Source organism: Conexibacter sp. CPCC 205762 (genome assembly GCF_030646155.1).
In the GTDB taxonomy this organism is placed as follows: Bacteria; Actinomycetota; Thermoleophilia; order Solirubrobacterales; family Solirubrobacteraceae; genus Conexibacter.
This window is the reverse complement of sequence record NZ_JAUTDN010000027.1, coordinates 1-56752: the sequence shown is the minus strand read 5'-3', so window position 1 is coordinate 56752 and position 56752 is coordinate 1. Positions and strand designations below refer to the sequence as shown.

Here is a 56752-nt window from a genome sequence, read left to right as displayed (position 1 = left end):
CTTCGGCGACACGCTCGACGCCGCCGAGGAGGCGGCGCTCGGGCCGGCGCGGGCGCGGCCGGGCGGCTTCGCCGGGATCGCCGGCGAGACGCTGCTGGAGCCGGGCGACGAGCCGCTGCTGCGGCTGCTCGCGCGTGACGGCCGCAGCAGCTACGCGGCGCTGGCGGCGGCGACCGGCCGCAGCGAGGCGGCCGTCGGCCGGCGCGTCGAGCTGCTGCTGGAGCGCGGCGCGCTGTTCGTCTCGACTGAGGTCGCGAAGGCCCCGCTGGGCCTGCGCACGCTGGCGACGCTGTGGCTGACGGTCGCGCCGGCCGATCTCGTCGCGGTCGGCGAGGAGCTGGCGCGCCACGTCGAGGTCGAGTTCGTCGGCGCGATCTCGGGTGCGGCGAACCTCGTCGTGTCGCTCGCCTGCCGCGACAACGCCGGCCTCTACCGCTACCTGACAGGGCCGCTGGCGGCGGTGACGGGGGTCGATCGCTGCGAGGTCGTCGTCGCGGGCGCGCGGCTGAAGCAGGCGGGCACCGTGATGGACGGCGACCGCCTGCCGAACCCGCTCGCGGAGGAGCCCGCTAGCGGCGCTTGAAGGGGGCCAGCAGGCGGCCCCAGGAGCGGTTGACCTGCTTCCACTCGTCGACGCAGCGGCCGGCGCGCTCCTTCGGCAGGCCGTCCTCGCCGATCAGGACCTTGAAGTTCTTCGGGTCCGAGCCGTAGGTCCAGCAGAGGAACTGGTAGACGCGCTGCTCGGGCAGCGAGTGCTCGTCGGCGAAGTCGCCCTCCTGCAGGTCGCGCGAGTTGGCGATCGCGTCGAACAGCAGCGCGGCGGTGAAGGCGCTGCGGGGGCCGAAGTTCGGCGACTTGTTCAGCAGGAAGGCGGCGAAGCCGTCGACCGCGTCCTCCTCGCGCCCGGTGACGGGGATGTCGAGCTGGTCGACGAGCGCGTGGCCGATCTCGTGCGCGACGACGAACTCGTTCGCGTAGATCATCGCCTGCGTCGGCGTGATGCCGGCGTTGGTGCCCTCCAGCTCCTTGCCGAGCGCGGCGATCTCCAGCGTCAGGAAGCTGCCGGGGAAGTTGATGAAGCTGAGGCGCGTGCCGTCGTTCAGCTTGACGTTCGGGAAGTAGGCCGGGCCCTGGTCCAGCTCGTCGCCGAACAGGACCGGTATCTCGCGCGGCAGCACGTAGCGCTTGTTGACGAGCTTGACGAGCCGCTGCATCGCGCCGGAGCGCTTGAGCGCCTGCGCGGCCTGCTTGTGGTCGGCTCTGAACGTGCCCCACTCCAGCGAGAAGCCCTTCTTCGCGGCGGCCGCGGCGGCGACGGCGGAGGGGCTGGTGACGGGGGCGGCCGGGGCGGCGGCGGCGCCGGCCGGGACGCCGGCGGCGAGCGCAAGCGAGGCCGACGCTGCGAGCGCGGCCAGCTTGGGGGAACGAACGAGACGCATGGACGGAAGATTCGGCCGCATGCAGGCGCTCCTTGAGCGGCGCGAGCGTTGTCGGTCGCTCTGAATTCAGGAATGTAAGCGTCCCTTCATGTTCGCTCAAGTTCAAACACCAGATCCCGATCAGAGGAGTACGGGCCCGCTGTCCTGCGGGCCGCGAGGGGGTCACCGCAGGGGCCGCCGCCGTCCTCCTTGCCGTTGCCGTTGGCCGTTCGACCGAAGGACCAGAGATGTCACCCGCCGCCCGCCGCCGTCCCCGGCCGGCCTCGCCGCATGCGCGCTCGCCGCGTCCTCGTCGCGCGCTCGGTCGCGCCGGCCGGATCGTCGCCGGCCTGCTGGTGGGCGTCGCTGCCGTCGCCGTCCCGGCCTCCTCGGCGCAGGCGTTCGGCACCGTCTGGGGGATCCTCGGCCAGCACAGCGAGCACGAGCGCGTGACACGGCTCGGCCTGCAGTGCGGCGGCACCGTGCAGGCACCCGAGTGCTTCCAGCCGGTCTCGCTCGACAACCTCGCCGGCAAGCGCGGCAGCTTCGGCGCCGTCGGCGCGGCCGACAACATCCCGCTCCACCTGCACAGAGACCGCGACTACTGGCATTGCGACAACAGCGACTGGGTCGCCGAGACGCTGCACGGGATCAGAGGCAGATACGGCCAGTCCGACACCGACGCGCACAGACGTCTCTACCAGTGCATCCAGTGGGGCAGAGACAAGCTCTACGGGACGAGCGAGATCGGCGGCGGCAGCTTCCCGCCGGCGACGCCGACCTGGGGCGCGGTGCCGCAGGCGAGAACGCTGTGGAAGAACAGAAAGCCGGACACGTCCAACCCCGGCGTCGGGATCTTCAGCACCACCTGCACGTACAACGGCACCCGCGGCCTGCGGCCGAAGTGCAACGTGCTCGAGCCGTTCGGCTACGTGCTGCACATGGCCGAGGACTTCTACTCGCACACCAACTGGGCCGACTACGCCGATCCGGCCAGACGGCTGTCGGTGCAGAACCCGATCGGCCTCGGCCGCAGCGACCTGGCGCCGTTCCTCGACCTGCGCGTCGGCTACCGCGGCACGCAGCCCGGCAACTTCACCGGCTCCTGCTACCCGAAGAAGAAGTGCGGCGACAAGCGCGTGATCCACGGCGAGTCGTCGAAGGACCTCGGCCTCAACAAGGACAAGGGCCTGATCGACATCAGAAGCGGCAGAGTGACCGACCCCGGCACGCCGCGCGGCGCGGTCGTCGTCGAGGGCGTCTCGAACGTGCAGCGCGCCGTCGACATGGCCGCCAGAGAGGCGAGACGGCAGTGGGTCGTCTTCCGCCAGGCGCTGACCGACGAGTACGGTCCCGCCGACGCCGCCCGCTTCGCCTGCGTGCTGACGACCGACCGCGCCGAGGTCTGCGACAGACAGAACGTCGTCGTCGCGGTCGCGACCGGGGCGGACAGAAGAGCCGCCGCGAGAGGTGCGCGTGCAGCGGCTGTCTCCGACGACGCCGAGGTCAGCGCCGGGCTGCGGCTGCTGAAGAGCCTGCCGCGCGCCGCGCGCGTCGCGGTCGTCACCTACGACCGCGCGTCGGGCGTGCAGGACGTCGACCGGTTCGTGCGGCCGGGCGCCGCGCGCATAGACGACGCGCTGACCGGCGATCCTGAGCCCGACCCGGACGTCAGCCGCGAGATCGCGCGCGACCGCGACCCCGAGGACGACCCGACGATCACCCCGGTCGCCGACGCCGCGACGCCCGGCTACACGCCCGGCGCGGACGAGGACTTCACGCACGGCAGCGAGGAGGGCGCCGCCCTCAACGAGGAGGACGAGGCCGACCCCGACTCCCCCCAGTCGCAGCTCGACGCCCAGCCGGCGCCGGATGCCGACGCGCATCGCGAGGACGCCGCCGCTGCCGCCTCGACGCTGGGCGCGGCGCCCGCGCCGGCGTTCGGCGCGCGGACGGCCGCCGCGTCGGCGCCGCTGGCGCGCGCCGCGGCCGGCGGCCACGACCCGGACGCGACGGCCGAGGCGCTGCGCAGCGCGCGGCGGCTGCTCGACATGCGCGACGCGCCGCGCGGGCAGCAGGGCGTCGCGCTGATCGCCGACGAGCTGGGCGACGTGCCGGCGGTGCTGGAGCAGCTGCAGGCGCTGCGCCGCGACGGCGTGCGCGTCTCGCTCGCGATCCACGCGCCGCGGTCGGTTCCGGCGCGCGTGCTGCACGCGGTCGAGGCGACCGGCGGCAGCGTGCTGGCGACCGCCAGCGAGGCTGAGCTGACCCGCTTCGCCGCGCTCGTGCGGACGGCCGGCATGACCCGCCTCGGCGACGCCTTCGCCCACCGCAAGGCGCCGCTGACGCCGGCGACGCCGCCGCTGCTGAGCGTCACCGCAAGAGGGCGCGACCTCCACGCCGTGACGGCGCCGGCCAAGCGTGCCGCGCGGCTGCAGCTGCACGCGCTCGACGGCGCGCTGACCGCGCGCGTGCGCGACACCGGCGCGGGCACGACCCGCCGCCTGCGCGTCGGCGCCGGCCGCAGCGCCTCGCTGCCGCTGCGCGCCGGCCGCCACTACGAGCTGTTGGTCGCCGGCCCGGACGGCCGTCGCTACGAGACCGCCCTGGTCCGCTGAGCAGGGTGTCAGACCAGATGTCGACGAAGGGAATCGATCGCATGTCCGCCGCCGTCCGCCGCAGCCCTGCCCGGTCGGGCGGCCGCCTCCGCCGCGCCGCCGCGCTCGCCGCGCTGCTGCCGCTGACGGCCGCCGCAGCCGCGCCCGCCGCCTCGGCTGCCGCCGCGCCCGGCGCGTCCGCTGCCGCCGCCGCGCCCGCCGCCATCGCGCTGACCCCGACCGGGATCGCGCCGGTCGCGGTGCCGTCGGCGCTGGCGCCGGTCGCGCTCGCGCTGCCGGCGAGCACGACCGCCTCCGGCTACGCGCCGCTCGGCGACGTCTCGCGCGACTACGCCTTCAGCGAGCAGGAGACCGACGCGACCGCGGTCGACCAGCCGCGCCGCCGCGCCGACCTGCTCGGCGCGCTCGGCCTCGGCGTCGTCGGCGACACCGCGCTGAGAGCGGGCGGCAGCGGCGCGCTGACGATCTCGCTCAGCAGACAGACCGACGTCGCCACGCGCGTGCGCGCGGCGCGGGTGGTCGTGCGGATCCCGTCCGCCTACCGCTTTGGCGGCGTGCGCGCGCCCGGCTGGAGCTGCACGCCCAGCGGCCGCCTCGTCCGCTGCGCCGCGCCGGCCGCGACGAGCGCCGGCCGCCACGCCGCGATCCGCGTCGGCCTCGTCGCCAGGCGCGCCGGCAGCGCCGCCGTCCGCGTCAGCGCGAGCTGGCGCGAGGGCGCCGCCAAGCCGGCCGCGAGAGCGACGACGCCCGCCGCGTCCGCCGCCGCCCGCAGAGCCGCCGCCCGCCCCCGCACCGCGACCGCGACGGAGCGCTTCCGTGTCCGCCAGCCGCTCGCGATCAGCTTCGCGGCGACCCAGCGGAAGCTGCTCGGCGCCGGCACGGGCGTCGACGCGCCGCCGCTCGTGCTGAGCGCGAAGCTGCGCCGCTACGACAGCGCGCTGCCGGTCGACTACCGCTGGCGCCAGATCTGCGAGCCCGCCCGCACCCGCGCTGACGCCAGAGGCCGCACGCGCAGAGGCGGCAGAGCCCGCAGCGCCGCGAACGCCTGCCCCCGCGTCCAGTGGCAGACGCCGACCGGCGGCCGCGCCTCCGGGCCGGTCGTCACCGCGCAGGTGCAGGTGCCGGCCGTCGCCGACGCGACGAGACTGCGCTTCGAGCTGGTCGCGCGCGACTGGCGCGGTGAGACGCGCGCGGTCACGACCGTCACCGTCCTGCCGCGTCGCGCCGCGAAGCTCGCCGCGCCCGCGCGCAAGCTGAGAGTGGTCGAGCGCGGCGAGGCGAAGGTCCGCCTCTACAACGCCAGAAAGCGGCTCACCCGCGGCCTCCACGTCAGCGGCTCGGCGCTCGCCGGGCCGCGCGTCGGCCAGCGCGTGAAGCTGCACGTCGACCCGCAGGGCGGCGAGCTGACGCGCGTCCGCTGGCGCGTCGCCAAGGGCCCGCGCACGCTGCTGCGCGGCAGCAGCGTCAGCAAGCGCGAGATCACCTTCACGATCCCGCGCGGCCGGCGCACGTTCGTCGTCGAGGCGGGCGCCGTCGTCGCCGGCAAGCGCGTCCGTCAGCGCGCGACGATCCACGTCGCCGGCCCGCTGCGGCCGGCCCGCAACCTCGCCCGCCGCGGCCTGCTCGGCGGCAGCGGTGCGGTCGACACGCCGACCGACGGCGGCACCTTCTGCACGCTCTGGGGCGCCGCCCAGCGCGGCGACACGAGCGCCGGCACCGACGCCGCGCCGATCGTCACCGCCGACGGCGCGCGCGTCACGCTCGGCCACGCGTCGACCACCGCCGACGACTGCACGTCCGACGCCGCCCGCGTCGAGTTCCAGACCGCGACCGTCCGCCTCGGCGGGCTCGTCTTCGAGGACGTCGCCGGCAGCGTCGGCGACGACGGGATCGTCTTCAGCTCCGGCTGGCTCGACCTGCCCGACGGCTGGTGGAGCGACCTGCCGCCGCGGCTGAGGATCACGCCCCCGAGCGCCGGCTCGTTCGCCGCGCCGCTCGACGCGAGAGGCGCCTGGGGCGCGCTGCGGGCGCAGATCGCGCTCGACGACGGCGTCGAGCTGCTGCCGCTGCCGGAGGGCTGGACCTTCCCGAGAGGCCAGAGCACGCTCGCCTACGTTCCGGCCGAGCAGCGCTTCACGCTCAGATCCGTCGCGCAGGCGGCGGCCGGCGAGAACGGCCGCGTCACGCTCGACGGCAGCATCGCGCTCGACGGCACGACCAGCGTCAGCGTCGCCGCCGACCGCCTCGTCGTGCTGCACGGCGTCGACGACCGCACGGTCGCGCTCTCCGGCGTCGGCACGCTCACGACCGACCCGAGCGCCGCCAGCGACGACGCCAGATCCGACGGCGACGACGAGACGCCCGCCGACGACGCCAGAGCGTTCAGCGCCCGCGTCGGCAGCGGCCCGCGCGCCAGAGCCGCCCACTTCCCGAGTGGTGGCGACGGCACGCTGACCGGCTCGCTGACGCTGAGAGCTGAGGGCGAGCTGGCGCTGACCTCGAACGTCTCCGTCAGCGACGTGACGGCGCGCTGGGACGCCGACGGCATCGCCGTCTCCTCCGGCGTGCGCGTGAGCACCTCGCGCGACGACTTCGAGGCGATCGCCAGAGGCGAGTACGTCTCGACCTCGCAGTGGAAGCTGACGATCGCGCAGACGAGACCGTTCGGCCTCGGCGACGGCGTCACGCTCGACGAGGTCGAGGGCAGCCTCGAGCGCGCCCCCGGCGAGGACGACCACGACACCTTCCAGGTCAGCGTCGTCGGCGCGGTCCACGGCTGGAGCCCGTCGGACCAGCTCAAGAACGTGACCGTGCGCGGCGCGATCACGAACGCCTGCACGAGCGAGGAGACCGGCTGCAGCACCAGACAGGTGCGGCTCGCAATGGAGGTGACGGGCGACGCGCACGTCGCCGGCCAGGTCGTGCCGTGGTACGGCATCGCCGCCGTCAACCTGTCGACCTTCGCGGTCAGATTCGAGGGCGGCGCGCAGCTCGCCGGCTTCGGCCCCGACGACCTGCGCCTGACCGACGTCCGCCTCACGCTGACGACCGACGGCCCGCAGTGGTGCAAGCCGGCCGGCGCCGCCGAGAGCGCCGCCGACGACGCGCCCGCGCCTGCAGAGGACGCGCCCGCCACGCTGGAGTCCGACCAGGAGCTGTCGTTCGGCGTCAGCGCCCGCGGCAGGCTGCTCGGCGAGCCGTTCACGGCCGACGGCGAGTTCGCCCGCTCCGGCTACTGCATCACCGGCTCGTTCGGCAGCTTCACGCCCGACGGCCTGCCGGCCGGCGAGGGCAGAGCGCCGCTCGTCGACCAGGTCCGCTTCGCCTACGCCTCGAAGGCGGCCGACGTCGTCGTCGCCGGCAAGACGATCAGACTGGGCGCCGGCGACGTGCGCCTCTCCGGCGTGCTGAACCTGCCGGAGGATCGCCTGCCGGAGGGCGTCGGCAGAGTCCTCGGCGGCAAGGCCGACCTGTCGCTCGCGCTGACCCGCGGCGACGGCGGCTACGGCCTCTCCGGCGCGGCGCTGTTCAGCTTCGCGAGACCGGTCAACCTGATCGGCGAGCGGCCCGAGGACACGCGCCTGGGGCTCACCGCCGTCGAACTGTCGTTCGACTACAGCGCCGGCACGAGCCTGCGGCTGGAGATGGCCGCCAAGGGCGCGCTGGAGACGCCGGCGAACGCCGACAGAGGCGTCGCCGCCTCGCGCACGCCGCTGTTCGTCGCGGCCGGCGTCGAGCTGGGCGCGCCGAGCGTCAGCCTCAGCGCCGGCGTCGACGTCAGCGACCCGGCGCTGAAGAACGGCACGGTCGAGAACGCCTTCGGCCAGCAGGGGCTCGACGTCCACAGACTGCTGGTGTCGGCCTCGGTCGGCGTCGACACGAGCTTCGGCATCGCCGCCGACGCGACGCTGCCCGACGGCTGGAGCGACTCGCTCGGGATGCCCAAGCGGACGCCCGCGAAGGTCGCCTTCAGCGTCTCGCAGACGAACGCCTGCCTGGAGCTGGAGGTCGGCCAGCTGCCGGCCGTGCTCGGCGGCCCCGGCAACCCGCAGCCGATCCTGAAGCTGGGGCCGCTGGCGGCCAACTGGGCGCAGATCGTCGTCGCCCCGACCGGCTGCACGATCGGCAACCCGGCGCCGGGCAAGCCCGGCTACAAGATCGACCCGGGCTTCGCGCTCGGCTTCGACGGCCAGGTCGGCCCGACGCCGGTCACCTTCGCGGCCGCGATGCGCAAGCACGGCACGGCCGACTTCGCGGTCAGAGGAACGGTCCGCGTCGGCGCCTTCGACGCCGGCCCGGTCTCCTTCCGCCGCACCGCGCTCGACCTCGACATCGACACCGGCGGCGCCAACCGCCACATCGACGTCGCCTTCTCCGGCGGCCTCGACGCGGGCGAGTCGACGATCGACGTCGAGGGCCGCTTCAACGCCAACGACAACGCGATCAGCGCGGCCCTGAGAGGCAGCGGCAGACTGCGCTTCGCCGGCACGACCTTCGCCGAGGGCGCCGTCCTCGCGAAGCTCGAGTTCGCGAAGGAGAAGGGCTCGTGGACGGCGCGCAGCGCCCAGGTCGACGCGCGCACGCGCATCATGGGCGCCGAGGCCGGCCTGCTGCTGTCCTACGGCGACGGCTCGGTCAAGACCGCCGCGGGCGCGTTCCAGTACAGCGCGACGGTCGGCCCGCTGGGGATGCGCGCCGGCGCGCTGTTCGCCTACGCGCCCGACGGCGTGCGGCTCGACGGCAACCCGAACGACTGCTCGATCTCGCGCCTGGCGGAGGAGAGAGGCGGCAAGGAGCTGATGCTGCGGCTGTGCAGCGCGATGCGCCTCGGCCCGCTCTCCTACGACAAGACGCTGAATCTGTCGCTGCCGCAGCAGTGGGACTTCGACTTCGTCGTCCCGCGCAGCGAGGTCGGCGTCTACGTCGCCTCCGTCTACATGCAGGGCGAGCTGCGCTCGTCGCTGCGGGTCGGGCTGAACGGGCTCAACTTCTGGGTCCGCAACGGCTCGGCGCGCGCCGGCGGCTGCGTCTCGATGCTGTGGTGGAAGAAGTGCGCTGACGGCGTCAACGTCAACTTCAACCCCGGCAACGGCAAGTTCGAGGGCTCGTTCATCGGCATCCCGGTCAGCTGGGGCTCCGACGCCTGGCGTTCCAGCCCGGCGCCGGCGACCGAGACGGCGCCGCAGGCCGGTGCCGACGATCGCGTCCACGTCGCGCGCGCCGAGCGGATCGCGTTCGAGACGCGCGCGAGCGCCGGCGCCGCCGTCAGACGGACCGTGTTCGCGCCCGCGAAGGGCGGCGCGATCCCGGCCGGGGCGATCCTCGACCCGGCTCGCAACGAGGTGACGGTGACGCTGCCGCTGGTCGCGACCGCCCGCGCGGGGCTGCCGAGAGCGGCGAAGGCGTTCATGCTGACGTTCAACGGCGTCGCCTTCGACGGCGAGCTGCCGCGCACGCGAGCGACCCCGCTGCCGGGCGGCAACCTGCCGGCGGCGGCGTACGTCAGCGCCGACCTGGCGCGGATCCCGGACGCGGGCGAGACGGTCGCCCGCGCGCTGGAGCAGCCCGGCCTGCTGGTCGTCGAGAACGGCGGCCGCAAGCTGCGCTGGAACGCCGCGCCCGAGCAGGAGGCGGCGCTGATCGCGGCCGGCCTGCCGATCGCGATCGAGCTGGACCTGAACCCCAACCGCACCGCCGAGTCGCGCAGAGCGCTGACCGCCGCGCGCGCCTGAGAGGACGAAGCAGTGAGAACACGGACGATGACGGCGCTGATCGGCGCCGCGACGATCGCGGCGTTCGGCGTCGCGGCGGGTGCGGGCGCGGCCGGGGCGAGCGCCGCCTCCAGCTCGCCGTTCGCCTGCGACCAGCCCGGCTGGGCCGGCGGCGCCGCGATGCGGCTGACGATCGAGCGCAACAAGGCGGCGTCGATCCCGGTCCCGCGCCCCTGCTTCCCGCAGGGCGCGTCGATCCGCGCGCGGCTCGCGTGGGCCGACGGCGACGTCGACTCATGGTCGTCGACGACGGCGCGCTTCGTCCGCTTCAAGCCGCGTGACGACAGAGAGCGGACGGTCGCGATCGAGTTCGAGTCCGACAGCGTCAAGGGCAGCCAGCGGGTGCTGGTCGACATCAGAGGCTGGCTCCCCGGCCCGAACGCGATCGCGATCGGCGACTCGGTCACCGCCGCCTTCGGCTACTGCGGCATCAGCGACGTCTGCACCAGCCTCAACACGCCGGTGCAGAACTCGTGGCTGTCGCTGAAGGACTGCAACCAGGAGGCCGAGTACCCGAAGCTGCCGGACAACGCCTGCTCCAACAACCGCGGCAAGGGCCTGCCGTGGACGAAGGAGGGCGCGGTGGGCGCGACGAACGCCGGCGTCTCCTACCCAGGGCAGTTCGACTCGTGGCTGCGCAGAGCCTCGCGCGCGGCCGGCTTCCAGAACCCGCCGACGGTCCGCAACTGGGGCGTCTCGGGCGCGCGCCCGGCGCACTGGGACCCGACCCCGATCGCCAACGACCCGACCAACAAGAACAGCACGCCCGGCGGCTTCAGCGGGGAGACGAAGAAGATCGACGACTCGCTCGTCGTGATGACGCTCGGCGCCAACAAGCTGCTGGCCGACTTCCTCTCGTTCGACTTCGCCTGGCCGATGAGCTGGTTCGCCGACACGACCGGCGACTACGCCAAGTGCACCGGCGCCAGAGGCTGGTTCTGGGGCTACGAGGAGGCCGGGAAGGCGAGACTGAAGCGCTGCTTCGAGGAGGACTGGGCCGTCAACAAGCAGGCCGAGCACCTCACCTCGGTCTATCGCACGCTGCTGTCGCAGGGCGATCGCGTGCTCGTGCTCGGCTACCACCTGGCGTGCCCGTCGACCTTCGGCACCTGGCAGCAGATGAGCTTCAGCGACGGCCCGGCCGGCGACAACACGAGCGCCTGCATCTCGCACAAGGGCGACAACGGCATGTCGCAGTTCGACCAGGCGCTGTACGTCTCCGGTCTGCTCAACGACGCGATCCGCGACGCGGTCGACTCGACCCGCTCGTGGGCGCGCGCGCAGTGGCCGGGCGAGGGGCGCGACAGCCGCATCGCCTTCGTCGACACCGCCGCGCTCGACGACTGGACCGCGCACCAGACGTGGAACAGCGAGAAGTGGGTCTTCCCGAACGACACCGGCATCCACCCGTCGATCGCGGGCCACGCGGTGATGGCGAAGAACGTCGCCGAGCAGGCCTGCGGGCTGCTCGGCCTGTACTGCGTGCAGCATGCGGCGCTGAACCCGGCGGAGTACAGATTCCCGGGCAGAGGCGCGCGGGTGGCGACGGCTTCCGCCGCTCCCACGGCCGCCGCCTCCGCGGTCGGCTCGGCGGCCCGCAAGCGTGCCGGCGCGGTCCGCGGCGCGACGGTCGTCGCGCGCGTGGGGGAGACGAAGATCACCGCCGCGCAGGTGCGGCGGATGGGCCGCCTGCTCGGCGACGACGCCCGTCGCCCGTCGAGCACGACCGCTGCCGAGGCGCTGAAGTCGCTGATCACCGGCGCGCAGGTGCGCGCCGAGGCGCGACGGCTGCGGATCGCGGTGCCGTCCGGCGCGGCGGTGACGCGCAGGGCGCGCGGCTTCGCCGACGGCGGCAGAGGCCTCGCGGCCGAGCGCCGCTACGTGACCGTGTCGGCGCTGCTGAGCGAGCGCGTCGGCGAGCGGCTCGTCGGCCGGCCGGCGTTCCCGACGGCCGCGCAGGCGCGGGCGTACGTGAAGCGCGACTGGCGCGGCGCGACGATCTCGCCGGAGGAGCGCACGCTCTGCCTCGTCTACGCGGCTGACCCCGCCGGCGCCGTCGCCGCGCGCGACGCCTTGGCCGCCGGCGAGTCGTGCGCGGCGGTCGAGGAGCGGCTCGGCAGCGTCGAGCCCGGCGTCGCCGCCGGCGTCCGCACGGTCGGCGCCGACGACCTCTCGGCCCCGCTCTGGCGGCTCGCGGCCGCGACCGCGCCGGGCACGGCGGTCGTCGGCAGCGGCGCCGACGCCGCGGTCGCGCTGCGCGTCGAGTCGAAGCTCCCGGCGCGCCGCGTCGGCCTCGACCGGATGACGATCGCCGCCGCCCGCGAGTCGCTCTACGACGACCGCGTCGACGCCGCCCGCGAGCGCGCCCAGACGCTCGTCGACCGCCGCTACCGCAAGGCCACCCGCTGCACCGCCGCAGCCGCCGGCAACCCGGCCTGCACGACCCAGCACGGCGCCTGGACCTGGTGAGGTACGCGGATCCGGCCGGCCCGCGCGCTCGCGGCCGGCCGGATCCGCACCATCCAGCTCACGTCAGCGCTCACCGATCAACTTGACGGAGGAGCATCGATATGCGCGTTCGCGGCCTCGCCGGGCGAGACCTGTCAGGTCCACGGCGGGCAATCCTGGAGAGTCCTCGTGCCCGGTGGCGTCGACTACTGGCTGAGCTGGCCGCAGAACTTCTACATCGCCGCGTATGGCACGACGACGACCTACTACGGTCACGGCAACGGCCAGGCGAGCGGCTACATCGATCGGGTCGCGATCAACCAGTCCACCTGCGCATAGGCTGACCTGCAGACCTCCTGGGGCCGCCGCGTGCGGCCCCAGGAGGCCAGCCGTCACGTTTCGAGCAGGCCGGCTATCATTCCCCGTCCCGCAAGCGCCCGTAGCTCAGCTGGATAGAGCGTCGGTCTACGGAACCGAAGGTCAGAGGTTCGAATCCTCTCGGGCGCGTATCGGACGGAAAGCCTCGCGAAAGCGGGGCTTTTCTCGTTCTCGGGGTGGCGCACGCCGGTGAAGCCAAGGCTTTGGTGAACGTCGTGCGACGACTGCATCGGCCATCATCTTCCGCATGCCCGCCGACGACCCGCAGACGACCGTGTTCGTCCACACGCTGAGAGTCCGCTACGCGGAGTGCGACATGCAGGGGCATGCGTTCAACGCGCAGTACTTCACCTGGCTCGACATCGCGCACACGGAGCTGTGGCGGGCGACGGTGGGGCCGTACCAGGAGTTCGTCGCCGCGGGGTTCGAGTTCGTCGTCGCGGAGGCGTCGGCGCGGTTTCGCAGCCCGGCGCACTTCGACGACGAGATCGCGATCACGGTCGAGGTCGTGGCGCTCAGCAGCTCGTCGATGACGACGCGGCACACGATCCGCCGGAGCGAGGAGCTGCTCGCCGAATGCTCGCTGCGGCACGTCTGCGTCGACGCGCGCGAGCTCGGCAAAGCGCCGTGGCCGGAGGCGGTTCGCGCCGCCTTCGCGCCGCTCGTCGTCGCCGCCTGAGACGCCCGCGGGGCGCGGGCGCGGCTGGCTCGCGCCTTCCAACCAGGCCATCCGTCAGTCCCGAACACCGGTTGGGCGAGGCGGGGGCCACTGGGAACGTCGTCGCGGCATGTGGGCGGAGGCCCACTCGGCGACGGAGGAGTGAGAGAGATGGACTCAAGGATCCTCGCGCGGCGGACGCGCGGCGTCTTCGCAGCGTTGGCGACCGGCGCGCTGCTGGTCACGGCGGGCTGCGGGTCGAGCGACGACAGCGGCGCGTCGACCGGCGGCTCGGGCGGAGGCGGCGAGAAGGGCGAGATCGTCATCGGCGCGACGGGCCCGCTCTCGGGTCCTGCCTCGTCGCTCGGCGAGCTGTACAAGGGCATGAACGCCAAGCTCGACGAGATCAACAGAGCCGGCGGCATCGACGGCAACAGAGTCAAGCTCGTCGTCAAGGACGACCAGCTCAACCCGGCGAACACGCCCGGCGTCGCGCGGCAGCTCGTCGAGGGCGACAACGTCTCGATGATGTGCGGCGTCGCCGGCTCGCCGACGACGGTGTCGATCATGCCGTACCTGAAGGCGCGCAGAATCGCGCTCGTCGCCGCGGCCGGCTCGTCGGAGCTGACCGACGACAACGCCTTCCTGCCGCTGCCGACCTACCCGTCGCTGGCCGCCGGCATCACGAAGTACGCCGTTGAGGAGATGGGCAAGAGAAAGGTCGCGATCGCCTACACCGACGACGCCGTCGGCAACCCGACGCTCGCCGGCACGAAGTGGCAGCTGGAGCAGATGGGGCTGGAGCCCGTCGCCGAGGTGAAGTTCAACGGGCAGGCGCCCGACCAGAGCGCGACCGCCGCGAAGCTGAAGGACTCCGGCGCCGACTTCGTCGTCCTCAACAACACCGCCCCGATCGTCGCCAGCGTCATCCGCGCTTCGGCGAAGGTCGGCTACAAGCCCGAGTGGGGCGTGCTGTGGCCGGCGCTCAACCGCGGCATGGTCGAGCTCAGCGGCGGCACGATCGACGACAACGTCATCTTCGCCTCGCCGTTCCCGCTCGGCGACTCCGACAGAGCGCAGACGTTCCGCGACGCGCTCAGAACGTCCGGCCAGAGAGCGGACGCGACCGACAGCATCGTGATGCTCGGCTGGGTCACGGCGACCGCCTGCCTGGAGGTCATCAGACGCGCGGTGCAGGAGGCCGGCGGCGGCAAGCCCTCGCGCGAGCAGATCGTCGAGGCGATGCCCGGCCTGACCTACTCCGACGACTACGTCTCCAACCTCGAGTGGACGAAGGAGAACCACGCGGTCAGAGGCGATGCGCTGATCGTCGGCATCAGAGGCGGCAGATTCGAGGCGCTGACCGACTTCCAGCCCCTGCCGGACGCCCCGACGGACGAGGGCTGATCGCGGCGGCCCGCTGAGGAGGCACGAACCATGGATCTCTTGGAAACGAGCTTGATCTCAGGCGTCGTCAGCGGGCTGCTCTACGCCCTTGCCGGCGTCGGCCTGGTGGTCATCTACCGCGTCTCGGGCTACGTCAGCTTCGCCCAGGGCGACATCGCCGCCGTCGCCCTCTACCTGGGCTTCTGGCTGCACCAGGGCGGCGCCCCGTACCTGATCGTCGCGGTCGCGGTGGTGATCGCCGGGGCCGCGCTGGGCGGGTTGGTCGGCCGCTTCGTCGTGGTGCCGATGGAGCGATTCGGCATCTTGGCGGCGGCGATGGCGACGATCGCCGTCGGCATCACCATCCAGGGCCTCGAGAACGCCTTCATCGGCGGCGAGGCGCGGCCCTTCCCCTCGGCCGGCGAGGGGACGGCGGTGACGATCGGCTCGGTCTCGCTGACCTGGGCCGACGTGATCTCGTTCCTCGTCTGCGGCGTGATCGTCGCGGCGCTGGCGACCGGCTTCAAGCGCACCCGCGTCGGGATCGCGATGCGCGCGGTCCACGACAACCCGGGCGCGGCGGAGATGCTCGGCGTCGCGTCGGTCTCGCTGAAGCGGATGAGCTGGATCGTCTCCGGCGCGCTCGCCGGCGTCACCGGCCTGTTCATCGCCCCGGTCTACTCGCTCACGCCGACGAGCGTCAACGCGATCGTCGTCTTCGGCTTCGCCGCGATCGTCGTCGGCGGCTTCGACTCGATCGCGGGCGCGGTCATCTCCGGCATGGTGATCGGCATCGCGACCAACCTGACCGCCGCCTACATCAACACCGACCTGGTGACGACGTCGCTGTTCCTGATGCTCGTCGCCGTCCTGCTGCTGCGCCCGCAGGGACTGTTCGGGCGACGACCGATGGCGCGGGTCTAGGAGGCCCCGATGAGCACTGCAAGCGCAGCTCCCGCATCGTCCAACGGCCGCGCCCCGCGCAACGAGCGGATTGCGGCCTCGGTCCGCACCGGGCGCGGCATCCTGCTGCCCGGCCGCGTCGGCCTGCTCGTCGTCGTCGCGGCGATCGTGCTGTTCGCCGGCATGACGGGCGACAACCCGCTCAAGTACTCGCTGATCATCGGCACGATCTACGCGATCGCGATCCTCGGGAACAACGCGATCACCGGGACGCTCGGCGAGATCAACCTCGCCGCCGGCGCGTTCATGGCGATCGGCGCCTACACCGCCTCGTACACACTCAGCAGAGGCTGGGGCCTGGCGACGGTGGTGCTGGCGGTGATCGTCGTCAGCACGCTGCTCGGGCTGCTGATCGCGATCCCGACGGTCCGCCTCTCCGGCCTCTTCACCGCGCTGGCCACCTTCGCGATGGCGTACGCGGTCCCCGACCTCGCGCTCGCGCTGTCGTCGATCACGGGCGGCGACGCCGGCACGGCGATCACCCCGCCGATCATCGGCAACACGTTGATCGACGGCTCCTCGACGGAGCTGCTGATCGCCGTCGTCGTGCTGTTCGTCGTGCTCGCCGCGGCGAACGCGTGGATGTTCAGCCGCACGATCGGCAGCCGGCTGCTGACCGTCGGCGAGGCGCCGCACGCGGCGCGCAGCTTCGGGCTGCGGCCGTCGCTGCTGAAGATCGCCGTCTGGGCCTGGGCCGCCCTGCTCGGCGGCATCGCGGGGCTGCTCTACGCGCTCGCGGTCGGCTTCCTCAACCCGACGGTCTTCACGACCTTCCTCTCGATCTCGCTGCTGGCCGGCGGTCTCGTCGGCGGCTCGCGCAGCGTCGTCGGCGCCTGGCTCGGCGGCCTGCTCGTCGGCACGCTGCCGCCGAACATCCAGTCGGTCGTGCCGGCCTCCTCGACCGGCATCGTCTTCGGCCTCGTGCTGCTGGCGGCGCTGCTGGCCGGCAGCGGCGGCCTCGGGCAGCTGCTCGAACGAGCGACGATCGCCCCGCTGATGCGGAGGAAGGAACGATGAGCGCGGAACTGCTGAACGGAAGCGGCGTCGGCATGCGCTTCGGCGGCGTGCACGCGCTGCGAGAGGTCGACGTCACGCTGCAACCGGGCCGGCGCCTGGGCCTGATCGGCCCCAACGGCTCCGGCAAGACGACGCTGCTGAACGTCCTGAGCGGCGTCTACCGCGCCACCTCCGGCGCGATCGGCTTCCAGGGCCGGCAGATCGACCGGCTCGGACCGGGCGCCCGTGCGCGGCTCGGGATCGTGCGCACCTTCCAGCACCCGCAGCTCGCCGCGAGCCTCACGATCGCGGAGAACGTCCGCCTCGGCGCCGCGCTCGGCCGGCGCGTCCACGGCCGCTCGGCCGCGGACGAGACGGTGCGCGTCGGCGAGGCGCTGGAGCTGTTCGGCTGCGCCGCGTACGCGGAGGGGCTGCCCGACGAGGTGCCCTACGGCGTCCGCAAGATGGCCGAGGTCGCGCGCGCGGCGGCGGTCGAGCCGGTCGTGCTGCTGCTCGACGAGCCGGCCGCGGGGCTCAGCCGCGAGGAGCGCGCCGAGCTGATCGCGGCGATCGAGGCGTACTACCGCGAGCACCCGCAGACCGCGCTCTGCCTCGTCGAGCACGACGTCCCGCTCGTGACCGCGCTCTGCCCCGAGCTGCTCGTCCTCGCGGCCGGCCAGCGGCTCGCGTCCGGGCCGGCCGAGGAGGTCGTCCGCGACGAGCAGGTGCGCGTCGCGTACCTCGGCGAGAACGTCGAGATCAAGGACAGGGAGGAGGTGGGCTGATGCTGTGCGCTGTCAACCTGCACGCGGGCTACCGCCGCGGCGTGCCCGTGCTGCACGGCATCGACCTGGAGGTCGGCGCCGGCGGCGCGCTCGGCGTGATCGGCCGCAACGGCGCCGGCAAGACCTGCCTGGCGCAGACGCTGACGGGCGCGCTGCCCGTGATGGACGGCACCGTGCTGCTCGGCGGCGACGACGTCAGCGGGAAGGGCAGCCGCGCCCGCGTCCGCGCGCGGCTGTCGCACGTGCCGGAGGGGCGGATGATCTTCGCCGACCTGACGGTGCGCGAGAACCTCGAGGTCGCCGCCTACGGCGCGGGGGTGAAGCTGACCGCGCAGCAGCTGCGCGACGTCGAGCAGCGCTTCCCGATCCTCGAGCGCAAGGCGCACGACCGTGCCGGCTCGCTCAGCGGCGGCGAGCAGCAGTGGCTGGCGATCGGGCGGGCGCTCGTGCAGCAGCCGCGCGTGATCGTGCTCGACGAGCCGTCGCTGGGGCTCTCGCCGGTCGCGATCGACGGCGTCGCCGAGGCGCTCGTGGGGATCCGCGAGGCCGGCGTCGCGCTGATCCTGATGGAGCAGAACCCCTACCTGCTGAAGGCCGTCTGCGACGAGGTGCTGCTGCTCGACCAGGGCCGCGTCACGAGATCGCTCGACGGCGAGGCCGGCGAGCAGCTCGTCGCCGAGGCCTACTTCGGCGGCTGACGCGCACCAGCCGCCGCTGCTGAACAGCCGCCGGGCATGCGATCCGCGCGCCCGGCGGCGTTCTGCTGCGCGGCCGGGCGCTCAGCCCGCCGCGCGCGTCTCGCGCAGCGCGCGGCGCGCCAGCTCGGGCACGCCGCTCTCCAACGCCAGCGCGTAGGGGTCGTCGGTCGTGCCGCGGACGGCCTGGGCGTAGATCGTCTCCAGCCCGACCGCGCCGCGCCAGAACGCGAACGTCGTGTACCAGCCGAGCGCGTCGATCGAACGGCCCGACCGCTGCGCGTAGCGCTCGGCGAGCTGGCGCCGGCTGGGGAAGCCGCCGTCGGCGACGGCGCCGGCGAGCGAGAGGATCGCGCCGGAGTCGTCGCCCGGCTCGGGCCACGCGGCGAGCAGCCAGCCGAGGTCGATCAGCGGGTCGCCGACGGTCGCGATCTCCCAGTCGAGGATCGCCGCCAGGCGCGCGGGCGCACCGGGCGCGAAGATGACGTTGCCGAGCCGGTAGTCGCCGTGGACGACGGTGACGTCGGCCTGCGGCGGTTGGTTCTGCTTCAGCCAGGCGAGCACCTCGTCGGCCTCGGGCACCTCGCGCGCGCGGCGCGTCTCCCAGATGCCGCCCCAGCGGCGCAGCTGCCGGTCGAGGAAGCGCTCGCCGTCGCCGAAGGCGGCGATCGCGGGGAGACGGACGTCGACCGCGTGCAGCGCGACGAGCGCGCCGATCAGCTCGTCGGCGATCGCCTCCCGCTGCGCGCTGCCGGCCAGCGCGGCCGGCAGCGTCGAGGTGATGACGTCGCCGTCGAGCTTCGCCATCACGTAGAACGGCACGTCGAGCACGGCGCGGTCGTCGCAGACCAGCAGCACCTCCGGGATCCGCGCGGCCGTGCCGCGCAAGGCCGTCAGGAAGCGGGCCTCGCGCAGCACGTCGTGGGCGCGCGGGTCGAACGGCGGCCGCGGCGGGCGGCGCAGCACCAGCTCGGTCTCGCCGCGCCGCAGCAGGAAGGTGACGTTCGAGTGGCCCTCGCCGAGCGGCGTCGCCTCCAGCGGGCCGGCGCCGATGCCGTGGGCGTCGAGCAGCCGCTCCAGCGGCTCAAGCGCCAGCAGCGGCGCGAGCGCCTCAGCGCCGGTCATGCGCGGGCACCAGCAGGAACTTCTGCACCTTGCCGGAGGTCGTGCGGGGCAGCGGCTCGACGCGGATCTCCCACTCGCGCGGGACCTTGAAGTTGGCCAGCCGCTCGCGGCAGAGCGCCTCCAGCTCGTCCTGGTCGACCGCGTCGAGGTCGTCGACGACGACGATCGCGCGGCCGACCTCGCTGTAGCGCTCGTGCGGCACGCCGACGACCGCCGCCTCCTTGACGGCGGGGTGGGCGCCGAGCACGCGCTCGATCTCGGCGGGGTAGACGTTGAGCCCGCCGCTGATGATCATGTCCTTGACGCGGCCGGCGATGTAGAGGAAGCCGTCCTCGTCGACCCAGCCGCGGTCGCCGGTGTGCAGCCAGCCGTCGACCAGCGTCGTGCCGGTCGCGTCCTCACGCCCGAGGTAGCCGTGCGTGACCGCGGGCGAGCGGCAGATGATCTGGCCCGGCTCGCCGGGCGGCGTGTCGGCGCCGTGCTCGTCGACGACCCGCACCGTCGCGCTCATCGACGCGCGCCCGGCCGAGCCGCGCTTGGTGATCGCGTGCTCGCCGTCGAGGTAGGTCATGATCGTCGGGAACTCCGACAGGCCGTAGCCCTGCAGGAACTGGGCGTTCGGCAGCCGCCGCTGGAGATCCTCGATCGCCTCGATCGGCACGTGCTCGCCGCCGCAGAGGATCAGCCGCAGCGACGACATGTCGTGCCGCTCGATGCTGTCGCCCTCGAGCACGAGCCGCAGCACCGAAGGGACGAGCAGGACGATCGAGATCCCGTGCTGCTCGACCTTGCCGCAGAACTCCTCGCCGGAGAAGCCGCCGCTGGGCCGCAGCACGACCGTGCCGCCGCGCCACCAGGTCGCGACCGTGTAGTCGTGGAAGCCGGCGCCCCAGCAGAGCGCGGGCAGCACGAGGTGGACGTCGTCCTCGGTCATCGCGAACTCGGCGACCTGCGTCAGCGCGTTGAAGAGGATGTTGCCGTGCGAGTGCATCGCGGCCTTCGGCAGCCCCGTCGTGCCGGAGGTGTACTGGAGCAGGAAGAGGTCCTCGGGCGCGGTCGGCGCGACCGGTATGTCGCCCGCGGCGCCGTCGGCGACGACCTCCTCGTAGCGCAGCGCGTCGGTCGCCGCGTCGGTCAGCGAGATCCGCCGCATGTCGGGGGACAGCTCGTCGGCGATCGAGTCGACGACGGCGTCGAAGGCCGGCTCGTGAACGAGCCAGGTGGTGCCCGAGTCCTCCAGCGCGTAGGCGATCTCAGGGCCCTTGAGGTAGTAGTTGAGCGGGACTGCGACGCCGCCGAGATGGGCGATCGCGTAGTACAGCTCGACGTACTCCGGCCGGTTGTAGAGCAGGATCGCGCAGCGATCCTCCGGCTTGAAGCCGGCGTTCGCGAGGCCGGTCGCGAGGCGGCGCACGCGCGCCTCGAGCTCGCCGTAGCTGATTCTGCGGTCTTCGAAGACGAGCGCTGTGCGATCGACGTCCGCCTGGCGCGCCAGGCGGTTGCGGTACAGCGAGTCGGCAAGCCCGTAGAGGCCCATGGATCTCCTCCTTGTCAAGGGAGCTCGACGCTACGACCGGCCCGATCATGCTCCAACGGCCATTCGGGTATCTCGCATGCGGCTGTCTCGGCGTGTCAGCAGTCGCGACGCTCGCCGGCGATGAACCGCACTCGGACGCGCTTTCACCGTGTCGAGCTGGAGTCGGGCTACGCCGTCGGATCGGTCAACGCGTGGCTGGTCGACGGCGACCCCTTCACGCTCGTCGACGCCGGCAGCCGGCTGCCCGGCGCGATCGAGCGGGTCGAGGCGGCCTGCGCCGCGCTCGGCCGCCGCGTCGAGCAGATCGAGCAGCTGATCCTGACCCACCATCACGTCGACCACGTCGGGCTCGCCGCCGAGGTCGCGCGGCGCTCCGGCGCGACGGTGGTCGCGCTGGCGCAGACCGCCGCCTACCTCGCCGACTGGGACGCCCAGGTCGCCCGCGACGTCGCGTTCGCGCGCGCCGCGCTGCGCGTCCACGGCTTCCCCGCCGCGATCGCCGAGGAGACCGGCGCGCGGCTGCAGGCCGAGGCAAGGTGGGCCGGCGCCGTCCGCGTCGACCGGCGGCTCGCGGTCGGCGAGGTCGTCGCGATCGGGTCGGGCAGCTTCGAGGTGCTGCACCGGCCCGGCCACAGCGAGACCGACACCGTCTTCCTCGACGCCGCGGGCGGCGTCACGATCAGCGGCGACCACCTGATGCGCGACCACGCGTCGATGCCGATGTTCGACCGGCCGATCGACACCGCGACCGAGTACGTGGCGCAGGCGCGGCGGTGCGAGCGGCTGCTGCGCTACCGCGGCTCGCTGGCGGACTCACTGCACGACCTCGACGGCCTGATGATCCCCGGCCACGGCGAGCCGTTCGAGCAGCCGCGCGAGGTGATCGGCCGCCACCTCGCCTTCCAGGACGAGCAGGCGCGGCAGGTGCTCGACCTGTTCGGCCGGGGCGAGACGCTGAGCGCCTGCGCCGTCGCCGAGCGGCTGTGGCCGCGCACCGCGTTCAGGTGGCCGTTCCTGAGCGCGAGCACTATCCTCGGCGTGCTCGGACGGCTGGCGGACGAGGAGCGGCTGACGCCGGTCGCGCTCGACGGCGACGCGATCGCCTACCGCCGCCCGAGATAGTCGGATGCGGTTCGCGCTCTGCGTCATCCTCTGGTCGTGTGGGTCGAGTTGACCACCCCGGAGGAGATGACATGAGCGCCACCGCGCCTTCGCTGACCGACGAGCAGATCTTCAAGGCCACCCGCGACTGCATAGAGGCGTGGAACACGCTCGACGTCGAGGCGACGCTCGCGACATACACCGACGACGTCGTCTACAGAGATCCGAAGACGCGCGGCAAGATCGTCGGCAAGGAGAACCTGCGTCGCTACCTGACGAAGTTCTTCCAGGTGTGGGACTTCCAGTTCACCGTCGTCGAGGAGTACCGCCTCGAGGGCAAGGACGCGCAGATGTGCATCTGGTCGGCCGACCTCACGCACCGCGCCGGCGGCGAGACGATCACGATCCACGGGATGGACATCTGCGAGGTGCGCGGCACCCAGCTCTCGCGCGACGAGGCGTACATGGACACGACGCCGCTGGCGGGGCTGGTCGCGGCGCAGCAGTAGAAGGGAGCGGGGCGCCGCAGCGGCGCCCCGCCGATCTCAGCGGCTCGCCGCCGCGACCGCCCACGGCAGGCGGTCGGCGTCCGCGGCGACCTGCGCTCTGAGCGCGCGCTTGTCGAGCTTGCCGGAGGCCGCCATCGGCAGCGCGTCGACGAACTCGACGTGCTTGGGCACCTCCCAGCGGCCGACGCGCGGCTCGCAGAACTCGATCAGCTCCGCGGCGGTTACCTCGCTTCCGGGCGCCTTCACCACGACCGCGACGACCGCCTCGACCCAGCGCGGATGCTCGGCGCCGACGACGGCGACCTCGTGGACGCCGGGATGCTGCGAGAGCACCGTCTCGACGACCGCGGGATAGACGTTGAAGCCGCCGGAGATGATCATGAAGCTCTTGCGGTCCTGCAGGAAGACGAAGCCGGCGTCGTCCTGGAAGCCGATGTCGCCGGTGCGGACCCAGCCGTCGCCGAGCGCGCGCCGCGTCTCCTCGGGGTTGTTGCGGTAGCCGGCGAGCAGCGGCCCGCGCGCCGCGATCTCGCCGGCTTCGCCGCGCGGCAGCTCGTTCGCGTCGTCGTCGAGGATCGCGAAGTCGACGTGCAGCAGCGGGCGGCCGACCGAGCCGGACAGGTCGCGGTCGCCGAAGCGGGCGCGGTCGGCGTCGCGCAGCATGCAGATCGCGCCGTTGGTCTCCGACGAGCCGTACCAGTTCTGCAGCTCGCAGCCGAACGCCTCTCTGGCGCGCGCGACGATGCCGGCGGTCGAAGGGCTGCCGAGCGTGATGACGGCGCGCAGCCGGTCGAAGGCGTCGAGCCGGCCGGCGGCGGCGTCGATGATCGCCGGCAGCATCGTCGGCACCGCGATCATCACGGTGACGCCGTGCTCGCGCGCGAGCTGGTGGGTCGCCTTCGCGTCGAACAGGCGCGGCAGGACCGTCGTCGCGCCGCGCGACATCGCGTACGAGCTGAGGTAGATCGGGAAGCCCGGCATCGGCAGGTTGTTCAGCACCACGTCCTCGCCGGTCAGCCCGCCCGCGAACGGCGCGGAGGCGAGCTGCCAGGCGGCGCCCTCGTTCGTCAGCAGCACGCCCTTCGGCATGCCGGTGCTGCCGGACGTGTAGGAGACGGCGAGCACGTCGGAGCCGCTCAGCGGCTCGGGCTCGAACGCGCCGGCGGCGGCGATCAGCGTCTCGAGGTCGAGCGGCAGCCCGTGGTCGGCGCCGAAGCCGATCACGTGGCGCCCGCCGGCGATCAGCCGCTCGATCGTCGCGCGGCCGAGGTGCTCGACGCAGTCTCCGCTGACCAGCACCGCGGCCGGATCGGCGTCGTCGAGGATGTGCTCCATCTCGCGCTGGGCGTAGCGCCAGTTGATGCCGACGCGGGCGATCCCGCTCTTGGCGCACGCGATCCAGTGCTCCATCGCCTCGACGGTCTCGTACGAGACGATCGCCGTGCGGTCGCCCTTCGCGAGCCCGAGCTGCCGCAGCGCTGCGGCGAGCCGGTCGGACCGCTCGTGGACCCCGCCCCAGCTGACCGACCGCGCGGGGTCGACGTATGCCGTTCTCTCCGGCATGACGGTGGCCAGCCGCCGCACGAGATCTCGGATGAACATGAACCTCTCTCCTTGTCGCGGGCGCCGATCATCGCGCCTCGGGCAGCGCGGCCGAGCGCCCGTCCAGCAGTCTCGGACCGCTCTCAACAGCGTACGATCGGCGCAGGAGGCTGGGCCGATGGACTTCGCGCAACTGATCCGCCAGGCGGCGCGGCATCACCGCGACAACGTCGCGGTGATCCACGACGACCGCCGCCAGACGTACACCGAGCTGTTCGATCGCGCCAGCCGTATCGCCAACGCGCTGAGCGACCTCGGCCTCCGGCGCGGCGACCGCGTCGCGCTGCTGACGCCCAACGCCTTCGAGACGATCGAGCAGATCGCCGGCGTGGCGCTCGGCGGCTTCGTGCGCTCCGCCCTCTACACGCACCAGACCGGCGAGCTGAACGCGTACATGATGGCCCTCGTCGACGCCCGCGCACTGATCGTGCACGCCGACCACTTCGCAGCGATCGAGCCCCACCTCGCCGACGTCGACACGCTCGAGCACGTGATCGTCTTCGGCGGCGACGCGGGCGGCCGGATCGACTACGAGCAGCTGCTGGCAACCGCCTCCGGCGCCGATCCGCAGGTGTCGCTGCGACCGGACGACGGGCACGTCGTGCGCTTCTCCGCCGGCACGACCGGCCGGCCGAAGGGCATCTACCACACGAACGCCGCCTGGATGGCGGTCGAGAACGAGTGGCGGCTGGCGATCCCGCAGATCGACGACCGCGACCGCTACCTCGCCGCCGGGCCGCTGACGCACCTGGCGATCATCTGCGTCTGGCCGATCCTGCAGGCCGGTGGGCGCGTCGTCGTGATGGAGGCGTTCGACGCCGGCCGGGCGCTGGAGCTGATCGAGCACGAGCGGATCACCTTCGCCGTGATCGTCCCGACGATGATCCAGGCGCTGCTCGACCACCCCGACGTCGGCCGGCGCGACCTCTCCAGCCTCCGCTGCCTGCACTACGCCGCCTCGCCGATCTCGGAGCGGACGGCGATCCGCGCGCTGGAGCGGTTCGGGCCGATCATGGTGCAGATGTACGCGCAGAGCGAGGCGATCCCCGCCACGATGCTGCTCGCCCACCAGCATCTGCCCGAGGGCGACGAACGCGAGCGGCGCTGGCTGCGCTCGATCGGGCGGCCGACGCCGAACACGGTGATCACCGTCGTCGGCGACGACGGCCGCGAGCTGCCGGTCGGCGAGATCGGCGAGATCGCGATCAGCTCGCCCGGGCGGATGACGGAGATCTGGAAGGACCCCGCCGCGACCGCCGAGCGGCTGCTGCCCGACGGCAGCGTCCTCACCCGTGACATGGGCTGGATCGACGCGGACGGCTTCGTCTATCTCTCCGACCGCAAGGAGGACATGATCATCTCCGGCGGCTACAACATCTGGCCGGCGGAGCTGGAGCGCGCGATCGCGACGCACGCGGCGGTCAGAGAGGTCTGCGTCGTCGGCGTGCCGCACGAGCGCTGGGGCGAGACGCCGATCGCGGTCGTGGTGCTGGAGGAGGGCGCGTCGCTGACCGCCGAGGAGGTGATCGCGCTGACGCGCGAGCAGGTCGGCTCGGTCAAGAAGGTGACCTCGGTCGAGTTCGCCGCCACGCTGCCGAAGTCCGGCGTCGGCAAGGTGCTGCGGCGCGAGGTGCGGGCGCCGTACTGGCCCGACGCCGCCCGTCACGTGGCCGGCGCATGATCCATCCGCGACTGACGGACGCGCGTTGCCGGTGGGCGGCTCGCGGGGAGACGGTGGGCAGATGACCACGACCACGCTCACGGCCGCCGACGACCTGCTCGTCGGCGCGGCCCCGGACGGGAGCGGCGAGCGCTTCTTCGACCGCTTCTACTTCAACCTCCATGCCCCGGACGAGCCGACGCCGCTGATCATGCTCGGCGCCGGCTCCTATCCGAACAGAGGGGTCGTCGACGGCTACCTGATCCGCGTCGACGGCGGGTGGCAGCGCAACGTGCGCTTCTCCGACGAGCGCGACGAGCTGCCGGCGACCGGCGTCGGCCCGCTCGCGTGGGAGATCGTCGAGCCGCTGAGAGCGTGGCGGCTGGTCGTCGGCGAGAACCCCGCCGGCTTCGAGCTGGACGTCGTCTGGCGCGCCCGCACCAACCCATGGGAGACGGAGCGGATCCTGCTGCAGGACGGGCGCGGCGGCGTCAGCGACTTCGGCCACTTCTTCCAGTCCGGCAGCTACGAGGGCACGCTGCGGCTCGACGGCGAGACGCTCGACGTCGGCGGCTGGCTGGGCCAGCGCGACCGCTCGCGCGGGGTGCGGCTCGTCTCCGAGCGCGGCGGCGTCCACCTCTGGATCCAGGGTCAGTTCGCGGACTGCTCGATCGCCGTCCTCTTCAACCTCGACCGCGACAACGCGGTCACCCACTGCGACGGCGCCGTGCTCGGGACCGACGGGAGCGACGACCCGATCGTCGCCGGGCTGCACGCGCTGGAACTGGACGCCGGGCTCGACTGCCAGCGCGCCGCGTTCGCCTTCACGACCGCCTCGGGGCGCACGCTGCGGCTCGACGTCGACGGCAGCGAGGGCGGCGGCTTCCTCTCCGGCGGCGGCTACGGCGGCTGGCACGGCAAGCGCCGCGGTCGCGACGTGGTCGAGCACGAGACGTGGCCGGTCGACGACACCGTCACGCCGCGCATGCTCGACACGCCGATGGTCGACCGCCCGGCGCGGTTCGTGCTCGACGGCGCGGTCGAGGGCACCGGCGTGTTCGAGTTCGCCGTCACCCGCAGCGCGAGCTACGCCTATCGCGCCTCGCTCTAAATCGACATGGTGACCGGACACGCTGTCTGATATTCTCGGCCGATGAGGAGAGGGGAGCGAACCCCCGATCGCCCCTTCTGAGCAGGACAGGTCGTCGGGCGCCCCTGCGCCCGTGATGGAGGAGAGGAGGTAGTCGGTGCTCAACACCGTCGCCCGCGTCGGCAAGGTTCTGAAGCTCTTCACCACCGAGCGTCCGGAATGGGGAGTGACGGAGGTCGCGACGGCGCTCTCGCTGCCGAAGTCGAACGCCCACGACATGCTCGCGAGCCTTGCCGGCATCGGCCTGCTCGAGCGGCTGCCCGCCGGTCGCTACCGGCTCGGCTGGCGCCTGCTGGCGATGAGCCGCAACCTCGTCGAGACCGACGGCTTCCAGCGCCAGGCCGAGACCGTGACCCAGCTGATGGCGAGACGGCTCGGGCACATCTCCAGCGTCGCCACCTGGGACGGGCGCCGGCTCGTCTGCGTCGCGGCCAACGGCCGCCTCGCCGGGGTCGACGGGCCCGAGCGCGCGCCCGGCGTGCGGCTGCCGGGCCATTCGACGGCGCTGGGCAAGATGCTGCTCGCCCACCGCGCGTGGGAGGAGGTCGAGGAGCGCGCGACCGTCGACGGGCTGCCGGCCTTCACGGAGGCGACCGTCGCGACGGTCGGCGATCTGCGCGCGCAGCTCGACGGCGCGCTGCGCGACGGGGTCGCCTTCGACTACGAGGAGAACCAGCGCGGTGTCTGCTGCGTCGCGGCGCCCGTCCGCGATGCGAGCGCCCGCGTCGTCGCGGCGCTGAGCGTCTCGATGCCGCCGGCGGTGCTGCGCCGGGCCGAGCCGCAGTACGCCCGCGCGGTGGCGGTCGCCGCGCACCGGCTCTCGGCGATGCTCGCTGCGCCGGTCGAGGCGGACGGCGCGCAGCAGCTCGCGGCCTCCGCCTGAGGGCCGGCGGCCGCTCGCGGGCGCCCGCCGAGGAGGGCGGTCAGCCCGCGAGCGCCGCGGTCAGCGCGCGGTCGGCGAGCTCCGGCACGCCGACCGCCAGCTCACGCACGAAGACGTCCTCGGCCGAACCGCGCAGCGCCCGCTCGCGCAGCGTCTCCAAACCGATCGCCGCGCGCCACAGCGCCAGCGCCGTGTACCAGCTCAACCCCGCGACGGGGCGCCCGGACAGCTCGGCGTAGCGGGCGGCCAGCTCGGCGCGCGACGGGAAGCCGGCCGGCGCGACGGCGCCCGCCATCGTCAGCAGCGTCCCGGCCGGGTCGTCAGGCTCCGGCCAGGTCGTGAGCATCCACGCGAGGTCGCAGAGCGGGTCGCCGATCGAGGCGATCTCCCAGTCCAGCACCGCTCGCAGCCGCGCGCTGCCGGCGGCCGCGAAGACGACGTTGCCAAGGCGGTAGTCACCGTGGACGAGCGTCGGCGCCGACGACGGCCGCGGGAGGTTGGCGCCCAGCCAGCGCGTGACCTCGTCGAGCACCGGCAGCTCGCGCGTGCGATGGCGCTCCCACACCTCGCTCCAGCGCCGCAGATGGCGTTCGAGGAAGTCGTCCGAGCGGCCGATCGCGTGCAGCCCGCTGCTGGCGAGGTCGATGTCGTGCAGCTCGACGAGCGCGTCGACCAGCTCGCGCGCGACCGCGGCGCGACCGGCGGCGTCGTCGAGCCGCGCCGGCAGCGTCGAGGTGATGACCGTCCCGGCGACCTCCTCCATCACGTAGAAGGGGACGCCGATCACCGCAGGATCCGAGCAGGTCAGCAGGACCTTCGGCGCGCGCGCCGCGGTCGGCTCCAGCAGTCGCAGCAGGCGCGCCTCGCGCTGCACGTTGCGCGTCGCCCGCACCGAGCGGCGGCTCGGCGGCCGCCGCAGCACGACGCGCGCGCCGCCGCGGCGGAGCGCGAGCGTCACGTTCGACTGGCCCTCGCCGAGCAGCGTCGCCTCGAGCGGCCCGTCGCCGATGCCGTGGCGGTCGAGCAGCGCCTCCAGCGGCTGCCGCACGAGCAGCGGCGGCTGGGGGAGCGCGGCGGCCTCGCGCCGCGTGTCGGCGATCAGCGCGGGAGCTGTTGTCGGCTCGGGCGAGCACACGTCAGGTCGCCGCGTGCTCCAGCAGCTCCTGCGCCTGGCGCACGAGCCGGAACTTCTGGACCTTGCCGGTCGGCGTCATCGGCAGCTCCTCGGGGCGCGCGAAGAGGACGCGCTTGGGCACCTTGAAGCGGGCGAGGTTGTCCTTGCAGAGCGCGATCACCTCCTGCTCGGTGACCGTCGAGCCCGGCGCGCGGACGATCCAGACGAGCCCGATCTCGCCCCAGCGATCGTCGGGGACGCCGATCGCGAACGCCTGGCTGATGCCGTCGTGGGCGCAGAGCAGCTCCTCGATCTCCTTCGGCATCACCAGCTCGCCGCCGCTCTTGTACAGCTCCTTGCTGCGACCGGTCACCTGCACGTAGCCGTCGGGCGTGATGCGGCCGAGGTCGCCGCTGTGGACCCACTCGCCGCGCAGCGTCCTGGCTGTCTCCTCGGGCTTGCCCCAGAATGCCTTCATCATCGTCGGCCCGCGCGAGATCAGCTCGCCCTCGGCGTCGTCGGGCAGCCGCTCGCCGCTGATCGGGTCGGCGACCGCGTATTCGACCAGCGCCCCGTCGCGGGCCGGGATGCCGGCCGCGCCGGCGAGCTTCGGCCGCCCGACGGTCGCGACGTGCTGCTCGATCGGGTCCTCGGGCAGCGTCAGCGTCATCGCGCCGCCGCACTCGGTCATGCCGTAGCCGGTGCACAGCTCGCTGACGCCGAGGTCGTCGCGGCAGCGCTCGTAGAGCCAGGCCGGCGCCGGCGCGGCGCCTGACAGCAGTGCGTTCAGCGAGGAGAGGTCGCGCGTGGCGCGGTCGGGATGCTCCAGCAGCGCGACGGTCATCGTCGGCACGCACAGCATGTCGTCGGCGCGGTGCTGCTCGATCGCGCGCAGGTACTCGCCCGGGTCGAAGCGCGTCTGCATGATCACCGCGCCGCCGACGAGCATCGTCGACAGCAGTCCCTCGACGTAGCCGAACATGTGGTAGCAGGGCAGCGAGAAGAGGACGCGGCGGCCGTCCTGGAAGGCGCGCGTCAGCGCGGTGCCGTAGGCGGTCCGCTGGACGGCGTCGTGGGTCACGAGCACGCCCTTCGGGCTGCCGGTCGTGCCCGAGGTGTAGAGCATGTCGCCGAGGTCGCCGGGCTGGCGCCGGCCGCCGGCGCTGGCGCCCGCGTTGGCGTCGCCGAGCCGCGCGAGCTGGTCGAGCGTCATCGCGCCGTCGCGCTCGCGGCCGTCGGTGCTGAGCACGATCACCTGTCTGAGGTCGGGCAGCGCCTCGCCGCCGCCGCTCTCCCAGCCGGGCGCGATCTCGTCCAGCATCGCGAGGTAGTCCATCCCGTCGAAGCCCGTCATCGTGATCAGCGCGGTGCACTCGGACTGGCGCAGGACGTAGGCCAGCTCCTCGGCGCGGTAGCGGAAGTTGAGCGGCACGCTGATCGCGCCGGTGCGCGCGGCGGCGAACTTCGCCGGCACGAACTCGGCGTAGTTGGTCATCAGGATCCCGACGCGATGCTCGGGGCCGATCCCGAGCGCGGCGAGCCCATCGGCGAGCCGGACGGAGAGGTCGCGCACCTCGGCGTACGTCCAGGTGACCTCGTCGGTGACGACCAGCGGCCGCTCGGCGTACTCGGCCGCGCAGCGGTCGAGCCGCTCGTCGAGCGTCATCGGCGTCCACGGCGTGAAGCGGGACTCCAGCACTTGGCGGCGCGCGTCGATCTGCATCGGGTTCCTCAGGTCCGGGGACGGTCGCCCCAGGCTCCCAACCGCCGATCTCGATCGCACAGGCCGTCCGTGCATCATGGACGGACGGTTTGTCAAGCGCGGTGGAAGCGCACGACCTCGCCGCTGCGGTCCTCCTCGACGACGCCGTCGGCGATCAGCAGGCCGAGGTGCCCGAGCACCTCCGACAACGTCAGGAACGCCTGCGTGATCGCGATCGGCCCCCAGCGCGCGGTCGCCAGCTCGTGCGCCGACAGCGGCCCGTCGGCGAGCAGGTCGTGGAAGTGGGCGGCGCGCCGCTCCTGCGCCTGCAGCCGCTCGTCGATCAGCTCGCGATGGCCGCTGACGGGCCCGCCGTGGCCGCCGAGGCCAAGCTCGAAGCTCAGCTCGCGCGTCGCTCGCAGCGAGGCGCGGTATTGCAGCAGCGGCTCGGGACGGCTGCCGTCCCAGTCGCCGAGCGGACGGGTGATGACCGCGTTGGAGGAGACACCGCTGAGCAGGTGGTCGCCGGTCAGCGCGATCCCGCGCTCCGCGTCGTGCAGGACGATGTCGGAGGGGGAGTGGCCGGGGCGGTGCAGCACGGTCAGGCTGCGGTCGCGCAGGTCGAGCTGCTCGCCGTCGCGCAGCAGGCGGTGGACCGGCGCCGAGCAGCCGTAGCCGCGGACCACGTCGGCGACGGCCCGCAGCGCGTCGGCGACGTGCGGCTCGACGCCGTGGTGGAGCATCAGCCGGCGTGCGTCGTCGTCGTCGAGGATCCCGTGCTCGTCCCAGCTGCGCAGCGCCGGCGCGAGCTGATCGAGGCAGGCGATCTCGACGTCGGCCCGCTCGCTGATCGCGCGGGCGAGGCCGGTGTGGTCGATGTGCTGGTGGGTCACGACGACCAGCTCGACGTCGGCGAGCCGGTGGCCGCGCTCGCCGAGCAGGCGCTCCAGCAGGCCGAGCCCGGTCGCGACGTTGGGGCCGCAGTCGACGAGCGTCAGCGGGTCGTCCTCGATCAGGTACGTGTTGACCGGGCCGACGCCGAACGGCGTCGGCAGCACGAGCGGGTGGATGCCCGCCTCGGCGGCGAGCGCATACGCCTCGTCAGTGGATGATACGTTCTGTCCGGACACGATGTCTGGAGAGACTATATGGCACAGGCTGGTCCACTCGACGGCGTGCGCGTCGTCGAGATCGGCTCGATCGGCCCCGGCCCGTTCGCGGCGATGCTGCTGGCGGACATGGGCGCCGAGGTCGTGCGGCTGGAGCGCCCCGGGGCGTCAGGGCTCGGAGACGGCGCCTGGAACCTGACGAATCGCAACCGCCGCTCGCTCGGCATCGACCTCAAGGCCGACGGCGCGGCCGAGCTGGTGCTGCGGTTGTGCGAAGGCGCCGACGCGCTGATCGAGGGCTTCCGACCTGGTGTGATGGAGCGCCTCGGGCTCGGCCCCGAGACGGTGCTCGCGCGCAACGGGCGGCTCGTCTACGGCCGCATGACCGGCTATGGACAGGACGGGCCGCTGAGCCAGGTCGCCGGCCACGACGTCAACTACATCGCGGTCGCCGGCGCGCTCGGCGCGATGCGCCGCAGCGGCGAGCGGCCGCTGCCGCCGCTCAACCTCGTCGGCGACTACGGCGGCGGCGCGCTGTTCCTCGCCTTCGGGCTGCTGTGCGGGATCGTCGAGGCGCGCAGTTCGGGACGCGGGCAGGTCGTCGACGCGGCGATGGTCGACGGCACCGCGGTGCTCACCACGATCGTCCACGCGCTGCGCGCCGGCGGGCAGTGGCCGGGCGCGCCGGGCGAGAACTTCCTCGACTCGGGCGCCCACTTCTACGAGGTCTACGCGACGGCCGACGGCGAGCACGTCGCGGTCGGCGCGATCGAGCCGCAGTTCTACGCCCGCCTGCTGGAGCTGCTCGGGCTGCCCGCCGACGAGCTGCCGCAGTTCGACCGCGCTCGCTGGCCGCAGTTCAAGCAGCGCATCGCGGCCGTGATCGCGACCCGCACGCGCGCCGAGTGGGCCGAGCTGCTGGAGGGCGAGGAGGCGTGCGCCACGGCGGTCTACCGGCCGGACGAGGCGCCGGCGCACCCGCACAACGCCGCGCGCGGCACCTTCACCGAGTTCGAGGGCGTGCTGCAGCCCGCGCCGGCGCCGCGCTTCAGCCGCACGCCGGGAACGCTGCGGATCGCTCCGCGAGCGCCCGGCGCCGACACCGACCAGGCACTGACCGAATGGGGACTGAGCAACGATGAGATCACGGGACTGCGCGATGCCGGCGTCGTCGCCTGAAGGGCTTCAGGGGGCCGTCGAGCGTCTCTACACGGCGCTCGGGGGCGGCGACGGCGACGTCGTGATGGGGCTGCTGGCACCGACGTTCGAGGGCCGCATCGCCGACGGCATGCCCGCCGGCGCGGGCACCCACCACGGCCCGACGTCGATGCTGCGCGACGGCTGGTGGGCGATCGGCAGGGCCTTCAAGGTCGTCGCCGAGCCCGAGTCGTGGGTGCCCTGCGCCGACGGCAGGCTGCTCGTCGCCGGCACCTATCGCGGCGTCGTGCGCGGCACCGACGTGCGTGTCAACGCGCGCTTCGCCCACCTCTGGAGCGGCGGCAGCGGCGGCCTCACGGCGCTGGAGCAGTGGACCGACACCGCGCTGTGGCGCGCCGCCCTCGACGAGAGCGCTCGGCGATGAGCGTCGTCGACCTGCGCTTCGAGGACGACGGCCTCGCGCGGCTGCGACTGACGCGGCCCGAGGCGCACAACGCGATCGACCGCACGCTGGTGGACGAGCTGCACGACGCGGCCGCGGCCTGCGCGGCGCGACCCGATCTGCGCGCGCTGCTGATCGAGGCAGAGGGGGCGAACTTCACCGTCGGCGGCGATCTGCGCCATCTCAACGGGGTCGGCGACGACCTGCCGGCGGAGCTGCAGCGGATGATCTCGCGCTACCACGCCGGGCTCGCCCAGCTGGGGGCGCTGGAGGTGCCGGTCGTCACCGCCGTCCAAGGCGCGGCGGCCGGCGGCGGCCTCGGGCTGCTGTGGTGCGCCGACGTCGTGATCCTCGCCGACGACGCGCGCCTCGCGTCGGGCTTCGCGAGGCTCGGCATGACCGGCGACGGCGGCAGCTCGTGGGCGGTCACGCGGCTGGCCGGCTCGCGCCGCGCGTGGGAGTTCCTCGCGGAGGGACGGGTGCTGAACGCGCAGGAGGCCGTCGAGTGGGGGCTCGTCAGCCGCGTCGTGCCGGCGGCGGAGCTGGCCGAGGAGGCCGAGCGCAGCGCGCGAACGCTGGCGGCGGGGCCCACGCGCGCCTACGCCCACCTGCGCCGGCTGATCGGCGCGGCGAGCCGCAGCTCGTGGCCCGAGCAGCTCGACGCCGAGCGGCAGGTGATGGCGGAGCTGGCGCTGACCGAGGACGTGCGCGCCGGCATCGGCGCCTTCGTCGAAAAGCGCGCGCCCGTCTTCCGCGGGCGCTGAGGCGCGACTACGCGCCGGCGCGGGCCGGCGCGTAGAGCGTGTTCCAGACGATCGCCGTGTAGGCGTCGATCTGGGCGCGCAGCTGCGCGGGCTTGAGCCCGCGCAGGAAGACGTGGAAGGCGCGCTCGGCCATCCACGTCAGCCACTGGGCGGTCTCCGCCGGCGGCAGCTGCGGGTCGATGAAGCCGGCCGCCTGGCCCTGGCGGATGTGCTTGCGCAGGCTCGCGATGTTCGCGCTCATCATCGCCGTCACCAGCTCGCGCACGCTCGGGTCGTACTCGGCGGCGTCGTAGGTCGCGGCCATCAGCGGCGCGTGCGGGTGGTAGACCTCGACCACGCGCGACAGCGCGGCGCGCAGGTCCGCGCGCGAGGAGTCGCCGTCGATCTCCCACCAGCCCGACACCGCCTCGGCGATCTCGGCCTCGATCTCGCCGAACCAGGCGCGCAGCAGGTCGCCCTTGTCCTCGAAGTAGACGTAGTAGGTCGAGCGCGACATGCCGGCCTCTTGGACCATCCGCTCGACGCTGATCTCGGTGAAGCTCTCGCCGTCGTCGAGCAGCCGCTGGACGACCTCCAGCAGCCGGTCGCGGATCGCCTCGCGGCGGGCGGCGCGTCTGCTCTGGGGCTTGCGGGTCGCGGAGGCCATCGCCGCGACAGTCTAAAGACCGTACGACTTGCCGATCACGTCAAGCATGATCTCGTCCGCGCCGGCGCCGATCCGGTAGAGCCGCAGGTCGCGCAGGATCCGCTCGACCGGGTACTCGCTCATGTAGCCGGCGCCGCCGTGGATCTGCACGCACTCGTCGGCGACCATCCAGGCGACCTGCGTCGCCTTCAGCTTGCTCATCGAGATCTCGCGGACGTTGTACCTGCCGGCCGCGTAGTCGGCCGCGGTCGCGTAGATCAGGCGGCGCGCCGCCTCCAGCTCCATCGCCATGCGCGCGAACTTGTGCCGGATCGCCTGATGCCTGCCGAGCGGCTTGCCGAAGGTGCGGCGCTCCAGCGCGTACGCCAGCGTCAGGTCGAAGGCGCGCTGGGCGTAGGCGAGGCAGCCGGCGGCGGCGATCGCGCGCTCGGCCTGCAGCTCCCACATGATCTGCTGGAAGCCGCGGCCGACCTCGCCGAGCACCGCCTCGGGGCCGACGCGCACGTCCTGCAGCGCGATCAGCGCCGTGTCGGAGGCGTGCATGCCCATCTTGTGCAGCGGCTTCTCCAGCACGACGCCCGGCGTGTCCATCGGGATCAGGAAGGTCGTGAAGCCGTCGTAGCCGGCGTCGGGGTCGGTCTTGACGACGGTCAGCATCATCCCGGCGCGGTGGCCGTTGGTGATGTAGGTCTTGGTGCCGTTGATGACCCAGTCGTCGCCGTCGCGCACCGCCCGGGTCGAGATCGCCGAGACGTCGGAGCCTGCGTCGGGCTCGGTGATGCCGAGCGCGAAGATCGTCTCGCCCGCGGTGCCGGCGGGCAGCCAGCGCTGCTTCTGCTCCTCGCTGCCGAACTCCAGCAACGGCGGCATGACCATGTCGGTGTGGACGGAGAGGCCCATCAGCAGCCCGCCGGAGCCGCCGCGCGCGATCTCCTCGGCGAGCACGAGGTTCGTGAAGTAGTCGCCGCCCTGACCGCCGTACTGCTCGGGCAGCGAGAGCCCGAGGAAGCCCAGCTCGCCCATCCGGCGCACGATCGCGTCGGGGTAGGTGGTCTCCTCCCAGCTTGCGGCGTGGGGCGCGATCTCGCGGTCGACGAACGATCGGATCGACTCGCGCAGCTGATCGTGGACGTCGGTGAAGATCGACGCGGAAGGACGCTCGATGGTAGCCATGACGAGTGACCGTACATGATGTCCGGACAGACTGCACGGTCAATATGCGCGGTGATGTACCGTCGCTGCCATGGCTATCCCGAGAACGATCGGCGTCGTGGGCGCGGGCACGATGGGTGCCGGCATCGCCCAGCTCGCCGCGCAGGCCGGCGCCCGCACGCTCCTCCACGATCCCGTCCCGCAGGCGCTGGAGCGCGGCCTCGCGACCGTCGCCGCCGGGTTGGACCGGCAGGTCGCCAGAGGCCGGCTGAGCGCCGCCGACGCGGCGGCGATCCGGGCGCGCGTCGAGCCGGCGGCGTCTTTGGAGCAGCTGGCGCCGTGCGGCCTCGTGATCGAGGCGGCGCCCGAGCGGCTCGACCTCAAGCTCGACCTGTTCGAGCGGCTCGCCGAGATCGCCGGGCCCGAGTGCGTCCTCGCGACGAACACCTCGTCGCTGTCGGTCGCCGAGATCGCCGCGGGCGTGCCGGGGCCCGAGCGCGTCGTCGGGCTCCACTTCTTCAACCCGGCGCCGGTGATGAAGCTGGCCGAGGTCGTCCCGGGCGTCGCGACCGCGCCGGAGGTCGTCGCGACGGCGCGCGCGGTCGGCGAGGCGATGGGCAAGCGCGTGATCGACGCGGCCGACATCGCCGGCTTCCTCGTCAACCGCGTCAACCGCCCGTTCTTCCTGGAGGCGCTGCGGATCGTCCAGGACGGCCAGGCGACCGTCGAGCAGGTCGACCGTGTCGTGCGGATGGCCGGCGGCTTCCGGATGGGGCCGTTCGAGCTGATGGACCTGATCGGGATCGAGACCAACCACGCCGTCGCCGAGGGCTTCTACCGCCAGACGCTGGAGCCGCGCTACCGCCCCTCGCCGCTGGCCGCGCGGATGGTCGCCGCCGGCCGCCTCGGCCGCAAGACGGGCCAGGGCTGGTACAGCTACGCCGACGGCGCCGGGCGCCCGGCCGATCCCGAGCCGCCGGCCGCGGGCGGCGGCGACGGCCGCCCGCTGACGATCGCCGGGGAGGGTCCGGCGCTCGACGCGCTGCGGGAGGCGGCGCGGGAGGCCGGCTGGGAGGTCGGCGAGCACGTCGAGCCGTATCTGACGATCGAGGGCGGCACGGCCGCCGCCGGCGGGTCGCGTGCCGCGGCGGGCGCTGATGCGGCGCCGCGCGCCCGCTTCGTCGCGGGCGCGTCACTCCACCTGACCGACCCGCAGGCGGCGGGCATCCACCTGCTGGCGCCGCTGGACGGCGCGCGGCTCGTCGAGCTGACACGCACGCCGCGGACCGACCCGCTCGCCGCCGCGCGGACCGAGGAGCTGGTCCGCACGCTCGGCCGCCACCCCGAATGGGTCGGCGACGGCCCGGGCCTCGTGCTCGGCCGGATCGTCGCCCAGCTCGTCAACGAGGCTGCCTTCCTCGTCGGCGAGGGCAACGGCACCCCCGCCGACGTCGACGCCGGCATGGAGCTGGGCGTCAACCACCCCCGCGGCCCGATCGCCTGGTCCGCCGCCCTCGGCCTCCCGCACGTCCTCGCGACCCTCGACGGCCTCTCCGACGAGCTGCGCGAGGAGCGCTACCGCGCGGCGCCGCTGCTGCGCCGGCGCGCGGCGCTCGGGGCCAGGCTCGGCTGAGGCGTCAAGTCGCGCGAATCCGCGAATGGGCTGCTGAAGAAGTTGGCAAGCCCGGCTCCGGGGATCGCACGGCGTGGTGTGACCTCGCGGTAGATCTTCGGCGCCGAAGATCTCGTCGGCGACTAGCTGGGCCGCAGTCCGAACTCGCTCACGAGTGCTGGCCGCTGCGCGAGCAGGAGTTCGAGATGACTGTCGGCCCACATCTCGATGCGTGGTCGCTTGCCTTCGTGGTTGTGCTTCTCGATCCAGGCGACGGCATCCGAGGTGAACCGACCTGTCGTGGCGATCACGAGGACATCGACGGCAGGCGGCTCCCAGAGCGTCATTGCGGCTTGCGTTGCGGCAACGTCGGGAACCGCGACCGATTTCGCTCGCCAGTGCTTGCATTGGATGATCACTCGCTGCCGAATCGTGCCGGCGAGCGGATCGCGAATGACGCGGTCGACCGAGAGATCTCGTGAGCGATCGGGAGCGTTGGTCTTGGTCAACCACGTTGAATTCTCGTATCCGTCTGACGCGCTGATGAGCGAGAACACCAGTCGCTCGAAGTCTTCGTCGTCGCCGAGTGCGTCCCAGGCCAATGCGGACGAGACACGTCCCTGCGGCTGCTCGTTGGCAAGCGCCCCGAGGTCTGCGACATCGATCTCGATGGGTTCGCGTTCGGCGTACAAAGCCTGTTTCAGGTCGGCCCGGACCGACGGCCAGTCGTTCTCGGCGATGTCATGGAGATCTACCGCCTGTGCGAACCCGATGTGGCGTCGAAGGTCGCCCCATCGGCCGTTGCGCTTGACCGAGCTGCCAACCAGTCGCTCGGCCTCGGTGATCGTCTCGACTACCTGGCGCCACTCGGTGTCGTCAGCGAGCGACGTTCCGTCTCGTGGTACCCGTTCCGCCAGCTTGACGAGGCGTTCGTCGACCTGCTTGAACAGCTCGCCAGCAGGGCTTCGCACCATGTGTCGGCGGGTCCGGTCGAGCAGATGTCGGTACCCCGCCAGGGCGTCGCCGGGTGCTGCCAACGATCGCTCGACGTCGATCACGATGGAGATCTCGCCGATCTCGTGCGCGTCGAGACGACTCTGCGCGACATCGTCGGGATCGGGGATCTCGATGCTGAGGACTTCGCCGTGGATCGCCGGCAGTCCCTTGACGAGCTCTCTGAGGTCGCGTGCCAGTTCGTTGTACCTCGCGGCGTCGTCGCTGCCGGAGATGAACGTGATCTCCTCGGGGATGAGGGCGCGCATCTCGTTCCAGCAGGCTTCGGCGCGAGCGAGGTTGGTGTCCGCGCGGTCGAACTGGAGCAGCGCAGCGGCGAGGTCCACGTTGTCTACGTGCCCGCGTGGATCGGCGCGGTGAGTGGGGTGAGAACCGCGAACCGCGCGTCGGCGCGTACCTGTTCGTAGAGGTCGAGCGTCTTCTTGCTTTCGATCGTCATGACGAGCGTGAAGTCCAGCGATGTCGCGGTGGCCTTGGGGATCAGCTGGCCCTCGGCCCGCTCGTAGTAGGTGACCCAGATCGACGGCAGATGCAGCTTGTCGGCGTTCGCGCCGTCTTCGTGGCGCATCACGGTTTCCCACTTGCCCTCGTCGCGCAGTGTGTGTTCGCTGCGCACGGCCTTGCCGGACCGGGTCTTTGGGTTCAGGCTAAGAGCCCAGCCCTGACTAGCGAGAGTCTGGATCAGCTTGCCATCTGTGCGGAGGTCGACGTCGATGGGCTTCTTGCCGCTGTTCTTGAGGCTCATCGTGTAGGCGGTCGCGTTAGGGCGCATGACCACCTCCAGGCCGGCCTGGGTGTACTCGACGGCGTCCTGCGGATCGGTCGGTGAGATGAAAGAGACGGTCCAGCGAGCCTTCACGCGACCGGAGAGGCCGGAGAAGGGGTAGGGCATTGGGTAAGCGCGCGTCATCCCGCGCTCGATGGTGTCCCGTACGACGACGGTCACGGTCCCGGGTGCGCAGTCGAGCAGGTGTCGGTAGTCGTCGCGGAGACGGCCGTAGCCAATAGTGGGGAGGTCGTGCTTCTTGGGCGCTGTGGCGAAGTGCGCCGCCATGCCGCGTGCGAGGTTGGCCGAGAACGGAACAGGTGCCAACAGAGTCGCGATCCCGCGCGCAGCGGTTGGCGCGGCGAAGCTCGTGCCCATGTTGACTTGGTAGCCGCCACCGACGTCGGCGCCGATGAAGTGCTGCGCGTCGCTGCCTCCGAAGGCGACCCCAAGGGGCGAGACGCGCAGGCCAGGGCGTCCAGGTCCGACGCAGGAGTATGGCGCTCGGGTGGGCTCGTCAGGCGCCAGGTCGTCGCACGCGCCGACGGCAAGGACGTTGACGCCATCGGCGGGGGCCATGACACGGTCCTCGCCGAGGGAGGAGATCGTCGGCTGGCCCTCGTTCCCGACGGCGACTGTAACGGTCAGGCCGAGGTCCGCGATGAGCTGGTCGAGCTCGGCGGTGAAGCGGTTGATGTCGGCATCCTCGTCGATCGCCGAATCGTCCGGTCCGAGGCTCAGGTTGACGATCGGCCAGCGCACAGGCTTGTCGCGCAGAACGTCCACGATCTGGTCGAGGATCCAGTACGGCTCGTCTGCGGGATCGACCTCGGCGGGCGCCGGCAGGACCCGGAAATGATCGACGTATGCTGGCGGGGTTGGCAGCGGACGGCCGGGCTGGATGTGACCGTAAAGCAGGGCACTCGAGACGAGCGTCCCATGTGCGACGAACTGCTCGACGCGCGGAGCGCTTGTCAGATCGCCCTCGCTGACGAACGGTGCGAGCAGCGGATGGGTGGCATCGACGCCCCCGTCGAACACCGCGATGCGGTGTTCTCGCGGTGGCCGTGCGCTGGGTGGCTCGGGGGCCGCTCCTCCAAGATCGGCACTGCGGATGCGCTTTTCGGGAATGCGACGCATCTGCGGCATCGGACGCACCGCGCGCAGCGGGTTGAAGCGTTCGAGGTCGTTGAGGCCGCGACGCGGAAGACGGATCGGGACGAACGTCAGGGTCCCCACGCGACGCAGGTACTTACGGCGCATCTCGCCGTCGAGGCGTTCGACGAGCGTCTCGAGCTTAGTCGTGATCCGTTCGGCAGCGGCGGTCGAAGGCAGTCCATTGACGTCGATGGCGGGATGCAGGACCGCTTCCCAAACCAACGCTTCATCGGGGTCCTCGTCGTCGACGTGAAGCCGCTCGATCCGTTCAGGTCCCGGCAGGAGGATGCTCTCGAAGCGCACGAACTCGTCTGCGATCGTCTCCGGCGGCGCCGTGCTGGTCAGAAGTTGCCCCATGCGGTCCAGAGACGCGGTGGTGGCTGCGAGCAGAAGCGTTTTGGTCGGCATGTCCTCTTGGTCCGGGCCGCTGCGCTTGCGCAGCGTGCCGCGAGAGGCGCGTGTCCCGACCATGACCAAGTCGGCGTCCTCGCGCAAGACGCGCGGATGGTGCGTCGCCGCAAGGTAGTTGGGATGCAGTTTGGCCTGTACGACGATGCGGTCGCCGCGGTACTCGTCGGGGAGCGTCGCGACGTTGCTGCGGATGTGCTGCACCTGACCCGCGAGGCGGGAACGCACCTCGGCGTAGGTGTAAGGGTGGTACTTCGGCCCGTGTCCCTGCGCCCTGGTCTGCTCGTCGCCGAAGGAGGAGTCAGCGCTGAGGATCGGACGAGCGGAGTTGGTGTCGCTGGTCGCCATGAATTTGCTCCGTTACGCGTCGGCAGCGCCAGCTTGGGCGAGACGTTGGGCGGCGGTGTGCGAGCAACCCAGCAGCTCACCGATTATCCGGCTGGACAGGCCCGCTGTGTCACGAGCGACGGCAGCGAACTGTTCGCGAGCACGGCGGTCGGACGGGGTGTCGCGCGGCGCGGCGGCGAGCAGCAGCGCGCGGTCAAGTGGTTCGTCGTCGAGTACGGCCCGGCGCGCGGCACGATGAACGAGCGCGGTCAGGCTGGCGCCCGTGGTTCCGGTAGTAACTGCGACGAGCGCCGCGACCGTCTCGGGCGACGGTGCGAGCGTCAGGTCTGAGAACACCTGCTGAAGAATCGCTGCGCGTGCTGGCTTGTCCGGGAAGCCGAGCCGAAGGTGGACCTCGAAGCGGCGCTCAAGGGCTGGATCGAGGAGGTCAAGGTGGTTCGTTGCGGCGATCAGCGGTGCGTCCCCGGGCCAGCGGTCGAGTTCCACGAGGAGTGTCGTGACGAAGCGCTTGAACTCGCCCACGTCGTAGGCGTCATCGCGACGCTTGGCCAGCGCATCGATCTCGTCGAGACCGAGCACGGCCCCCTGGTGGCGAGCCTCTGCGAAGAGCGAACTGAGGCTGCGCGCGCTTTCGCCCAGCAGGCTCCCGATGACGTCGGTGGGCTCAACCCGGATCAGTGGCCGGCCGACCCGCGCCGCGAGCGACTGCATCGTCATCGACTTGCCAACCCCGGGCGGGCCCGAGAGCAGGAGAGTTCGCGTTGGATGCAGACCAGATGCGATGAGCCGGTCCCGCTGACGGTACTCGTGCACGATGTCGTCGATGACCCGACGGTCGTCGGCCGCGAGCACGGGGGCCGGCGCGTCCTCGCTGCTCTCGGCGACTGGGGGCGTGACAACGCTCCGCGGGGACGCTCGTCGGTCCTCCGTTCTGCTTGGTCGCGCGGCCTCTTCGGCGAACAGCAACGCGATCGCAGCACGTCCCGACTCGCTGAGACGCGCCCTGCGTCGACCCGCTTGTGTCGTGACGAGCTTGCGGACGCGGGCAGGTACCTCGTCTGCCCGATCCCGCAGAATCATCCGAAGGACATCGACAAGGACCGCCTCGCCGGGCTCCAGAAGCTCTGGATTGGAAACTCTCGTGGCTGACACACCGAAAACGTACCAGGGATACTGGCTGGAACTGCTGGAAAGCTAGGCGTCCTTGGAGTCGGTGCTCATTCGGCCCGCTTTTTCGTTCCAGACCGGCTGTAGTATTCGCCTCGGAGGCGAGCAGGTGAGGTCGTGTCGTTCGCCGCTGCGCCGGGATCTTCGCGGCTCAGGTCTTCTGCCTGGCGAGTCTTGCGATCGGCCCTTTTGCCGCGCTCACGCCCTGACGAACCGCGGTCGCCGCTTCTCTCTGAAGGCGGCGACGCCCTCGGCGTAGTCGGCGGTCGTGGCGTGGCGCTGCTGGACCTGTGCCTCGCGCGCGAGCAGGGGCTCCAGCTCGGCGCCGAGCGAGGCGTTGATGATCTCCTTCATCGACGCGATCGCCGTCGTCGGCATCGCGGCGAGGCGCGTGGCGAGTGCTTCGCCGGCGGCGGGCAGGGCGTCGTCGGCGACCAGCTCGTTGACGATGCCCCACCCGCGCGCGGTTGCGGCTGGCAGCTTCTCGCCGAGCATCGCCAGCTGCGCGGTGCGGGCGGGGCCGATGCGGGCGACGAGGTGGGGGAGGGCGCCGCCGTCTGGCATCACGGCGATGTGGACGAAGGCCAGCAGGAAGGTCGCCGACTCGGCGGCGACGACGAGGTCGCAGGCGAGCGCCAGCGAGCAGCCGAGGCCGGCGGCGGCGCCGTGGACGGCGGCGACGGCTGGCTTGGGCATGCGCCGCAGCTCCAGCACGATCGGGTTGTAGATCTGCTCCAGGCGGGAGTGCAGGTCGGGCGATCCGTCGGGCTCCAGCTCACGCGGGACCTTCACGTCGGCGCCGGCGCAGAAGGCGCGCCCGGCTCCCGTGATCAGCACCGCGCGGACGTCGTCGTCGGCGCTCGCGGCGCGCAGGGCGGCGAGCAGCTCGCGGCCCATCTCGGGGGTCCAGGCGTTCAGCGCCTCGGGCCGGTGCAGCTCGATCTGCTCGACGCCGCCGACGCGGCGGACGCGGATGTTGCTCGGCTGTACGGTATGCACGGACAGCATGATACGCAGTGTCCGGACACGGCGTACGGTCTCGCTCATGGCTCACGCACTGCTGTCTTACGCCGCCTACGTGCCCCGGCATCGCCTCGCGCGCGCGGAGCTCGCCGCGGCGCTCGGAAGCGGCGGCGGCAAGGGATCTCGCGCGGTCGCGTCCTACGACGAGGACAGCACCACGATGGGCGTCGAGGCGGCCCGCGCCGCGCTGGCCGACGGCGTCGGCGTGCCCTCGATCCACTTCGCCACGACCGCGCCCGCCTACTTCGACAAGACCAACGCGACCGCGATCCACGCCGCGCTCGACCTCGGCCACGACGGCTTCGCGGTCGACCTCGCCGGCTCCGCCCGCGGCGCGGTCGGCGCGCTGCGTGCTGCTGCCGCCGGCGGCGGCCTGGCGGTCCTCAGCGATCTGCGCACCGGCCGGCCCGGCTCCGCCGACGAGCGCGACGGCGGCGACGCCGCCGCGGCCTTCCTGTTCGGCGACGGCGAGCCGATCGCGACCGTACGCGCCGAGGCCTCGACGACCGCCGAGTTCCTCGACCGCTGGCGCGCGCCGGGCGAGCTGGCGAGCGGCCAATGGGAGGAGCGCTTCGGTGCCGAGGCGTACGCGCCGCTGATCCACGACGCCGTCACGCGCGCGCTCGAACAGGCCGGCGTCGCACAGCCCGACCACGTGATCGTCTCCTCGCCGCACGCGCGCGCCGCCGCGGCCGCGTCGAAGCGCTACGCCGGGCGCGTCCCCGAGCAGGCGCCGGCGATCGGCTACGCCGGCACCGCCGACCCCGGCCTCCGTCTCGCCGCGGTGCTCGACCGTGCGCGCCCCGGCGAGACGATCCTGCTGGTCGTCGCCGCCGACGGCTGCGACGCGACCGTGCTGGAGGTCCGCCCGGGGATCGAGGGCGCCCGCGCCCCCAAGCCGGTCGCCGAGCTGGTCGAGGGCGGCCGCGAGCTGCGCTACGCGACCTACCTGACCTGGCGCGGCCTGCTCGACCGTGAGCCGCCGCGCCGGCCCGAGCCCGGCCGCCCCGCCGGGCCGCCGTCGCTGCGCTCGGAGAGCTGGAAGTTCGCCTTCGTCGGCTCGCGCTGCGAGGCCTGCGGGCAGGTCCACGTGCCGCCGCGCCGGGTCTGCGTCAACTGCCAGGCGGTCGACCGGATGGAGCGGGCGGCGCTCTCGCGCAAGCCCGGCACGGTCGCCACGTTCACGGTCGATCGGCTCGCCTTCTCGCCTTCGCCGCCGGTGATCGACGCGGTCGTCGACTTCGACGGCGGCGGGCGCTACACGCTCGAGGTCGCCGACGCCTCGCCCGACGAGGTCGAGATCGGCACGCCGGTCGAGCTGGCCTTCCGCCGGCTCTACACGAGCGGCGGCGTCCACAACTACTTCTGGAAGGCAACGGTGGCCTGATGGCGAGCAACGGGATCAAGGATCGCGTCGCGATCGTCGGCATGGGCTGCACGAGATTCGGCGAGCGCTGGGACAAGGGCGCCGACGAGCTGCTCGTCGACGCCGTGCAGCAGTGCTTCGCCGCGACCCCCGCGCTGCCGAAGGAGGACGTCGACGCCTACTGGCTGGGGACGATGAACTCCGGCCAGTCGGGCACCGTGCTGTCGAAGCCGCTCGGGATCGACTACAAGCCGGTCACGCGCGTGGAGAACATGTGCGCGACCGGCTCGGAGGCGTTCCGCAACGCCTGCTACGCCGTCGCCTCCGGCGCCTACGACCGCGTCATGGCCGTCGGCGTCGAGAAGCTGAAGGACACCGGCTACTCCGGCCTCGTGCGCTCCAACGTCGCCGGTGACGGCACCGCGCCCGAGGAGACGCTGACCGCGCCGGCCGCCTTCTCGCTGCTCGACCCCGCCTACTGCCGCAAGTACGGCGTCGACCCGCAGGCGATGCGGGACGCGATGACGCACGTCGCCTGGAAGAACCACGTCAACGGCGCCAAGAACGAGCGCGCGCAGTTCCGCAAGGAGGTGCCGAAGGAGAAGATCGACGCCGGCGCCGGCAAGGTCGCGGGCCGCCTCGGCGTGATGGACTGCTCCGGCGTCTCCGACGGCGCCGCCTGCGCGCTGATCGTGCGCGCCGAGGACGCGTACAGATACACGGACAGACCGATCTTCGTGAAGGCGCTGTCGGTGATCGCGGGCCCGGCCAGCGGCCCGATCGACCCCGGCTACGACTACACGACCTTCCACGAGGTCGTCGCCTCCGCCAAGGACGCCTACGCGCAGGCCGGCATCAGCGATCCGCGCCGCGAGATCTCGCTCGCGGAGGTGCACGACTGCTTCACGCCGACCGAGCTGGTGCTGATGGAGGACATGGGCTTCTCCGCGCGCGGCCAGGCGTGGAGAGACGAGCTCGACGGCGTCTTCGACCTCGGCGGCGCGCTGCCGGTGAACCCCGACGGCGGGCTGAAGTCGTTCGGCCACCCGGTCGGTGCGAGCGGCCTGCGGATGCTGTTCGAGTGCTGGCTGCAGTTCCGCGGCGAGGCCGGCGAGCGGCAGATCGCCGACGCCAGACTCGGCCTCACGCACAACCTCGGCGGCCGCCCCGGCACCTGCGTCTCGTTCATCTCGATCGTCGGTGCGCAGCAGGGATGAGCACGGAACCGCTGCTGATCGAGCGCCGCGGGCCGGTGCTGGTGCTGACGCTCAACCGGCCCGAGGTGCGCAACGCGATCGACATGCCGCTGGCAGAGGCGATCGCAGCCGGCCTCGACCGGCTCGACGCCGACGCCGAGCTGCGCGTCGGCGTGCTGACGGGTGCCGGCAGAGGCTTCTGCGCCGGCATGGACCTGAAGCGGTTCGCCGAGACGGGCGAGCGGCCGTGGGTCGGCGACCGCGGCTTCGCCGGCATCGTGCGGCGAGCGTCGGAGAAGCCGCTGATCGCGGCGCTGGAGGGCTTCGCCGTCGCGGGCGGCCTGGAGATCGCGCTCGCCTGCGACCTGCTCGTCGCGGCGCGCGGGACCAAGCTCGGCATCCCGGAGGCCAAGCGCGGCCTCGTCGCTGCCGGCGGCGGCCTGCGCCGCCTGCCGCGGCTGCTGCCCTCCGCGCTGGCGATGGAGCTGGCGCTGACAGGCGGGCTGATCACGGCCGAGCGCGCCCACGAGGTCGGCGCGATCAACCGGCTCGCGGAGCCCGGCGAGGCGCTCACGCAAGCGCTGGAGCTGGCCGAGCAGATCGGCGCCAACGCGCCGCTGGCCGTCGCGGGCGCCAAGCGGATCCTGCAGCGGCAGTGGTCGTGGGACGACGGCGAGTTCTGGGAGCGCCAGGCCGAGATCGTCGAGCCGATCGCCACGTCGGAGGACGCCCGCGAGGGCGCCCGCGCCTTCACCGAGAAGCGCCCGCCGGTCTGGCGCGGACGCTGACGCACGAGACGGGAGAACGATGTCTGAGCACACGAACGTACTGGTGATCGGCGCGGGCATGGGCGGCGTCTGCGCCGCCGCGCGCCTCGCCGCCGCCGGCAAGAGACCGCTGCTGGTCGAGCGCGCCGAGCGCGTCGGCGGCCGCGCCTCCTCCTTCCAGAAGGACGGCTACACGATCAACACCGGCGCCGTCGCGATCGAGTACGGCGGCGCGATGGAGGAGACGTTCGAGGCGGTCGGCGCGGAGTTCGCGCTGCGCTTCCCCGACCCGGCCAACGTCTTCCGCATCGGCGGCAAGACCGTCAACCCGGCCAAGGGCGGCTGGGCCTTCCTGCTCGACCGCATCACCAAGAAGGGCGCGAAGGTCCTCACGCAGCTCGGCAGCGCCAAGCGCGGCGACTACCCAGAGGAGCAGCTGACGCTGGAGCAGTGGATCGGCAGAGCGACCTCCAACGAGACGATCCACCGCCTCTTCCGCAACCTCGCCGCCGCGATCTTCGCCGTCAACGCCGACGAGATCCCGGCGAAGGCGTTCCTGACGTACTTCATGGAGAAGGGCGCCTTCCGCAAGTTCGGCTTCCACCCCGACGGCACGATCGGCGTGACGAGAGCACTCGCCGACGTCGTCGAACGCGACGGCGGCCGGGTCTGGCTCGACAGCGAGGTCGTGCGACTGCACAGCGCCGACGGGCGCGTCACCGGCGCGACGATCCGCCGCGGGGACGAGCTGGTCGAGGTCGCCTGCGACGCCGTCATCTCCAACGCCGGCCCCGACGCGACGATCGCGCTCGCCGGCGAGGAGGCGCTCGGCGCCGACTACGTCGCCTCGATCCGCAGGCTCTCGAAGCCGACGGCCAACTTCATCATCCACGTCGCCAGCGACGAGCCGCTGCTCGACACGCCCGGCCTGATCGTCTTCTCCAACACCGAGCGCGTCTGCAACGCCGGCAACATGACCGCGACCTGTCCCGAGCTGGCGCCGGAGGGCAAGCACCTGACGGTCGTCTACGCGGTGCCGCGCCCGGCCGTCGGCGAGTTCGACGCCGACCGGGAGCTGGAGCTGTCGCTGGAGGAGCTGCGCGCCGAGCTGCCCGGGATGGCCGACGCCGAGGTGATCGACGCGCGCACGATGCAGGGCGACTGGCCGGCGCAGCGCGCGCTGTCGGGCTACGAGATGCCGCGCGAGACGCCGCTCGACAACCTCTGGAACGTCGGCGACGGCGTGCGCGACTACGGCAGCGGCGGCACCCAGTCGTGTGCGGAGACGGCCCGTGACGTCGTGGCGGAGATCCTCGGTGAGCGTGTCGCGTCCTGAGTCGCGCGGGCTGACGGCCGGCCCGTGGTTCGACGAGCTGGCGGTCGGCGACCGCTTCGGCGCCGCGCCGGCGTTCACGCTCACCGACGGCGACGCCGCCGTCCACCGCGCGATCGTCGGCGACCGGCTGCGGCTGGCGCTCGACGAGCAGCTCGCCGCGCGCGTCACCGGCGCGCCCGGCCCGCTCGCGCATCCCGCGCTCGTCTGGAACGTCGCGATCGGCCAGTCGACGATCGTGACGCGGCGCGTGATCGCCAACCTCTTCTACCGCGGGCTCGTGCTGCAGCGCGCGCCGCGGATCGGAGACACGCTGCGCACGACGACGACCGTCGAGGCGCTGCGCGAGACGACGCGGCGACCCGAGCGGGCGCCGACCGGCCTCGCCGTGCTGCGGATCCTGACCGTCGACCAGCAGGACCGGCCCGTGCTCGACTTCCGCCGCTGCGCGATGCTGCCGCTCAGTCCCGGCGCCGCGCCGACCGAGCACACGGCGCCGCTGGACGAGATCTCCGAGCAGCTCGACGCCGAGCTGCTCGCGGCCAGCTGGGACGGCTGGGACCTCGGCGCGTTCGAGCCGAGCCTGCTGCAGGCCGGCGACCGCTGGACGGTCGACGGCGGCGACGTCGTCTCCTCCGCGCCCGAGCTGGCGCGGCTGACGCTCAACATCGCCACCGCCCACCACGACCGCACCGTCACGGCGACCGGCAGACGGCTCGTCTACGGCGGCCACACGATCGCCGTCGCCGCCGCGCAGCTGACGCGGCTGCTGCCCGACCTCGTGACGATCGCCGGCTGGCACGGCTGCGACCACCTCGCGCCGGTCTTCGAAGGCGATCTGCTGCGTACGACGGTCGAGGTCGAGCGGCGCGACGGCGCGCTGGCCCACCTGCGCTGCAGCGTCGAGGCCGAACGCGCCGACGGCGAGCTCGTCGACGTGCTCGACTGGCGGCCCGTGGCGGTGGTCGCATGAGCGGCGTGCTGGACGGGATGCGCGTCGTCGAGGGCTCGGCCTTCGTCGCCGCGCCGCTGGGCGGCATGACGCTCGCGCAGCTCGGCGCCGACGTGATCCGCTTCGACCAGATCGGCGGCGGGCTCGACCGCGACCGCTGGCCGCTCGCGGCCGACGGCCAGAGCCTCTTCTGGGCCGGCCTCAACAAGGGCAAGCGCTCGATCCAGCTCGACCTCCGCTCCGACGAAGGGCGCGAACTGGCGCAGGCGCTCATCACCGCCCCGGGCGAGGACGCCGGCCTCTTCCTGACCAACTTCCCGGCGCGCGGCTGGCTCGCCCACGACGCCCTCCAGGCCCGCCGTCGCGATCTCGTGATGGTCGCGCTGACCGGCAACCAGGACGGCTCCAGCGAGGTCGACTACACCGTCAACCCCTCGACCGGCTTCCCCTGGGCGACCGGTCCGCGCAACCTCGCCGAGCCGCTCAACAGCGTGCTGCCGGCCTGGGACGTCGCGATGGGCACGCTCGCCACGACCGGGCTGCTGGCCGCCGAGCGCCGGCGTGCGCGGACGGGGGAGGGGACGCTGGTGCGGCTCGCCCTCTCCGACGTCGCCTTCGCGATGGTCGGCAACCTCGGCCGGATCGCCGAGGCGCAGCTCGGCGGGCGCGACCAGCCCAAGGACGGCAACTATCTCTACGGCGCCTTCGGGCACGACTTCGAGACGCGCGACGGGCGGCGGCTGATGGTCGTGGCGCTCACCGGTCGCCAGTGGCGGGCGCTGCAGGACGTGACCGGCCTGCACGAGGCGTGCAGAAGCGTCGAGCAGGCGACCGGGTACGACCTCAGCGGCGAGGCCGGCCGCTACGAGGGCCGCGACCTGATCGCGGCGCTGCTGCGACCGTGGTTCGCGCAGCGCGAGATGAGCGAGATCCGCGCCGCGTTCGCCGGCACCGGCGTCTCGTGGGGGCCGTACCAGACGTTCAAGCAGCTCGTCGAGGAGGACGAGCGCTGCTCGCCGGCCAACCCGATGTTCAGCACGGTCGAGCATCCCGGGCTCGGCAGCTACCTGATGCCGGGCTCGCCGCTCGACTTCGCCGCCTTCGCGCGCGAGCCGGCGCGCCGTGCGCCGCTGCTCGGCGAGCACACGGAGGAGATCCTCGGCGACGTGCTCGGCTGCAGCGACGCCGAGATCGGCCGGCTGCTGGACCGCGGCGTCGTCGCGGGCGCGCGCGAGCGGAGCGCCGCATGAGCGCCGAGCAGCCCGTCCTGACGCAGGTCGCCGACGGCGTCGGCCGCATCGTGCTCAACCGCCCGCAGGCGATGAACGCGATCACCGTCCCGCTGGCGGAGGGCCTGGCGACCGCCCTTGCCACGCTGGCGCCGCGGGTCTCCGTGATCGAGATCCGCGGCGCCGGCGGAAACTTCTGCGTCGGCGGCGACTTCAAGGAGCTGGAGGCGCTGCGCGCGCAGGGGCCGGAGGCGATGACCGAGCTGTTCACCTCCTTCGGCCGCGCCTGCGCGCTCGTGGCCGAGGTCGACGTGCCGGTCGTCGTGGTCGTCGAGGGGTACGCGATGGCGGGGGGCTTCGAGCTGATGCAGGCCGCCGACATCGCGCTCGTCGCCGAGGACGCCAAGCTCGCCGACAACCACGCCAACTTCGGCCAGGTGCCGGGCGGCGGCGGCTCGCAGCGGCTGCCGCGGCTGGTCGGCCGCCAGCGGGCGACCGCGCACATCCTGCTCGGCGAGCGCATCTCCGGCACGGAGGCGGCGGCGTGGGGCCTCGCCTACCGCGCCGTCCCGCGCACGCAGCTCGACGCGGCCGCCGCCGAGCTGACCGCGCGGCTCGCCGGCAAGACGCGCGAGGCGCAGGCGCGCACGAAGCGGCTGATCCGCGACGGTCTCGAGCTGCCGCTGGCGGAGGGCGTCGCGCTGGAGCGCCGCGTCGTCGTCGAGCACCTCACCGGCGAGGCCGCCGGCGCCGGGATCGCATCGTTCACTGCCAGAGGGAGAAGCTGATGTCCGACACGCTGATCGGCGACGGGCCGATCCTGCTCGACCTCGACGGCGCGGTCGCGCACCTGCGCTTCAACCGGCCGCAGGCCTCCAACGGCCTCGACGTGCCGTTCCTGCGCGCGCTCTACGAGGCGGTGATGACCGTCCACGGCGAGCCGCGCGCCCGCGCCGTCCTGATCACCGGCGAGGGCAGGCACTTCTGCGCCGGCGGCGACGTGAAGACATTCGCCGCCAAAGGCGAGGCGCTGCCCGACTACCTGCGCGAGGCGACCAGCTGGCTGCAGGTCTGCGCCTCGGCGCTGATGCGGCTGCAGGCGCCCGTCGTCGCGGCCGTCCACGGCTTCGCCGCCGGGGGCGGCGGGCTGGGGCTGGTCTGCGCCTCCGACCTCGTGCTCGCCGAGCGGTCGGCGAAGTTCATGCTCGGCGCGACGCGCGTCGGGATGGCGCCGGACGCCGGCGGCTCGGTCACGCTCACCCACCTCGTCGGCCTGCGCAAGGCGATGGAGATCGCCCTCACCAACCCGACGATCGAGGCCGAGGAGGCGCTGCGGATCGGGCTGATCACGCGCGTCGTCGACGACGGCACCGTCCGCGAGCAGGGCCTGGCGCTCGCGCGCGAGCTGGCGGCCGGGCCGACGCGCGCGCTCGGCGAGACGAAGCGGCTGCTGTGGGAGGGGCTCGGCGCGACCGTCGAGGCGCGCCTGCCCGACGAGGCCCGCACCGTCGCGGCGCTGTCGGGGAGCGAGGACGCGCGTGAGGGCCTCGCCGCGGTGATCGAGCGGCGCGCGCCGGAGTACCGCGGCCGATGAGACGCACCGCACTCGTCACCGGCGGCTCCTACGGCATCGGCGCCGCGATCGCCGAGCGGCTCGTCGCGGACGGCGCCGACGTCGTCATCAGCGGCCGCAAGCGCGACGCCGCGCAGGAGCAGGCCGAGCGGATCGGCGCGCGCGCCGTCGCCTTCGACGTCGCCGACCACGCCGCGACCGTCGCCGCGATCGAGCAGCTCGGCCGGATCGACATCCTCGTCAACAACGCCGGCGCTGACCACTTCGGCTGGTTCACCCAGGTCCCCTACGAGACCTGGAAGCGGATCCTCGCCGTCAACCTCGACGGCGTCCTCTCCTGCACGCAGGCGGCGCTGCCGGGGATGCAGGAGAACGGCTGGGGGCGGATCGTCACGGTCGGCTCGGAGGCCGGCCGGATCGGCTCCAAGGGCAACGCCGCCTACGCGGCGGCGAAGGGCGCGGTGATCGCGTTCACGAAGTCGATCGCGCGCGAGAACGCCCGCTTCGCGATCACCGCCAACGTCTGCTCGCCGGGCCCGATCGAGACCCCGCTGCTGCGCGAGATGAGCGAGCACGCGATCGCGGTCGTCACCGAGCAGACGCAGCTCAAGCGCCTCGGGACGCCGCGGGAGGTCGCCGCGGCGGTCGCCTTTCTCGTCTCCGAGGAGGCCTCCTACGTGACCGGCGAGAACCTCGGCGTCTCCGGCGGCATGGCGCTCGGTGGTTGACCGGACAAGTTGTCCGGACAGTCTGTCCATTTTCGTGTTAGGATGCGGAGCATGAGCACAGTCGACGCCACCATCGGATGGGATCGGCTCATCGAGCACGATCGCGTCCACGGATCGCTCTACACCGATCCGGCGGTCTACGAGGCCGAGCTGGAGCGGATCTGGTACCGGACGTGGGTCTTCGTCGGCCACGTCAGCGAGGTGCCCGAGCCCAACGACTACGTCGTCAAGTCGATCGGGCCGCAGCCGGTGATCATGAGCCGTGACAAGCAGGGCGAGATCCACCTGCTGCTCAACCGCTGCACGCACCGCGCCAACCTCGTCTGCGACGCCGCCAGAGGGAACTCCAGCGCCTTCCGCTGCCCGTACCACGGCTGGACGTTCTCGAACACCGGCAGACTGCTCGGCTACCCCTTCAACAGCGGGTACGACGGCCGCGAGGCGAAGAGAGAGCTGGGCCTCGGCCGCGTGCCTCGCGTCGAGATCTACCGGGGCTTCGTCTTCGGCTCGTTCGCCGACGACGGACCGACCCTGCTCGAGCATCTCGGCGACGCGCGCGAGGCGCTGGACCGCCTCGTCGCGCTGTCGCCGAGCGGCGAGCTGGACCTCAGCGCCGGCTGGCTCCAGCACAAGGTCAAGGCCAACTGGAAGATGCTCGTGGAGAACGAGACCGACGGCTACCACCCGCAGTTCGTCCACTCGTCGATCTTCAGCGTCGCCAAGAGCGGCATCGGCGACCTCTACGGCGAGGAGTCGACCGCCCTCTCGCGCGACCTCGGCAACGGCCACACGGAGAACGACCTGCGGCCCGAGTTCCGCCGCATCGACCAGCCGCTCGGCTGGTTCGGCACGACGCCCGACCGCGTGCCCGGCTACGTCGCGCAGCTGGAGGCCGCCAACGGCGCCGAGAAGGCGCGCGAGCTGATGATCGACGGCTCGCCGCACGTGATGCTGTTCCCGAACCTCTTCATCGCCGAGATCCAGCTGTTCGTGATCCAGCCGCTGGCGGTCGACGAGACCGTTCAGCACGTCACCGCCGTGCAGTACAAGGGCTCGCCCGACATGAACCGGCGGATGCTGCAGCAGACGATCGGCTCGGTCGGCCCCGCCGGCTTCCTGCTCGCCGACGACTCCGAGATGTACGAGCGCAACCAGCGCGGCGTTCACGCTCGCTCGCCCGAGTGGGTCGTGCTCAAGCGCGGCACCCACCGCGAGCGGCTCGACGAGAACGGCCACGTCGTCGGCGACGCGACCGACGAGGTCCCGCAGCGGGCGATCTGGAAGCACTACCGGTCGCTGATGGAGGCGGGCTCGTGAGCGCCCTGCCGCTGAACCTCGACCGCCTGCTGGAGGTCCAGCAGTTCGTCTACCGCGAGGCGCGCCTCCAGGACGAGCACGACTACGACGGCTGGGAAGCACTGTGGGCCGACGACGCGACCTACTGGGTGCCGGCCAACGGCGACGCGATCGACCCGACGAGAGAGATGTCGATCATCTTCGACAACCGCTCGCGCATCGCGACGCGCGTCAAGCAGCTGAAGACCGGCAAGCGCCACGCGCAGGCGCCGCCGTCGCGCACCCGCCGCGTCGTCTCCAACGTCGAGCTGCTCGCCGACGACGGCGAGGAGCTGCTGGTCGGCGCGAACTTCGCCGTCTACGAGTCGCGCGAGCGCGGGCTGACGGTCTGGGCCGGCCGCAGCACCTACCGGCTGCGCCCGACCGGCGACGGCCTGCTGATGGCGTACAAGAAGGTCGAGCTGGTCGACAACGACCGCGCGATCTACACCCTCGCCTTCCTGATCTGATGGACGTCGGGGAGGTCGTCAGCGAGTTCGCGGCGGTCGCGCTGTCGATCGACCACGACGGCAACGGTCCGCGGCTGCGGATCGAGGATCTGAAGACCGGCCACGTCGGCTACCTCGACGCGCTCGAGCTGGAGACGCTCGCGTGGCTGCCCGAGGGCGCGCTGCACCCGCTGCTCGACCCGTCGCTGCACCGCTGGCGCAAGCCGGCCGCTGGAGGAGGAACACACTGATGCGCATCGCGATCGTCGGCGCCGGCCCGTCGGGCTTCTTCGCCGCCGGCCACCTGCTCGGCAGAGGACACGAGGTCGACCTGTTCGACCGCCTGCCGACCCCGTGGGGGCTGGTGCGCGGCGGCGTCGCGCCCGACCACCCGAACATCAAGTCGGTCTCGAGGGTCTTCGAGAAGATCGCGGGCCGCCCCGGCTTCCGCTTCTTCGGCAACGTCGAGATCGGCAGCGACGTCAGCCACGAGCAGCTGCTCGGCTGGTACGACGCGGTCGTCTACAGCGTCGGCACGGCGATCGACCGCCGCAGCGGCGTGCCCGGGGAGGAGCTGCCCGGATCGCACTCGGCGACCGAGTTCGTCGGCTGGTACAACGGCCACCCCGACTACCGCGACCACGACTTCGACCTCTCCGGCGAGCGCGCGATCGTGATCGGCAACGGCAACGTCGCGATCGACGTCGCGCGGATGCTGACGCTGACGCACGAGGAGCTGATCGCGACCGACGCCGCCGACCACGCGATCGAGGCGCTCGACGCCGCCGGGATCTGCGAGATCGTCGTGCTCGGCCGGCGCGGCCCGCACCAGGCGGCCTTCACGAACCCCGAGCTGCTGGAGCTGGGCGAGCTGCGCGACGCCGACGTCGTCGTCGACCCGTTCGACCTGCAGGTCGACGACGCCCACGTCGACGGCGAGCTCGACGAGGTGCTCGAGCACACGATGGAGATCCTCGGCGGCTACGCCGCGCGCACGCCCGGCGGGAAGCGCAAGCGCGTCGTGCTGAAGTTCCTCAGCTCGCCCGTCGCGCTGCTCGGCGACGGACGGGTCGAGGCGGTGCGCGTCGTGCGCAACCGGCTCGAGCGCGACGCCGGCGGGACGCTGCGCGCACGCGGGACCGGCCTGACGCAGGAGATCCCGGCCGGGATCGTCTTCCGCGCGATCGGGTACCAGGGCGTCGCCGTGCCGGGCGTGCCGTTCGACGCGACGACCGGCTTGATCCCCAACGACGGCCGCGGCCGCGTCGCCGGCGCCGAGCGCACCTACGTCGCCGGCTGGATCAAGCGCGGCCCGTCGGGCGTGATCGGCACCAACAAGAGATGCGCGATCGACACGGTGAAGGCGCTGCTGGAGGATGCGGAGGCGGGGCTGCTCGCCCGCCGCCGCGCGACCGCCGCCGCGCCTGCCGACGAGGTCGAGCGCGAGCTGCGGGCGCGCGTGCCCGACCTCGTCGATCAGGCCGGCTGGGAGTCGATCGACGCCGCCGAGCGGGCCGCCGGCGAGCCGGCCGGCCGCCCGCGCGTGAAGCTGACGACGGTCCCCGACCTGCTCGACGCAGCCGGCGCGATCGCGAAGGAGGCGGTCCGGTGAGCTACGTCATCACCAGCAGATGCATCGGCAACAAGGACGCCTCGTGCACCGAGGTCTGCCCGGTCGACTGCATCCACCCGATGCCCGGCGAGCCCGGCTTCGAGGAGGCCGAGATGCTCTACATCGACCCCGACGAGTGCATCGACTGCGACGCCTGCTTCGAGTCGTGCCCCTTCAAGGCGATCTACCCGAAGGGCCAGCTCCCCGCCGATCTCGTCCAGTTCGCCGAGATCAACGCCGCGCACTTCGCTGCCTAGCGCCCCGCCCGCCTCACCTTTCTCAGGAAGTCACAGGCTTCCATGAGGCTTTTCGGTGGGCTTGGAACCGCGCGCAATCGCCGTTCTGACGGGAAATTCGCTCAGCCGGGGGCTGCATTCGCGTCCCGAAATCGTGCATCTCGGGGTCTCCGGAATCGGATAGGCAAACGCGGAGAGCCGCGGCGGCGGATCACCCGCGACGAGGTGATGACGGCCGCCGCGGTCGGCGACCTGCTCGGCATCCCGACCGCGACCGTCTATCGCCTGGCGCGCAACGGCACGCTGCCGATCCGGGCGCTGCTGCGCAGCCGGTCGCTGCCGGTCGTCGTCACGGTCACCTTCACGCCGTCCGGCGGGAGGCCGGTCACGCGGAGCGCGCGGGTGACGCTCCCCAAACGCCCGTCGCCGCGCCGCGCGACGCGCTGAGACGTCGCGCGCCGGTGCCTGGACGACGCCTGTCGCCGCGCCGCACACCGCACGACGGAGCGCCGCTGCCGTGGCCGGCGCTGTGCTTCGGCATCAGTCGTCGCCTCTTCCGATCTCGTCCAGGCCGCTCGCCTCGCTCTCGTTCGCCGTCGTCGGTTCGATCGCGTCCTGCGTCGTGGCGCGGCCGGTGTCGGCGTCGCGTCGGTGCTTGGCGGCGTGGAGCGCGCGGTCGGCTTGGCGCAGCAGCTGGCGCGCGCCGGTGT

The 56752-nt window shown here is 72.6% G+C and carries 48 protein-coding genes and 1 tRNA gene (1 of these 49 cut by a window edge); 36 read left to right on the top strand and 13 right to left on the bottom strand.

Annotated elements, in window-relative coordinates:
• Positions 1 to 583: the 3' portion of an Lrp/AsnC family transcriptional regulator gene (locus Q7L73_RS18995; RefSeq protein WP_304695014.1), read on the top strand. It extends 437 nt beyond the left edge of the window; the window shows 583 of its 1020 coding nt (coding positions 438-1020); the start codon falls outside the window, past its left edge; the stop codon is at positions 581 to 583.
• Here the strand turns inward: Q7L73_RS18995 and Q7L73_RS18990 are convergent.
• Positions 570 to 1439: a DUF4344 domain-containing metallopeptidase gene (locus Q7L73_RS18990; RefSeq protein ID WP_304695012.1), complete on the bottom strand. Its 870-nt coding sequence runs from the start codon at positions 1437 to 1439 to the stop codon at positions 570 to 572. The genes Q7L73_RS18995 and Q7L73_RS18990 overlap by 14 nt on opposite strands.
• Positions 1440 to 1666: 227 nt before the next feature.
• Between Q7L73_RS18990 and Q7L73_RS18985 the strand changes: the two genes are divergently transcribed.
• From Q7L73_RS18985 to Q7L73_RS18935, 11 genes are all read left to right on the top strand, one after another.
• On the top strand, positions 1667 to 4036 hold the full coding sequence (locus Q7L73_RS18985; protein WP_304715606.1) for a hypothetical protein: 2370 nt from the start codon (positions 1667 to 1669) through the stop codon (positions 4034 to 4036).
• Between the two features lie 17 nt (positions 4037 to 4053).
• Complete coding sequence (locus Q7L73_RS18980) at positions 4054 to 9768, top strand: hypothetical protein (RefSeq protein WP_304715605.1); 5715 nt, start codon at positions 4054 to 4056, stop codon at positions 9766 to 9768.
• A 12-nt stretch (positions 9769 to 9780) separates the two neighbouring features.
• Positions 9781 to 12276, top strand: a complete 2496-nt coding sequence (locus Q7L73_RS18975) for a hypothetical protein (protein WP_304692833.1) — start codon at positions 9781 to 9783, stop codon at positions 12274 to 12276.
• Positions 12277 to 12444: 168 nt separating this feature from the next.
• Positions 12445 to 12594, top strand: coding sequence for a hypothetical protein (locus Q7L73_RS18970; protein ID WP_304692831.1), 150 nt, complete (start codon positions 12445 to 12447; stop codon positions 12592 to 12594).
• A gap of 94 nt (positions 12595 to 12688) precedes the next feature.
• Positions 12689 to 12762, top strand: a tRNA-Arg gene (locus tag Q7L73_RS18965).
• A 118-nt stretch (positions 12763 to 12880) separates the two neighbouring features.
• On the top strand, positions 12881 to 13312 hold the full coding sequence (locus tag Q7L73_RS18960) for a thioesterase family protein (protein WP_304692829.1): 432 nt from the start codon (positions 12881 to 12883) through the stop codon (positions 13310 to 13312).
• Between the two features lie 150 nt (positions 13313 to 13462).
• Positions 13463 to 14698, top strand: a complete 1236-nt coding sequence (locus Q7L73_RS18955) for an ABC transporter substrate-binding protein (RefSeq protein WP_304692827.1) — start codon at positions 13463 to 13465, stop codon at positions 14696 to 14698.
• Positions 14699 to 14728: 30 nt separating this feature from the next.
• Entirely contained in the window at positions 14729 to 15601 is an 873-nt protein-coding gene (locus tag Q7L73_RS18950) for a branched-chain amino acid ABC transporter permease (protein ID WP_304692825.1), read from the top strand.
• 9 nt (positions 15602 to 15610) lie between these two features.
• On the top strand, positions 15611 to 16657 hold the full coding sequence (locus Q7L73_RS18945) for a branched-chain amino acid ABC transporter permease (RefSeq protein WP_304692823.1): 1047 nt from the start codon (positions 15611 to 15613) through the stop codon (positions 16655 to 16657).
• Positions 16654 to 17421 (top strand): ABC transporter ATP-binding protein, encoded by a 768-nt coding sequence (locus Q7L73_RS18940; RefSeq protein ID WP_304692821.1) that lies wholly within the window; start codon positions 16654 to 16656, stop codon positions 17419 to 17421. Before Q7L73_RS18945 ends, Q7L73_RS18940 begins: the two co-directional genes overlap by 4 nt.
• Positions 17421 to 18119 carry an ABC transporter ATP-binding protein gene (locus tag Q7L73_RS18935; RefSeq protein WP_304692819.1) on the top strand — a complete coding sequence of 233 codons (699 nt, stop codon included), beginning with the start codon at positions 17421 to 17423 and terminating at the stop codon, positions 18117 to 18119. The genes Q7L73_RS18940 and Q7L73_RS18935 overlap by 1 nt, the downstream gene beginning before the upstream one ends.
• An 81-nt stretch (positions 18120 to 18200) precedes the next feature.
• Here the strand turns inward: Q7L73_RS18935 and Q7L73_RS18930 are convergent, their stop codons facing one another.
• Positions 18201 to 19241, bottom strand: coding sequence for a phosphotransferase family protein (locus Q7L73_RS18930; RefSeq protein WP_304692817.1), 1041 nt, complete (start codon positions 19239 to 19241; stop codon positions 18201 to 18203).
• The gene (locus Q7L73_RS18925; protein ID WP_304692815.1) at positions 19228 to 20778 is read right to left on the bottom strand and encodes a class I adenylate-forming enzyme family protein; all 1551 of its coding nucleotides are present in this window, start codon (positions 20776 to 20778) and stop codon (positions 19228 to 19230) included. Before Q7L73_RS18925 ends, Q7L73_RS18930 begins: the two co-directional genes overlap by 14 nt.
• Before the next feature lie 120 nt (positions 20779 to 20898).
• Here Q7L73_RS18925 and Q7L73_RS18920 point away from each other — a divergent pair, with 120 nt between their 5' ends.
• Both Q7L73_RS18920 and Q7L73_RS18915 read left to right on the top strand, forming a co-directional pair.
• Positions 20899 to 21900: an MBL fold metallo-hydrolase gene (locus tag Q7L73_RS18920; RefSeq protein ID WP_304692813.1), complete on the top strand. Its 1002-nt coding sequence runs from the start codon at positions 20899 to 20901 to the stop codon at positions 21898 to 21900.
• A 71-nt stretch (positions 21901 to 21971) separates the two neighbouring features.
• Complete coding sequence (locus Q7L73_RS18915; RefSeq protein ID WP_304692811.1) at positions 21972 to 22388, top strand: nuclear transport factor 2 family protein; 417 nt, start codon at positions 21972 to 21974, stop codon at positions 22386 to 22388.
• 36 nt (positions 22389 to 22424) lie between these two features.
• On the opposite strand, the gene Q7L73_RS18910 is transcribed toward Q7L73_RS18915, so the two are convergent.
• Complete coding sequence (locus Q7L73_RS18910; RefSeq protein WP_304692809.1) at positions 22425 to 23990, bottom strand: class I adenylate-forming enzyme family protein; 1566 nt, start codon at positions 23988 to 23990, stop codon at positions 22425 to 22427.
• Between the two features lie 118 nt (positions 23991 to 24108).
• On the opposite strand from Q7L73_RS18910, the gene Q7L73_RS18905 reads away from it, so the two are divergent.
• From Q7L73_RS18905 to Q7L73_RS18895, 3 genes are all read left to right on the top strand, one after another.
• Entirely contained in the window at positions 24109 to 25671 is a 1563-nt protein-coding gene (locus Q7L73_RS18905; RefSeq protein WP_304692807.1) for a class I adenylate-forming enzyme family protein, read from the top strand.
• A 61-nt stretch (positions 25672 to 25732) separates the two neighbouring features.
• Entirely contained in the window at positions 25733 to 26761 is a 1029-nt protein-coding gene (locus Q7L73_RS18900) for a hypothetical protein (RefSeq protein ID WP_304692805.1), read from the top strand.
• 136 nt (positions 26762 to 26897) lie between these two features.
• A complete protein-coding gene (locus Q7L73_RS18895) occupies positions 26898 to 27683 on the top strand; it encodes an IclR family transcriptional regulator (protein ID WP_304692804.1) in 786 nt (261 codons plus the stop codon).
• 40 nt (positions 27684 to 27723) lie between these two features.
• On the opposite strand, the gene Q7L73_RS18890 is transcribed toward Q7L73_RS18895, so the two are convergent.
• The 3 genes from Q7L73_RS18890 to Q7L73_RS18880 all read right to left on the bottom strand — a co-directional run bounded on the left by Q7L73_RS18890 (position 27724) and on the right by Q7L73_RS18880 (position 31629).
• The gene (locus Q7L73_RS18890) at positions 27724 to 28818 is read right to left on the bottom strand and encodes a phosphotransferase family protein (protein ID WP_304692803.1); all 1095 of its coding nucleotides are present in this window, start codon (positions 28816 to 28818) and stop codon (positions 27724 to 27726) included.
• Between the two features lies 1 nt (position 28819).
• On the bottom strand, positions 28820 to 30520 hold the full coding sequence (locus Q7L73_RS18885) for a class I adenylate-forming enzyme family protein (protein WP_304692801.1): 1701 nt from the start codon (positions 30518 to 30520) through the stop codon (positions 28820 to 28822).
• 92 nt (positions 30521 to 30612) lie between these two features.
• On the bottom strand, positions 30613 to 31629 hold the full coding sequence (locus Q7L73_RS18880; protein ID WP_304692799.1) for an MBL fold metallo-hydrolase: 1017 nt from the start codon (positions 31627 to 31629) through the stop codon (positions 30613 to 30615).
• An 18-nt stretch (positions 31630 to 31647) separates the two neighbouring features.
• Between Q7L73_RS18880 and Q7L73_RS18875 the strand changes: the two genes are divergently transcribed.
• From Q7L73_RS18875 to Q7L73_RS18865, 3 genes are read left to right on the top strand one after another with little or no spacing between them, the layout of a single operon-like run.
• Complete coding sequence (locus Q7L73_RS18875; RefSeq protein WP_304692797.1) at positions 31648 to 32787, top strand: CaiB/BaiF CoA-transferase family protein; 1140 nt, start codon at positions 31648 to 31650, stop codon at positions 32785 to 32787.
• Entirely contained in the window at positions 32747 to 33190 is a 444-nt protein-coding gene (locus tag Q7L73_RS18870) for a hypothetical protein (RefSeq protein ID WP_304692796.1), read from the top strand. The genes Q7L73_RS18875 and Q7L73_RS18870 overlap by 41 nt, the downstream gene beginning before the upstream one ends.
• Positions 33187 to 33972, top strand: coding sequence for an enoyl-CoA hydratase/isomerase family protein (locus Q7L73_RS18865; protein WP_304692794.1), 786 nt, complete (start codon positions 33187 to 33189; stop codon positions 33970 to 33972). The genes Q7L73_RS18870 and Q7L73_RS18865 overlap by 4 nt, the downstream gene beginning before the upstream one ends.
• 7 nt (positions 33973 to 33979) lie before the next feature.
• Here the strand turns inward: Q7L73_RS18865 and Q7L73_RS18860 are convergent, their stop codons facing one another.
• Together Q7L73_RS18860 and Q7L73_RS18855 are read right to left on the bottom strand one after the other, a co-directional pair.
• Positions 33980 to 34618 carry a TetR/AcrR family transcriptional regulator gene (locus Q7L73_RS18860; protein WP_304692792.1) on the bottom strand — a complete coding sequence of 213 codons (639 nt, stop codon included), beginning with the start codon at positions 34616 to 34618 and terminating at the stop codon, positions 33980 to 33982.
• Positions 34619 to 34630: 12 nt separating this feature from the next.
• Positions 34631 to 35791, bottom strand: a complete 1161-nt coding sequence (locus tag Q7L73_RS18855; RefSeq protein WP_304692790.1) for an acyl-CoA dehydrogenase family protein — start codon at positions 35789 to 35791, stop codon at positions 34631 to 34633.
• 70 nt (positions 35792 to 35861) lie between these two features.
• On the opposite strand from Q7L73_RS18855, the gene Q7L73_RS18850 reads away from it, so the two are divergent.
• Positions 35862 to 37403, top strand: coding sequence for a 3-hydroxyacyl-CoA dehydrogenase NAD-binding domain-containing protein (locus Q7L73_RS18850; RefSeq protein ID WP_304692788.1), 1542 nt, complete (start codon positions 35862 to 35864; stop codon positions 37401 to 37403).
• A gap of 122 nt (positions 37404 to 37525) precedes the next feature.
• Here Q7L73_RS18850 and Q7L73_RS18845 read toward each other — a convergent pair whose 3' ends face one another.
• The 4 genes from Q7L73_RS18845 to Q7L73_RS18830 form a co-directional block, all read right to left on the bottom strand.
• Positions 37526 to 38722, bottom strand: coding sequence for a restriction endonuclease (locus tag Q7L73_RS18845; RefSeq protein ID WP_304692786.1), 1197 nt, complete (start codon positions 38720 to 38722; stop codon positions 37526 to 37528).
• Positions 38723 to 38727: 5 nt separating this feature from the next.
• Positions 38728 to 41076 (bottom strand): S8 family peptidase, encoded by a 2349-nt coding sequence (locus Q7L73_RS18840; RefSeq protein ID WP_304692784.1) that lies wholly within the window; start codon positions 41074 to 41076, stop codon positions 38728 to 38730.
• Positions 41077 to 41088: 12 nt separating this feature from the next.
• Entirely contained in the window at positions 41089 to 41928 is an 840-nt protein-coding gene (locus Q7L73_RS18835) for an AAA family ATPase (RefSeq protein ID WP_304692782.1), read from the bottom strand.
• A gap of 513 nt (positions 41929 to 42441) precedes the next feature.
• Positions 42442 to 43242: an enoyl-CoA hydratase-related protein gene (locus Q7L73_RS18830; protein WP_304692780.1), complete on the bottom strand. Its 801-nt coding sequence runs from the start codon at positions 43240 to 43242 to the stop codon at positions 42442 to 42444.
• A 46-nt stretch (positions 43243 to 43288) separates the two neighbouring features.
• Here Q7L73_RS18830 and Q7L73_RS18825 point away from each other — a divergent pair, with 46 nt between their 5' ends.
• From Q7L73_RS18825 to Q7L73_RS18755, 15 genes are all read left to right on the top strand, one after another.
• The gene (locus tag Q7L73_RS18825; protein WP_304692778.1) at positions 43289 to 44653 is read left to right on the top strand and encodes an OB-fold domain-containing protein; all 1365 of its coding nucleotides are present in this window, start codon (positions 43289 to 43291) and stop codon (positions 44651 to 44653) included.
• The gene (locus tag Q7L73_RS18820; protein ID WP_304692776.1) at positions 44653 to 45849 is read left to right on the top strand and encodes an acetyl-CoA acetyltransferase; all 1197 of its coding nucleotides are present in this window, start codon (positions 44653 to 44655) and stop codon (positions 45847 to 45849) included. Before Q7L73_RS18825 ends, Q7L73_RS18820 begins: the two co-directional genes overlap by 1 nt.
• Positions 45846 to 46616 carry a crotonase/enoyl-CoA hydratase family protein gene (locus Q7L73_RS18815; protein ID WP_304692774.1) on the top strand — a complete coding sequence of 257 codons (771 nt, stop codon included), beginning with the start codon at positions 45846 to 45848 and terminating at the stop codon, positions 46614 to 46616. The genes Q7L73_RS18820 and Q7L73_RS18815 overlap by 4 nt, the downstream gene beginning before the upstream one ends.
• Before the next feature lie 19 nt (positions 46617 to 46635).
• Positions 46636 to 47931 carry an NAD(P)/FAD-dependent oxidoreductase gene (locus Q7L73_RS18810; protein ID WP_304692772.1) on the top strand — a complete coding sequence of 432 codons (1296 nt, stop codon included), beginning with the start codon at positions 46636 to 46638 and terminating at the stop codon, positions 47929 to 47931.
• Positions 47918 to 48901 carry a MaoC family dehydratase gene (locus tag Q7L73_RS18805; RefSeq protein ID WP_304692770.1) on the top strand — a complete coding sequence of 328 codons (984 nt, stop codon included), beginning with the start codon at positions 47918 to 47920 and terminating at the stop codon, positions 48899 to 48901. The genes Q7L73_RS18810 and Q7L73_RS18805 overlap by 14 nt, the downstream gene beginning before the upstream one ends.
• On the top strand, positions 48898 to 50130 hold the full coding sequence (locus Q7L73_RS18800; RefSeq protein ID WP_304692768.1) for a CoA transferase: 1233 nt from the start codon (positions 48898 to 48900) through the stop codon (positions 50128 to 50130). Before Q7L73_RS18805 ends, Q7L73_RS18800 begins: the two co-directional genes overlap by 4 nt.
• Positions 50127 to 50897, top strand: coding sequence for an enoyl-CoA hydratase/isomerase family protein (locus Q7L73_RS18795; RefSeq protein WP_304692766.1), 771 nt, complete (start codon positions 50127 to 50129; stop codon positions 50895 to 50897). Before Q7L73_RS18800 ends, Q7L73_RS18795 begins: the two co-directional genes overlap by 4 nt.
• Positions 50897 to 51703 (top strand): enoyl-CoA hydratase/isomerase family protein, encoded by an 807-nt coding sequence (locus Q7L73_RS18790; RefSeq protein WP_304692764.1) that lies wholly within the window; start codon positions 50897 to 50899, stop codon positions 51701 to 51703. Before Q7L73_RS18795 ends, Q7L73_RS18790 begins: the two co-directional genes overlap by 1 nt.
• Positions 51700 to 52410: an SDR family NAD(P)-dependent oxidoreductase gene (locus Q7L73_RS18785; protein ID WP_304692762.1), complete on the top strand. Its 711-nt coding sequence runs from the start codon at positions 51700 to 51702 to the stop codon at positions 52408 to 52410. The genes Q7L73_RS18790 and Q7L73_RS18785 overlap by 4 nt, the downstream gene beginning before the upstream one ends.
• Positions 52411 to 52461: 51 nt before the next feature.
• Positions 52462 to 53727 carry an aromatic ring-hydroxylating dioxygenase subunit alpha gene (locus Q7L73_RS18780; protein WP_304692760.1) on the top strand — a complete coding sequence of 422 codons (1266 nt, stop codon included), beginning with the start codon at positions 52462 to 52464 and terminating at the stop codon, positions 53725 to 53727.
• Positions 53724 to 54215, top strand: coding sequence for an aromatic-ring-hydroxylating dioxygenase subunit beta (locus Q7L73_RS18775; RefSeq protein WP_304692758.1), 492 nt, complete (start codon positions 53724 to 53726; stop codon positions 54213 to 54215). Before Q7L73_RS18780 ends, Q7L73_RS18775 begins: the two co-directional genes overlap by 4 nt.
• The gene (locus tag Q7L73_RS18770) at positions 54215 to 54445 is read left to right on the top strand and encodes a hypothetical protein (RefSeq protein WP_304692757.1); all 231 of its coding nucleotides are present in this window, start codon (positions 54215 to 54217) and stop codon (positions 54443 to 54445) included. The genes Q7L73_RS18775 and Q7L73_RS18770 overlap by 1 nt, the downstream gene beginning before the upstream one ends.
• Positions 54445 to 55806, top strand: a complete 1362-nt coding sequence (locus Q7L73_RS18765; RefSeq protein ID WP_304692756.1) for an NAD(P)-binding protein — start codon at positions 54445 to 54447, stop codon at positions 55804 to 55806. The genes Q7L73_RS18770 and Q7L73_RS18765 overlap by 1 nt, the downstream gene beginning before the upstream one ends.
• Positions 55803 to 56063, top strand: a complete 261-nt coding sequence (locus tag Q7L73_RS18760; protein WP_304692754.1) for a ferredoxin family protein — start codon at positions 55803 to 55805, stop codon at positions 56061 to 56063. Before Q7L73_RS18765 ends, Q7L73_RS18760 begins: the two co-directional genes overlap by 4 nt.
• A gap of 207 nt (positions 56064 to 56270) precedes the next feature.
• Positions 56271 to 56489 carry a hypothetical protein gene (locus Q7L73_RS18755; RefSeq protein WP_304692752.1) on the top strand — a complete coding sequence of 73 codons (219 nt, stop codon included), beginning with the start codon at positions 56271 to 56273 and terminating at the stop codon, positions 56487 to 56489.
• Positions 56490 to 56752 lie beyond the last annotated feature (263 nt).

What these genes read in the sequence shown, in the direction of transcription:
- Q7L73_RS18875 (WP_304692797.1), top strand. Translation starts at nt 31,648, where the DNA reads ATGGCACAGGCTGGTCCACTCGACGGCGTGCGCGTCGTCGAGATCGGC.
- Q7L73_RS18815 (WP_304692774.1), top strand. Translation starts at nt 45,846, where the DNA reads ATGAGCACGGAACCGCTGCTGATCGAGCGCCGCGGGCCGGTGCTGGTG.
- Q7L73_RS18950 (WP_304692825.1), top strand. Translation starts at nt 14,729, where the DNA reads ATGGATCTCTTGGAAACGAGCTTGATCTCAGGCGTCGTCAGCGGGCTG.
- Q7L73_RS18840 (WP_304692784.1), bottom strand. Translation starts at nt 41,076, where the DNA reads ATGGCGACCAGCGACACCAACTCCGCTCGTCCGATCCTCAGCGCTGAC.
- Q7L73_RS18960 (WP_304692829.1), top strand. Translation starts at nt 12,881, where the DNA reads ATGCCCGCCGACGACCCGCAGACGACCGTGTTCGTCCACACGCTGAGA.
- Q7L73_RS18925 (WP_304692815.1), bottom strand. Translation starts at nt 20,778, where the DNA reads ATGGGCCTCTACGGGCTTGCCGACTCGCTGTACCGCAACCGCCTGGCG.
- Q7L73_RS18900 (WP_304692805.1), top strand. Translation starts at nt 25,733, where the DNA reads ATGACCACGACCACGCTCACGGCCGCCGACGACCTGCTCGTCGGCGCG.
- Q7L73_RS18945 (WP_304692823.1), top strand. Translation starts at nt 15,611, where the DNA reads ATGAGCACTGCAAGCGCAGCTCCCGCATCGTCCAACGGCCGCGCCCCG.
- Q7L73_RS18855 (WP_304692790.1), bottom strand. Translation starts at nt 35,791, where the DNA reads ATGGCTACCATCGAGCGTCCTTCCGCGTCGATCTTCACCGACGTCCAC.
- Q7L73_RS18930 (WP_304692817.1), bottom strand. Translation starts at nt 19,241, where the DNA reads ATGACCGGCGCTGAGGCGCTCGCGCCGCTGCTGGCGCTTGAGCCGCTG.
- Q7L73_RS18980 (WP_304715605.1), top strand. Translation starts at nt 4,054, where the DNA reads ATGTCGACGAAGGGAATCGATCGCATGTCCGCCGCCGTCCGCCGCAGC.
- Q7L73_RS18955 (WP_304692827.1), top strand. Translation starts at nt 13,463, where the DNA reads ATGGACTCAAGGATCCTCGCGCGGCGGACGCGCGGCGTCTTCGCAGCG.
- Q7L73_RS18915 (WP_304692811.1), top strand. Translation starts at nt 21,972, where the DNA reads ATGAGCGCCACCGCGCCTTCGCTGACCGACGAGCAGATCTTCAAGGCC.
- Q7L73_RS18985 (WP_304715606.1), top strand. Translation starts at nt 1,667, where the DNA reads ATGTCACCCGCCGCCCGCCGCCGTCCCCGGCCGGCCTCGCCGCATGCG.
- Q7L73_RS18770 (WP_304692757.1), top strand. Translation starts at nt 54,215, where the DNA reads ATGGACGTCGGGGAGGTCGTCAGCGAGTTCGCGGCGGTCGCGCTGTCG.
- Q7L73_RS18780 (WP_304692760.1), top strand. Translation starts at nt 52,462, where the DNA reads ATGAGCACAGTCGACGCCACCATCGGATGGGATCGGCTCATCGAGCAC.
- Q7L73_RS18790 (WP_304692764.1), top strand. Translation starts at nt 50,897, where the DNA reads ATGTCCGACACGCTGATCGGCGACGGGCCGATCCTGCTCGACCTCGAC.
- Q7L73_RS18885 (WP_304692801.1), bottom strand. Translation starts at nt 30,520, where the DNA reads ATGCAGATCGACGCGCGCCGCCAAGTGCTGGAGTCCCGCTTCACGCCG.
- Q7L73_RS18765 (WP_304692756.1), top strand. Translation starts at nt 54,445, where the DNA reads ATGCGCATCGCGATCGTCGGCGCCGGCCCGTCGGGCTTCTTCGCCGCC.
- Q7L73_RS18910 (WP_304692809.1), bottom strand. Translation starts at nt 23,990, where the DNA reads ATGTTCATCCGAGATCTCGTGCGGCGGCTGGCCACCGTCATGCCGGAG.
- Q7L73_RS18920 (WP_304692813.1), top strand. Translation starts at nt 20,899, where the DNA reads ATGAACCGCACTCGGACGCGCTTTCACCGTGTCGAGCTGGAGTCGGGC.
- Q7L73_RS18820 (WP_304692776.1), top strand. Translation starts at nt 44,653, where the DNA reads ATGGCGAGCAACGGGATCAAGGATCGCGTCGCGATCGTCGGCATGGGC.
- Q7L73_RS18860 (WP_304692792.1), bottom strand. Translation starts at nt 34,618, where the DNA reads ATGGCCTCCGCGACCCGCAAGCCCCAGAGCAGACGCGCCGCCCGCCGC.
- Q7L73_RS18850 (WP_304692788.1), top strand. Translation starts at nt 35,862, where the DNA reads ATGGCTATCCCGAGAACGATCGGCGTCGTGGGCGCGGGCACGATGGGT.
- Q7L73_RS18870 (WP_304692796.1), top strand. Translation starts at nt 32,747, where the DNA reads ATGAGATCACGGGACTGCGCGATGCCGGCGTCGTCGCCTGAAGGGCTT.
- Q7L73_RS18755 (WP_304692752.1), top strand. Translation starts at nt 56,271, where the DNA reads ATGACGGCCGCCGCGGTCGGCGACCTGCTCGGCATCCCGACCGCGACC.
- Q7L73_RS18865 (WP_304692794.1), top strand. Translation starts at nt 33,187, where the DNA reads ATGAGCGTCGTCGACCTGCGCTTCGAGGACGACGGCCTCGCGCGGCTG.
- Q7L73_RS18935 (WP_304692819.1), top strand. Translation starts at nt 17,421, where the DNA reads ATGCTGTGCGCTGTCAACCTGCACGCGGGCTACCGCCGCGGCGTGCCC.
- Q7L73_RS18825 (WP_304692778.1), top strand. Translation starts at nt 43,289, where the DNA reads ATGGCTCACGCACTGCTGTCTTACGCCGCCTACGTGCCCCGGCATCGC.
- Q7L73_RS18810 (WP_304692772.1), top strand. Translation starts at nt 46,636, where the DNA reads ATGTCTGAGCACACGAACGTACTGGTGATCGGCGCGGGCATGGGCGGC.
- Q7L73_RS18785 (WP_304692762.1), top strand. Translation starts at nt 51,700, where the DNA reads ATGAGACGCACCGCACTCGTCACCGGCGGCTCCTACGGCATCGGCGCC.
- Q7L73_RS18990 (WP_304695012.1), bottom strand. Translation starts at nt 1,439, where the DNA reads ATGCGTCTCGTTCGTTCCCCCAAGCTGGCCGCGCTCGCAGCGTCGGCC.
- Q7L73_RS18905 (WP_304692807.1), top strand. Translation starts at nt 24,109, where the DNA reads ATGGACTTCGCGCAACTGATCCGCCAGGCGGCGCGGCATCACCGCGAC.
- Q7L73_RS18795 (WP_304692766.1), top strand. Translation starts at nt 50,127, where the DNA reads ATGAGCGCCGAGCAGCCCGTCCTGACGCAGGTCGCCGACGGCGTCGGC.
- Q7L73_RS18940 (WP_304692821.1), top strand. Translation starts at nt 16,654, where the DNA reads ATGAGCGCGGAACTGCTGAACGGAAGCGGCGTCGGCATGCGCTTCGGC.
- Q7L73_RS18800 (WP_304692768.1), top strand. Translation starts at nt 48,898, where the DNA reads ATGAGCGGCGTGCTGGACGGGATGCGCGTCGTCGAGGGCTCGGCCTTC.